The 57,489-nt window shown below is 69.6% G+C and carries 50 protein-coding genes (1 of these 50 only partly in view); 29 read left to right on the top strand and 21 right to left on the bottom strand.

The genetic code is table 11. The features are described 5' to 3' along the window. The 3 genes in view from ABTY61_RS06865 to ABTY61_RS06855 are tightly spaced (each overlapping or abutting the next) and all read right to left on the bottom strand, a layout consistent with a single transcriptional unit that may run on beyond the window. Positions 1–512, bottom strand: the 5' portion of a protein-coding gene (locus ABTY61_RS06865) for an isocitrate lyase/phosphoenolpyruvate mutase family protein (protein ID WP_350503861.1). Its footprint begins 358 nt before the window's first position; 512 of the gene's 870 nt are visible here — the first part of the coding sequence; the start codon lies at positions 510–512; its stop codon lies off the left edge, out of view. After that, positions 509–1,192 carry a dTMP kinase gene (locus ABTY61_RS06860; protein ID WP_350503860.1) on the bottom strand — a complete coding sequence of 228 codons (684 nt, stop codon included), beginning with the start codon at positions 1,190–1,192 and terminating at the stop codon, positions 509–511. Before ABTY61_RS06860 ends, ABTY61_RS06865 begins: the two co-directional genes overlap by 4 nt. Continuing rightward, on the bottom strand, positions 1,193–1,942 hold the full coding sequence (locus tag ABTY61_RS06855; RefSeq protein ID WP_350503859.1) for a hypothetical protein: 750 nt from the start codon (positions 1,940–1,942) through the stop codon (positions 1,193–1,195). A gap of 244 nt (positions 1,943–2,186) precedes the next feature. On the opposite strand from ABTY61_RS06855, the gene ABTY61_RS06850 reads away from it, so the two are divergent. From ABTY61_RS06850 to ABTY61_RS06830, 5 genes are all read left to right on the top strand, one after another. Further along, on the top strand, positions 2,187–3,065 hold the full coding sequence (locus tag ABTY61_RS06850) for a helix-turn-helix domain-containing protein (protein WP_350503858.1): 879 nt from the start codon (positions 2,187–2,189) through the stop codon (positions 3,063–3,065). After that, positions 3,062–3,292, top strand: a complete 231-nt coding sequence (locus tag ABTY61_RS06845) for a DUF397 domain-containing protein (protein ID WP_350503857.1) — start codon at positions 3,062–3,064, stop codon at positions 3,290–3,292. The genes ABTY61_RS06850 and ABTY61_RS06845 overlap by 4 nt, the downstream gene beginning before the upstream one ends. Continuing rightward, positions 3,289–3,597 (top strand): DUF397 domain-containing protein, encoded by a 309-nt coding sequence (locus ABTY61_RS06840; protein WP_350503856.1) that lies wholly within the window; start codon positions 3,289–3,291, stop codon positions 3,595–3,597. The genes ABTY61_RS06845 and ABTY61_RS06840 overlap by 4 nt, the downstream gene beginning before the upstream one ends. 257 nt (positions 3,598–3,854) lie before the next feature. Continuing rightward, positions 3,855–4,628, top strand: coding sequence for a DUF5919 domain-containing protein (locus tag ABTY61_RS06835; protein WP_350503855.1), 774 nt, complete (start codon positions 3,855–3,857; stop codon positions 4,626–4,628). Then, positions 4,612–5,085 (top strand): NUDIX hydrolase, encoded by a 474-nt coding sequence (locus ABTY61_RS06830; protein ID WP_350503854.1) that lies wholly within the window; start codon positions 4,612–4,614, stop codon positions 5,083–5,085. The genes ABTY61_RS06835 and ABTY61_RS06830 overlap by 17 nt, the downstream gene beginning before the upstream one ends. Here the strand turns inward: ABTY61_RS06830 and ABTY61_RS06825 are convergent. From ABTY61_RS06825 to ABTY61_RS06775, 11 genes are all read right to left on the bottom strand, one after another. Then, positions 5,073–5,642, bottom strand: coding sequence for an HD domain-containing protein (locus ABTY61_RS06825; RefSeq protein ID WP_350503853.1), 570 nt, complete (start codon positions 5,640–5,642; stop codon positions 5,073–5,075). The two genes, ABTY61_RS06830 and ABTY61_RS06825, sit on opposite strands and share 13 nt — an antisense overlap. A 143-nt stretch (positions 5,643–5,785) precedes the next feature. After that, positions 5,786–7,072, bottom strand: a complete 1,287-nt coding sequence (serS, locus tag ABTY61_RS06820; RefSeq protein WP_350503852.1) for a serine--tRNA ligase — start codon at positions 7,070–7,072, stop codon at positions 5,786–5,788. 440 nt (positions 7,073–7,512) lie between these two features. Further along, entirely contained in the window at positions 7,513–7,956 is a 444-nt protein-coding gene (locus tag ABTY61_RS06815; RefSeq protein WP_350503851.1) for an NUDIX hydrolase, read from the bottom strand. A 113-nt stretch (positions 7,957–8,069) separates the two neighbouring features. Then, positions 8,070–8,876, bottom strand: a complete 807-nt coding sequence (locus ABTY61_RS06810; protein ID WP_350503850.1) for a hypothetical protein — start codon at positions 8,874–8,876, stop codon at positions 8,070–8,072. Further along, on the bottom strand, positions 8,873–10,585 hold the full coding sequence (locus ABTY61_RS06805) for a carbamoyltransferase family protein (RefSeq protein ID WP_350503849.1): 1,713 nt from the start codon (positions 10,583–10,585) through the stop codon (positions 8,873–8,875). Before ABTY61_RS06805 ends, ABTY61_RS06810 begins: the two co-directional genes overlap by 4 nt. A gap of 118 nt (positions 10,586–10,703) precedes the next feature. Beyond that, positions 10,704–11,519, bottom strand: a complete 816-nt coding sequence (locus tag ABTY61_RS06800) for an aldo-keto reductase family protein (protein WP_350503848.1) — start codon at positions 11,517–11,519, stop codon at positions 10,704–10,706. Continuing rightward, positions 11,516–12,646: a radical SAM protein gene (locus ABTY61_RS06795; RefSeq protein WP_350503847.1), complete on the bottom strand. Its 1,131-nt coding sequence runs from the start codon at positions 12,644–12,646 to the stop codon at positions 11,516–11,518. The genes ABTY61_RS06800 and ABTY61_RS06795 overlap by 4 nt, the downstream gene beginning before the upstream one ends. 508 nt (positions 12,647–13,154) lie before the next feature. After that, the gene (locus ABTY61_RS06790; RefSeq protein WP_350503846.1) at positions 13,155–14,003 is read right to left on the bottom strand and encodes a hypothetical protein; all 849 of its coding nucleotides are present in this window, start codon (positions 14,001–14,003) and stop codon (positions 13,155–13,157) included. Next, a complete protein-coding gene (locus tag ABTY61_RS06785) occupies positions 13,984–14,796 on the bottom strand; it encodes an aldo/keto reductase (protein WP_350503845.1) in 813 nt (270 codons plus the stop codon). Before ABTY61_RS06785 ends, ABTY61_RS06790 begins: the two co-directional genes overlap by 20 nt. 29 nt (positions 14,797–14,825) lie before the next feature. Further along, positions 14,826–16,016, bottom strand: coding sequence for a cupin domain-containing protein (locus ABTY61_RS06780; protein WP_350503844.1), 1,191 nt, complete (start codon positions 16,014–16,016; stop codon positions 14,826–14,828). Between the two features lie 14 nt (positions 16,017–16,030). Further along, positions 16,031–16,168 (bottom strand): hypothetical protein, encoded by a 138-nt coding sequence (locus tag ABTY61_RS06775; protein WP_350503843.1) that lies wholly within the window; start codon positions 16,166–16,168, stop codon positions 16,031–16,033. A 96-nt stretch (positions 16,169–16,264) separates the two neighbouring features. Between ABTY61_RS06775 and ABTY61_RS06770 the strand changes: the two genes are divergently transcribed. The 3 genes from ABTY61_RS06770 (at position 16,265) to ABTY61_RS06760 (ending at position 20,412) form a co-directional block, all read left to right on the top strand. Continuing rightward, positions 16,265–17,740, top strand: coding sequence for a helix-turn-helix transcriptional regulator (locus ABTY61_RS06770; protein ID WP_502895234.1), 1,476 nt, complete (start codon positions 16,265–16,267; stop codon positions 17,738–17,740). Beyond that, a complete protein-coding gene (locus ABTY61_RS06765) occupies positions 17,740–18,465 on the top strand; it encodes a RibD family protein (RefSeq protein WP_350503841.1) in 726 nt (241 codons plus the stop codon). Before ABTY61_RS06770 ends, ABTY61_RS06765 begins: the two co-directional genes overlap by 1 nt. 159 nt (positions 18,466–18,624) lie before the next feature. Then, the gene (locus tag ABTY61_RS06760; RefSeq protein WP_350503840.1) at positions 18,625–20,412 is read left to right on the top strand and encodes a S9 family peptidase; all 1,788 of its coding nucleotides are present in this window, start codon (positions 18,625–18,627) and stop codon (positions 20,410–20,412) included. On the opposite strand, the gene ABTY61_RS06755 is transcribed toward ABTY61_RS06760, so the two are convergent. Further along, on the bottom strand, positions 20,390–21,787 hold the full coding sequence (locus tag ABTY61_RS06755) for a helix-turn-helix transcriptional regulator (RefSeq protein ID WP_350503839.1): 1,398 nt from the start codon (positions 21,785–21,787) through the stop codon (positions 20,390–20,392). The genes ABTY61_RS06760 and ABTY61_RS06755 overlap by 23 nt on opposite strands. 310 nt (positions 21,788–22,097) lie before the next feature. Here ABTY61_RS06755 and ABTY61_RS06750 point away from each other — a divergent pair, with 310 nt between their 5' ends. The 9 genes from ABTY61_RS06750 (at position 22,098) to ABTY61_RS06710 (ending at position 30,566) form a co-directional block, all read left to right on the top strand. After that, the gene (locus ABTY61_RS06750; RefSeq protein WP_350503838.1) at positions 22,098–22,961 is read left to right on the top strand and encodes a hypothetical protein; all 864 of its coding nucleotides are present in this window, start codon (positions 22,098–22,100) and stop codon (positions 22,959–22,961) included. 66 nt (positions 22,962–23,027) lie between these two features. Next, positions 23,028–24,524, top strand: coding sequence for an amino acid permease (locus ABTY61_RS06745; RefSeq protein WP_350503837.1), 1,497 nt, complete (start codon positions 23,028–23,030; stop codon positions 24,522–24,524). Positions 24,525–24,532: 8 nt separating this feature from the next. Then, on the top strand, positions 24,533–25,921 hold the full coding sequence (locus ABTY61_RS06740) for a glutamine synthetase family protein (protein ID WP_350503836.1): 1,389 nt from the start codon (positions 24,533–24,535) through the stop codon (positions 25,919–25,921). A gap of 90 nt (positions 25,922–26,011) precedes the next feature. Next, positions 26,012–27,526, top strand: coding sequence for a Mur ligase domain-containing protein (locus tag ABTY61_RS06735; RefSeq protein WP_350503835.1), 1,515 nt, complete (start codon positions 26,012–26,014; stop codon positions 27,524–27,526). A 29-nt stretch (positions 27,527–27,555) separates the two neighbouring features. Continuing rightward, complete coding sequence (locus ABTY61_RS06730; protein ID WP_350503834.1) at positions 27,556–28,077, top strand: hypothetical protein; 522 nt, start codon at positions 27,556–27,558, stop codon at positions 28,075–28,077. Next, on the top strand, positions 28,074–28,322 hold the full coding sequence (locus ABTY61_RS06725; RefSeq protein ID WP_350503833.1) for a hypothetical protein: 249 nt from the start codon (positions 28,074–28,076) through the stop codon (positions 28,320–28,322). Before ABTY61_RS06730 ends, ABTY61_RS06725 begins: the two co-directional genes overlap by 4 nt. A 64-nt stretch (positions 28,323–28,386) precedes the next feature. Further along, positions 28,387–29,340, top strand: a complete 954-nt coding sequence (locus tag ABTY61_RS06720; protein ID WP_350503832.1) for a hypothetical protein — start codon at positions 28,387–28,389, stop codon at positions 29,338–29,340. Then, positions 29,337–29,798 carry a hypothetical protein gene (locus ABTY61_RS06715; protein ID WP_350503831.1) on the top strand — a complete coding sequence of 154 codons (462 nt, stop codon included), beginning with the start codon at positions 29,337–29,339 and terminating at the stop codon, positions 29,796–29,798. The genes ABTY61_RS06720 and ABTY61_RS06715 overlap by 4 nt, the downstream gene beginning before the upstream one ends. Positions 29,799–29,825: 27 nt before the next feature. Then, on the top strand, positions 29,826–30,566 hold the full coding sequence (locus tag ABTY61_RS06710) for a trehalase-like domain-containing protein (RefSeq protein ID WP_350503830.1): 741 nt from the start codon (positions 29,826–29,828) through the stop codon (positions 30,564–30,566). 330 nt (positions 30,567–30,896) lie between these two features. On the opposite strand, the gene ABTY61_RS06705 is transcribed toward ABTY61_RS06710, so the two are convergent. Further along, complete coding sequence (locus ABTY61_RS06705; protein WP_350503829.1) at positions 30,897–34,382, bottom strand: ricin-type beta-trefoil lectin domain protein; 3,486 nt, start codon at positions 34,380–34,382, stop codon at positions 30,897–30,899. A 1,027-nt stretch (positions 34,383–35,409) separates the two neighbouring features. Here ABTY61_RS06705 and ABTY61_RS06700 point away from each other — a divergent pair. From ABTY61_RS06700 to ABTY61_RS06690, 3 genes are all read left to right on the top strand, one after another. Further along, positions 35,410–42,228 carry a polymorphic toxin-type HINT domain-containing protein gene (locus ABTY61_RS06700; protein ID WP_350503828.1) on the top strand — a complete coding sequence of 2,273 codons (6,819 nt, stop codon included), beginning with the start codon at positions 35,410–35,412 and terminating at the stop codon, positions 42,226–42,228. After that, positions 42,225–42,731 (top strand): Imm1 family immunity protein, encoded by a 507-nt coding sequence (locus tag ABTY61_RS06695; RefSeq protein ID WP_350503827.1) that lies wholly within the window; start codon positions 42,225–42,227, stop codon positions 42,729–42,731. The genes ABTY61_RS06700 and ABTY61_RS06695 overlap by 4 nt, the downstream gene beginning before the upstream one ends. A gap of 680 nt (positions 42,732–43,411) precedes the next feature. Next, positions 43,412–43,657 (top strand): hypothetical protein, encoded by a 246-nt coding sequence (locus tag ABTY61_RS06690; protein ID WP_350503826.1) that lies wholly within the window; start codon positions 43,412–43,414, stop codon positions 43,655–43,657. A gap of 613 nt (positions 43,658–44,270) precedes the next feature. Here the strand turns inward: ABTY61_RS06690 and ABTY61_RS06685 are convergent. Continuing rightward, a complete protein-coding gene (locus ABTY61_RS06685) occupies positions 44,271–45,245 on the bottom strand; it encodes a pirin family protein (protein ID WP_502895233.1) in 975 nt (324 codons plus the stop codon). 132 nt (positions 45,246–45,377) lie between these two features. On the opposite strand from ABTY61_RS06685, the gene ABTY61_RS06680 reads away from it, so the two are divergent. The 6 genes from ABTY61_RS06680 (at position 45,378) to ABTY61_RS06655 (ending at position 52,306) form a co-directional block, all read left to right on the top strand. After that, positions 45,378–45,866 (top strand): carboxymuconolactone decarboxylase family protein, encoded by a 489-nt coding sequence (locus ABTY61_RS06680; protein ID WP_350503825.1) that lies wholly within the window; start codon positions 45,378–45,380, stop codon positions 45,864–45,866. A gap of 212 nt (positions 45,867–46,078) precedes the next feature. Then, positions 46,079–47,356, top strand: coding sequence for a serine hydrolase domain-containing protein (locus ABTY61_RS06675; RefSeq protein WP_350503824.1), 1,278 nt, complete (start codon positions 46,079–46,081; stop codon positions 47,354–47,356). A 123-nt stretch (positions 47,357–47,479) separates the two neighbouring features. Next, positions 47,480–49,345 (top strand): serine/threonine-protein kinase, encoded by a 1,866-nt coding sequence (locus tag ABTY61_RS06670; RefSeq protein ID WP_350503823.1) that lies wholly within the window; start codon positions 47,480–47,482, stop codon positions 49,343–49,345. A gap of 27 nt (positions 49,346–49,372) precedes the next feature. After that, positions 49,373–50,107, top strand: a complete 735-nt coding sequence (locus ABTY61_RS06665; protein ID WP_350503989.1) for a leucine-rich repeat domain-containing protein — start codon at positions 49,373–49,375, stop codon at positions 50,105–50,107. A gap of 246 nt (positions 50,108–50,353) precedes the next feature. Then, positions 50,354–51,628, top strand: a complete 1,275-nt coding sequence (thrS, locus tag ABTY61_RS06660) for a threonine--tRNA ligase (protein WP_350503988.1) — start codon at positions 50,354–50,356, stop codon at positions 51,626–51,628. 123 nt (positions 51,629–51,751) lie between these two features. Further along, positions 51,752–52,306 carry a hypothetical protein gene (locus tag ABTY61_RS06655; protein WP_350503822.1) on the top strand — a complete coding sequence of 185 codons (555 nt, stop codon included), beginning with the start codon at positions 51,752–51,754 and terminating at the stop codon, positions 52,304–52,306. 69 nt (positions 52,307–52,375) lie between these two features. Here ABTY61_RS06655 and ABTY61_RS06650 read toward each other — a convergent pair whose 3' ends face one another. Beyond that, positions 52,376–52,786, bottom strand: coding sequence for a VOC family protein (locus ABTY61_RS06650; protein WP_350503821.1), 411 nt, complete (start codon positions 52,784–52,786; stop codon positions 52,376–52,378). A gap of 70 nt (positions 52,787–52,856) precedes the next feature. On the opposite strand from ABTY61_RS06650, the gene ABTY61_RS06645 reads away from it, so the two are divergent. Beyond that, positions 52,857–53,333, top strand: a complete 477-nt coding sequence (locus ABTY61_RS06645; protein WP_350503820.1) for a MarR family winged helix-turn-helix transcriptional regulator — start codon at positions 52,857–52,859, stop codon at positions 53,331–53,333. 30 nt (positions 53,334–53,363) lie between these two features. Here the strand turns inward: ABTY61_RS06645 and ABTY61_RS06640 are convergent, their stop codons facing one another. Next, a complete protein-coding gene (locus ABTY61_RS06640) occupies positions 53,364–54,002 on the bottom strand; it encodes a C40 family peptidase (RefSeq protein WP_350503819.1) in 639 nt (212 codons plus the stop codon). A 236-nt stretch (positions 54,003–54,238) separates the two neighbouring features. Between ABTY61_RS06640 and ABTY61_RS06635 the strand changes: the two genes are divergently transcribed. Then, entirely contained in the window at positions 54,239–54,643 is a 405-nt protein-coding gene (locus ABTY61_RS06635) for a RidA family protein (protein WP_350503818.1), read from the top strand. 183 nt (positions 54,644–54,826) lie between these two features. After that, positions 54,827–56,191: a chymotrypsin family serine protease gene (locus ABTY61_RS06630; protein ID WP_350503817.1), complete on the top strand. Its 1,365-nt coding sequence runs from the start codon at positions 54,827–54,829 to the stop codon at positions 56,189–56,191. 13 nt (positions 56,192–56,204) lie between these two features. Here ABTY61_RS06630 and ABTY61_RS06625 read toward each other — a convergent pair whose 3' ends face one another. Further along, the gene (locus ABTY61_RS06625) at positions 56,205–56,699 is read right to left on the bottom strand and encodes an SRPBCC family protein (RefSeq protein ID WP_350503816.1); all 495 of its coding nucleotides are present in this window, start codon (positions 56,697–56,699) and stop codon (positions 56,205–56,207) included. Beyond that, positions 56,696–57,151, bottom strand: a complete 456-nt coding sequence (locus tag ABTY61_RS06620; protein ID WP_350503815.1) for an ArsR/SmtB family transcription factor — start codon at positions 57,149–57,151, stop codon at positions 56,696–56,698. Before ABTY61_RS06620 ends, ABTY61_RS06625 begins: the two co-directional genes overlap by 4 nt. Positions 57,152–57,489: the final 338 nt, after the last annotated feature.

Here is a 57,489-nt window from a genome sequence, read left to right as displayed (position 1 = left end):
CCGCCGCAGATCAGCGTCTCGGTGCGGGCGATGAGCAGCATCTGCTCTCCGGCCTGGGCGCGGATCTCCTTGAGCTGCGCGCGGACCAGGTCGAGGTCGGCGAGGCCCTGGTCGCGGTGCAGCGAGAAGGAGTTGGTCTTGGGGTAGGCGCTGTCCTCCAGGCACACCGCGCTGGCTCCGGCGCGGGCGAGGTCCCGGGCGAAGCGGCCGGCCGTGCCGGCGGCCCCGCCGGCGTTGTCGATGTCGACGATCACCGGCAGGTCCGTGGTGCGGCGTACGGCGACGACCACGTCCGCGAGGTCACGGGGGCCGAGGACGTTCGCGTCGGGCAGGCCGAGCGCGGTGGAGACCTCCAGGCCGGACACCCACAGCGCGTCGATCCCGCCGTCGGCGGCGATCTTGGCGGCGAGCGCGTTGACGGCGCCCATCGCCCGCACCGGGCGCCCGTTCACGGCGGCGTTGTGGAGCGCCGCGGCAAGCGGCCGGGCTATCGGTGGCAGGGTGGTGCTCACGTTGTCTCCTTCAGGGGGAGGGCGGGCAGGAGCTGGTGCTCGCGCAGGGCGGTCCAGGCGGCGGCCAGAACGCCGGCGCGGTCCAGCGAAGCGTCGATGCGGACGATGGGACCGAGCTTGGGGAAGGCGGCCGGGTCGGCGGCGACCTCGTCGTACGTGCGCCGTACCCGGGTCTGGACGTCCAGGACGTCCCAGTCCTCGCGCACGGCGTCGCCCGAGCGGCTGGCCGCTCGGGCCATCGCTTCCTCGGGACTGTGCTCCAGCAGGAGCGTCAGGTCTGCCCGCACCGCGATGGCGTCTTCTAGCGCGGCGTACGTCTCCTTCGCCGAAGCGCCGTGCTTGACGGCGAAGAAGGCCAGCTCCGACAGGAGCCACCGGTCGGCGATCACCGGCCGGTGCCGCAGCGCGGGCACGATCAGCTGTTCGACGGAGGCCCGCTTGTCGGCGCGCAGGGCCGCGAGGTAGCGGGCCCTGTTCGCCTCGCTGGGGCGGTACTTGCCCTCTTCCAGGTCCGCGGCGACGCTCGGGTCGAGCCAGTTCGTCGTCAGGATCGACAGCGGGGTCGTGCCGTACAAGCTCTCGATGAGCCGGAACAGGCCCTTGCGCAGGGTGGTCTTGCCGGTGCCGTCGAGCCCCTCGACCACGGCCAGGAAGCCCGGGGGCAGGTTTTCGTTGTTCATCTACTCCACCTGCCCGGCGCCGAGGCCGCTGCGGTACTTCAGGAACTGGCCGCGCCACGGAAGCGCGTTGACGACGAGGTCCACCAGGCGCAGCTCGCCGAGGCCCTCCAGGAGGGCCGGCAGGCCGGGCTCGGTCACGATGGCCTCGGTGACGGCACGGCAGTAGGCGGTCCGCAGCCGCGGGTCGCCATCGCCGGCGCGCTGGAGGCGGCGGCGCAGGACGCGTGTCGCGGCGCCGAGGGCGACCGCGCGGGTCGCGTCGGTGAGGACGGTCAGGGCCACGGTGTCGGTGACGTCGTCGTCGATGTGGATGTGGTGACCACCGCGGTGCCGCAGCACGGCGAACGCCCCGACCCACCAGGCGGACGCGGCGCAGACCGCCTCAACGCCCTGGGCGACGGCCTCCTCCAGGCCGTCGGTCGTCAGCATCTGAGCGACGGCGCGGGCCGAGGCGGCCAGCGGACCGGTGTCCGTGGCGCGACCGATCTGCTGGGGGACGGTGACGAAGGGCAGGAGGCCGGCCGCCACAACGACCGGCACCGCCGTGTCCGGCGGCGGGGCCGGCCGGCTGACCAGGGCCAGCGGCGCGGCCTGTGCGGGCAGACCGCACTCGGCGGCACCCTTGCCGAGAGCGTCCTCCAGCTCCCTCCGGTGGAGGTGGATGCGCTGGACGGCCAGACCGTCCACGAGTTGCTCCCAGCCGTCGGCCACTGCGACCGGGCATGGGGGTGGCGGGTGTTCGAGAGCCATGGGTGTCCTCTCCGAGGCAAACCGAGGGCACGCAGCGATAGCACTCCGGAATGCCAGGAGTGCACTGCGTCACATCCGTAGCGTCCCGCGTGAAGTGACGCCGCGTCAAGCACGTGACTGGCAAATTGCCAGTCCTGTTGCCAGTCATATGAACAGCAACGTCCACTTACACTGACCGCGACCGGGCGAGGATGTCCTACCCTGACCCGACAAGGCGAGCCTCGACCTCGGAAGGAACCACCAGATGGCAGCGACCGTCCCGAGCAGCCCGGCCACCGCACGCAGGCAGTTCGGCGCCGACATACGGCGCAGGCGCGATGACCGTGACCTCACCGCCGCGGACGTCGCCGCCACCCTCGGGTGCAGCGTCTCCAAGGTCACCCGCATCGAGACCGGACAGCGCAGCGCCACCCCCGACGACTTCGACGCCTTGATGGAGCTCTTCCAGGTCCCCGACGAGGAGCGCGGCCACCTGGAGGCGCTGTTCAAGCGCGGACGCAAGCGGACCAGCATGTGGTGGGATGCCTACGCAGACGTCCTCAGCTCGCGGTACGCCGAGTTCATCCGCTACGAGCACGAGGCGGCCGAGGTGTTCGACTACCAGGTCGTCTACGTTCCCTCCCTGCTGCAGACCGAGGACTACGCCCGCGCGGTCACCGCCGTCGGCTTCGCCGCGCTCGGCCCCGACCAGATCGACAGCCTCGTCGAGGTCAGGATGCGCCGCCAGCACCGCATCCAGCACGATGCTGAGCCCCTGCGGTTCTCCGGCGTGATCACCCAGGCGGCCCTCGAATTCCACGTCGGCGGCCCTGCCGTCCAGATTGCCCAGCTGCGCCATCTGCGCGCGATGATGGCCCTGTCCAATATCGATCTTCGCGTGATCCCCTTCAGCAAGGGCGAGGAAGGAACGCTCACCGGCGCGTTCAGCACCTTCACGAACGAAGGGCAGAAGACCCCGGAAGCTGCCTTCGCGGAGGCCGTGACTGGTAGCGTCTTCGTTGACGATGCACTGGGTCTGCGGCGTCTCCTCCGCCTGTCCAACTACCTCGCCGACGCAGCCCTCAGCGTTGACGAGAGCCTCGACCTGATCGAGCAGACCGAGAGAAAACTGGCATCAGAATGATCAATGCAACGGAGCTGTACGCGGCCCCCCTCACCGGAGCCAGGTGGCACAAGAGCACGTACACGGCCAACAACGGCCAATGCGTTGAGCTTGCCCCGTTGCCGACGCTCCCGGCGGTCGCGATCCGCGACTCGAAGAACCTCCAGATCGAACCGATCAGGACCAGCCAGCAGTCGATGCGGGATTTTGCCACTGCTCTCCTCGCCGGTGGGCTGGTCGCGGTATGAGCCACCCTGCCGGATCCGCCAAGGCAGCCCTCTATGCCCTCGATATCAGCACCGTGGTGTGGCTGGCGGCGCCAGGCAGCGATCCAGCCGACCGCCTGGAATTGGCGTTCCTTCCAGAGGGCGCCGTAGCCCTTCGACACTCGGCCAACCCGGGCGTCGTTCTGCGGTACGACGCCCAGGAGTGGAAGGCCTTCCTGCTAGGCCTCGCCGACGGGGAGTTCGACACCGATATGGGCGTAGCTCTGGCCTCCACGCCAGAGCTACTCGCATTGGCTGGCGCCTCGGCGACGGCATCGGCCGGCTGAGACGAGCACGCTGCATCAAGGCACCGGGGACGCGCACCTCGGTGCCGGCGGCGCTCCGCATCCACTACCTGCGATGTGACAAGTCAGTTGGGACGTAGGTCGAGCGCGTATCGCAGCTCGGGAACGGTGAAGCCCTCCTGGCTTCTTCGCGATGAGCGCCATTGGGTCAGCGTAGGCAGAACCTCGGGCAAACGTCGGCCGCAGCGCGTCCCAAGACGTCCTTGCGGGTCCCGGCAGAGTCCGGTTGGATATTTACTGTGAACGAGCGATTGCGCTCCGCACTCGCCCAGCGCGGTGTGCCCCCTGCGGCACTCGCAACGCTCTGCGAGGTGGACCCCAAGACCGTGACCCGCTGGTTAGGCGGTCGCGTACCCCATGCCCGTCACCGGTGGACTGTTGCGCACCACCTCCAGATGGACGAGACCTTCATCTGGCCGGAGCCCCATCCCCGGGCCGCACAGGTCACCGGTCCCGGTGCCGGCCTCGTGGCCACATACCCCGACCGTGCCAGCGTCCCGCGGGAGATGTGGCTCTCCCTGCTGCTGGAGGCAGACCAGAACATTGACGTGCTGGTGTTCTCGGGGACGTTCTTCGCCCAGTCGAACCCGCGCATCGCCACGATGCTGGCGCAGCGCGCGGCGGCTGGGGTGAAGGTCCGGCTGTGCTTCGGTGACCCGCAGGGCCGCGCGGTGGCGATCCGCGGACGTGAGGAGGGCATCGGCGACGCCCTCGCAGCGAAGATCGGCGCCTCGCTGACCTACTACCGGCCGCTGCTGAGCACGCCCGGCTGCGAGATCCGCCTGCACGACACCACGTTGTACAACTCGCTATTCCGCTACGACGACGACCTGCTGGTCAACCCGCACGTTTGGGGCCAGCCGGCGTCCGCAAACCCGCTGCTGCACCTTCAGAAGGACAGCCAGCTGGGTTGGTTCAACGGCTACGCTTCGAGCTTCGACGCGGTCTGGGACTCCGCCCGACCGTGGACCGACGACGCGCACGGGAGCCAATCTCATGGCCGGCAGGACTGAGTACTACGGCGATCCGGACGCACCGGCCGCGAACTCCCTGGTCCCTGCGAGCAACCTGCTCGTGCAGAACGAGGCGGGCGAGATCCTGCTGCAGCGCCGGCGCGACACCGGGCAGTGGGCGTTGCCCGGCGGTAAGCAGGACATCGGCGAGTCCGCAGCGGACTGCGCGGTACGCGAGTGCGAGGAGGAGACCGGGATCAAGGCGGAGGTCACCGGTCTTCTCGGGGTCTACTCCAATCCGGAGCACATCGTCGTCTACAGCAGCAACGGCGAAGCCCGCCAGCAGTTCGAGGTGGCGTACATCGGCCGCCCGATCGGCGGTACGCCGACGATCAACGATGAGGCCGACGGTGTCCGCTGGGTGCGGCCGGGCGACCTGGACGATTACGACATCCACCCGAGCATGCGGCAGCAGATCGGTCACTACCTCAGCGGTCGGTACCCCTACCTCGGCTGACCCGCGGCGGCGAGCCGGTCTTCGGTGCGGGCTACCGCCGCCTCGATCTCCGGCTGGGCGCGCTGGATGAACCGTCCCACCAGCGCGTCGGCTCCGTACCGGGCGAGGATCTCCGCGACCCGGCCCCTGGAACGGGTCGGCTTCCCGTCGGGGGTAGTGGTCATGTCGCAGAAGATCAGGGCGTCCACCAATACCTGGTCGTCGAGCATCGGGAACTCCCGCTCCAGGGCTTCGCGTAGCCCGCGTTCCTCAGCTTCCAACAAGGCGAGCGAGTGGTTTGCCACCAGTCGCACGAGCCGCGTGTCCGCGCGGTGCTCGTCCCGCAGGAACCTGGCACCGTCGATGGGATGAAAGCCCGTCAGGGCCAAGCGGGGGGCGTATCCGACATCGTGGAGCACTGCGGCGGCGACCAGCAGGCCATCATCCGGTCCGGCGACCGCGGCCAGTTGCTCGGCTTGACGTGTCACCCCTTGGGAGTGCGACCACCGCCTCGGCAGGGTGTCCGCCAGCTCCTGTTCGGCGATCCGACGCGCCCACTGTGGCAAGGTCTCCGTCACGTTGCCAGCCTCCCCTCGTGGCGCCTGTTCCATGCGTTGCTGCAAAAGGGCACGCACTGCCCGGGTCACCGCTGTAGCGGTGACCCGGGCAGTGGCCCACTGTTGGCCCGGAGCGCTGTGTTCCGGGCCTGCCGCCGGTACGACTACCTGAGTTCCGCTGGGGTCAAGGACTTGCAGCCGAGCCAGCGCTGCAGCACCGTCGGCACCGCGACGGTGCCGTCCGCCTGCTGGTGCTGTTCCAGCAGGGCCGGCACCAGGCGGCTGGTGGCCAGCCCAGAGCCGTTCAGGGTGTGCACGTAGGCGGCCTTTCCTGCTGCGGGGCGGTAGCGGATGTTGCCGCGCCGGGCCTGGTAGTCCCGGGCGTTCGATACCGAGCTCACCTCGACGTAGCCGTCGATGCTGGGCAGCCAGACCTCGACGTCGAATGTCTTGGCCATCGAGGCGCTGGTGTCCTCGGCAGCCAGCCGGGTAATTCGGTGGTGAAGGCCGAGCGCCTCGACCAAGTTGGCTGCCTTGGTCAGGAGTTCCTCGTGGGCGACGTCGGAGGCGTCGGGGTGCGCGAACTGGAACATCTCGACCTTGTTGAACTGGTGGCCGCGAAGGGTGCCGCGGTCGGCGGCGCGGTAGCTGCCGGCCTCGCGCCGGTAACAGGGCGAGTAGGCGACGTACTTGCGCGGCAGTTCGGCCTCCGGGAGGACCTCGTCGCGGTGGAGGTTGACCAGGGCGGTCTCCGAGGTCGGTAGCAGGAACCGCTGCGGCCCGGCCGGACCCTGCTCGAGCGCGAAGACGTCCTCGGCGAACTTGGGGAACTGACCTGCGGTGTATCCGGCCTGGTAGGTCAGCAGGTGGGGCGGCAGGATCAGCTCGTAGCCGTCCTGAACGTGGGTCTCGATGAAGAAGTTGAGCAGCGCCCATTCGAGGAGCGCGCCGTTGCCGCGGTAGACCCAGTTGCCGGTGCCGCCGAGCTTGACGCCGCGCTCGTAGTCGATCAGACCGAGTCGGCGGGCCAGATCGACGTGGTTGTGCGGCTCGAAGTCGAAGGCCGGGCGGGCACCGTGCTCGCGGACGACCTGGTTCTGTTCCTTGCCACCGGTCGGCACATCCTCGTCGGGCAGGTTGGGCAGTTGGTCGAGGAACGCCTGGCGCTCGCCGGCCAGGGCGGTGAGCTGCTCCTCGAGTGCGGCGAGGCGGGTACCGAGTTCGGTTGCCTCGGTGCGCTTGGCGATGGCGGCGGGGTCCGCCGAGTCGAGCCGTGCGATCTCGCGGGAGATCTGCTTGCGCCCGGCGCGTAGCGTCTCGACTTCGGTCATGCCGTGCCGGTACTTCTCGTCCAGGGCGAGGAAGGCGGTGAGGTCGATGTGAAGGGCTCGCTTCGCCAGCGCGCGCTCGACGCGCTGGGGGTGCTCGCGGATCACGGTGATGTCCAGCATTTCGGGTCCCATCGATCAGTCGGAGTCCGACGTGATCCCTTGGGGGCGTGGGCGAGAAGGGAACTCGCGGTGCCACCACGCCTTCGCCAGCACCCGGAGGTGCTGGCCTCGACAGCTCGATAACGGGAGCGAACCGGCGGGGCATTGGGCCGCAGCCGGCCGTTCCTCCCCGCACTCGGGAGGGGATTCACCCCAGGACGCGAGGCTGCCTTCCCAGCTGCCGGCAGCTCTCTCGGCTCGCGTGCCCTGCGGCTACTTGTCTCCGTCAGCGCGTTCCCCAGAGGATAGATTGCTCGGGCCGCCGCGAGCAACGCAGAATCGCCGTCCAGATTCGGCCGATCACTCTGAGCGACGTCACGATGGTGGGTGTGGATCGCTGTCCTGCCAGCTCAGCAGCTTCACTGCCACCGGTTCTCGTGAGGGCCGGCTACCGAAGCTGATCAGCGTCGCTCGGCCAGCTCGATCAGCCCGCGCACTGCGTCCGAGACGTTCGGCAGGGCGTTCGGCCTGGCCCAGACGAAGTCGTCGTGCTCGCTCAGGATGATGGGCTCGGTGCTTGGCGCGGTGGCGGTGAAGGCATACTGCCGGCCTCGCTGCCCCTTGCGGTTGGTGTAGTCGACGGAGCCGAGGTAGCCGGTGATCGTCACCGTCAGGCCGCACTCCTCCAGGGTCTCCCGCAGAGCGGCCTCCTCCACGCTCTCGCCGGGTTCCACGCCTCCGGACGGAAGCTCGTACTGGCCCGCCATGCAGTCGCCCTGCTTCCGTCGAAGGAGCAGGATCCGGCCACGGTCGCGGATCAGGCATCCGGCACCGAAGCGCTCGATGCCGTCACGAGCAGCATCCTCCACGGGGGCGAGGACGGAGGGCGGGACGTTGCGGCACATGTGCTGCTCCTCAGGTCCGGACCGCTCAGGTTGAGCCGGGCCGATACGGGCTGAGGGTCATTCTCGTGCCGTGGTTGGCCTGGGGTGGGGACCGCCGCAGGCCAACTGCCTGTCTACGGCGTGTCGCAGTGATCCGCCCAGCTGCCGGCGGCATGGGCGGCCCGGACACGGTAGTCGTACAGCGCGCCGGGCGGGTAGTGGTCGATGCGGCTGCTCCAGTAAGTCGCCAGGACCCGGGCAACGGTCGTGACAGCCTCGCGCGGCGCCGCCTTGAAGGCCGGGACGGTCTGGACGAGCGCCTCGGCGCTGCGGGGACTGTGCCCGGCCACGATGAAGTGCGGCACCATGAACGCGGCCACCAACCAGCCCGCCCCCACGCGACTGGAACCCCAGTCGATCACGTGGACCTCGCTGTTGATGATCAGGTTGTCCGGCCGCGGGGAGCAGTGGAGCAGCGTGTCACCGGCAAGGAGTTCCGCTGACACCGCCCGGTAGGCACGATGGTCGCTGATCGGAGCGGCACCGGCGTACGGGCTCGGGGTCAGGACGTCGATCAGCATGCTGATCTTCTCCAGGACCATCGGGATGTCCGGTGAGCGCGGGCTCAGGTCCGGGTGGCGGCCGTCGACGTACTCAAAGACGAGGGTGAGCCAGCCGTCGAGGGTGTCGGACCATAGCAACCGGGGCCCGAGGCCAGGTGGCAGGACGGAGTTGATCCCGGCCTCCAGCTGGTGGTCCTTCGAGAGCGGGTGGCAGACAGCTATCGCCTTGAGGAAGACACGTCGGTGGGTCAGGGTGAGGGCGGCGCAGACGCCGGGGGTGTGGCCGCCAGGGCGCTCCTCGATGCGGAGGACGGGTCCGAACTCTCGTTCCACCGCTATGCGTAAGGGGGCGGGGATGATGCCGCCGGGGTGGTTCACCGGGTGGTCTCCTCGATGACGTACGGGCCGGCCACGAGTGCGTCCAGGCCGCACCTCAGGAAGGTCGCGACCGCATCGCTCGGGGTGCAGACGATCGGCTCGTCCGCGCCGTTGAACGAGGTGTTCAGCACGACGGGCAGACCCGAGAGCTGGTGATAGGCATCAATGACGTTCCACAGCAAGGGGTTTGTATCCCGGTGCACTGTCTGGACCCGGGCAGAGCCGTCCACGTGGACCACGGCTGGAAGGCGATCCCGCTGCTGCTGGCGCACCGTGCCGGTCGCCAGCATGTACGGGTAGACGAGTGCGCCGGCGGACGACAGGGCGAAGAAGTCGTCGGCGTGCTCTGCCAGTACGGCCGGCGCGAACGGGCGAAACGCCTCCCGCTGCTTGATCATCGCGTTGATCCGGGAAGCGGTCGCGGCGTACCTGGGAGAGGCCAGGATGCTGCGGGCTCCCAGCGCCCGCGGTCCGAACTCCATGCGGCCCTGGAACCAGCCGATCACCTTCTCCGCCCTCAGCAGCCGGGCGGCGTCCCGGTGCGGCTCGGCCGTGCGCCGCACCCGGTACCGGTTGGCAGGGATGCCGCTCAGGGCCGAGCGGATGGTCTCCTCGTCGTAGGAGGGGCCGAGGAAGGCGTGTCGAAGCGGGCTCCGGACCGGGCTGGCCGCGGTGGCCAGCGCCGCGCCGATGGAGGTGCCGGCATCGCCTGCTGCAGGCTGGATGAAGATCCGGTCGAACCGGCCCGAGGCGATCACCGTGGCATTGGCAACGCAGTTGAGTGCGACTCCGCCGGCCAGGCAGAGCGATCGTCGCGGTACGAGGCGCTGGGCGAAGGCGAGGTAGGAGCAGACCAGCTGCTCCAGGAGGTGCTGGAGGGCGCGGGCAATATCGCGGTGCCGATCGGTGATCGCGTCCTCGGGGTGCCGGGGCGGCCCGAGGAGTTCGACCAGAGCCGGGCTGAACAGGTTGCGCTGGGCGCTGGGCCGGCGGTGGTGGTCGAAGTAGCGCAGGTTCAGGTGCAGTCGGCCAGTGCGCTGGTCCAACCAGGCGAGGCGCCTGACCTGGTCGAAGTACCGGGGGCCTCCGTAGGCTGCCAGGCCCATCACCTTGTACTCGTCGCTCTGCGGCCGGAAGCCGAGGTACCGGGTCAGGGCGCTGTACAGGTATCCGAACGAGTGCGGGTAGACGATGTGATGGCGCCTCGTCATCCGGCGGTCGGTGGCGTCGTAGATCGCGGCGGTCTCGTACTCGCCGCGGCCGTCGAGGGTGACGACCAGGGCGTCATCGAAGGGGGAGGTCAGGTATGCGCTGGCGGCGTGCGCCCGGTGGTGCGGCACGGGTATGAGCGGCAGGTGGCCCGGTAAGAGGCCGCTGCGGCGAACCATCTGGGGCAGCCTGCGCCGCGTGCGGTACTTGGCCAGGTCGGACAGCAGCGAGCCGATCGATGCCGGTGTGCCGTAGCGCAGGTTCGACGGCGCCAGGAGAAGGTGGAGCTTCGGGTCGACGAAGAGCGCTGCTTGGTCGAGGTCCTGTGGGTGGGCGCCGGCCAGGTCCAGGCAGGCCCGGATCGCCTGCTCGGGGAACACCTTCGTGTTCTTGATCCGATTCAGGCGCTCCTCTTCGACGGCGGCGACCACCGTTCCGTTGTGAACGATGGCCGCCGCCGCGTCGTGGGTACCGAAGTTCAGCCCCAAGGTCAGAGTCAACAGCCCTTGCCGATCCGCTTGTGGCGTCCCACGCACGGGCGCAGGGCCCTGGAGGCAAGGATCACGCTGCCGACCTGGACGTGAATCTCGGGGGCCGTTCGTGGAAGGGCAAGGCCAATCACAGGATGGCCTCTTTGAGTCCGGTGCTGCTGGTGCGGGGACCGGAGGGCCTTGAGCGTTGCGAGTTCCGGACGGTGTCGATCACTTCGTTGACGTGTTCCGGTGAGGACATAGTGATGGCGATGGTCTCCACACGCGGATCACGTAGCGCCCAGGCGAGAGGACGGAGCCTGCTGCGGGCGGCGCGGGCGAGCGGGTCGATCAGGGCACCGCGGTTGAGCGGCGACATCCCGACGAAGCCACGGTCGGCCTGCGAGATCTGGGCCAGATGCGAGATCGGCCACGGAGAGGCGAGGTGGTACTGGGCGGCAACGGCCGAGATCGACTCCTCCCGCAGGGCAGCACGGACCGCGGCCGGGCCGTGGCAGTAGGCGTAGACCGCTCCGATCCGCCCGGAAGCGAACGCGACCCGGGAGCCATGCCGATAGAAATCCCTCAACGCCTTCTGATCGTTGAGAAGTTCAGCCCGCTCCGTGCGTTTGAGGTCAACCTGCAGTACTACCGCGTCGATCCGGGCGATGCCCAGCTGGCCGGTGGACATCTCGATGGCCGTGTTGATGCGCGCTTCGAGGTCCCCCCGCAGCGGGCACTCCGCCTTGACCAGGTGACGGAGCCCGGCAACGGGGCCGACCTGGTCCAGCACCTCCCGCACTGCCCACTGCGTGCCGAGGTGCGGGTTGGAGTGGATCGTGCGGACCCCGGCCTTCAGTGCGGTACGCAGCGCGGCCAGACCGGGCCGCGAGTCCTTGCCGGGCAGCAAACGGCCGGCGACGAACGTCGAGGTGCCGAAGCACAGGCGCTCCAGGCCCGTCACATCTCTCCCCGTGCTTCCAGCGCCTCGCGGGTCAAGATGGTGCGGAAGTGCGCGATCGTCTTCTGCTCGCCGACGACCTTGTCGAACCGCAACTCGCCGAGCTGGTCGCGGTAGTGCTTGCGGTTCGGGTTGTCGATGTCGAACTGCTCGCTGTCGCGGTAGCCGGTCAGCCGCTTGAACGTCTCGCGCTTCTCATCCAGGGACATCCCCCACAGGACCGGAGGGTTCTTCTGGCTGATGCAGACCGTCGTCATCCCGTTCGGGCTGATCCGCAGCTTCCAGCAGCCACCGCACGGGTAGTCCCAGGAGAACATCGCGAGCACCGCGACCTTTACCCCAGTGTCGCCGATCTCGAAGTAGTTGTAGCTCGGATTGTCGCCCTCGATCGACTCCCGCCGCACCGGCCGCAGTTCACCCGCCTTCGCGAGCGCTTGGAGGATCGCCTGCTCCTCCACGAACTGGTTCTTCCAGAAGGCCTCGCCCTCGGCGCCGAGCTGGGCGGGGTTCGAGGGGAAGAACTGGTTCAGCTTGATCGCCAGCTGGCCCGCCCCTCCGCTGTTGTTCAGCTCACGGGCGTAGTCGATGAAGGCGGGCAGCTCGTGAAGGGTGTCGCGCATCGTCACGCACGAGATCTTCGTCAGGGTCGGCAGCAACTCGACCGAACGTTCGATGCTGCGCAGGGTGTCACTGTGGAAGCCCCGCCGGGTGATCAACAGATTGCGCTGATCGTCCAGGGTGTCAATGCTGACGATCGCTCGGGTCAGGCCGGCATCGATCGCCTCCTCGATGAAGTGGTGCAGGCGGTAGCCGTTGGTCGTGACGATCTGCTGGTCGTAGCCGATCTCCTTGCCGGCACGCAGCAGATCCACGAAGTCGCGCCTCACGGTCGGCTCTCCACCGGTGTAGTGGACCCTCCGGAAGCCGATGTCATAGCCGGCCTGCAGGACCTCGATCGCCTCCTCCAGCGAAGGCTGAACGATGACTCCCTGCTTCCCTTCCGGAAGGCAGTACTGGCAGCGGATATTGCAGCGGGACGTAATGCCGAACCGGAGGTTCCATTTGCGCATGCCCGGCGAGTACCGGTTGTCCATCACCTTCAGGGACGTCTGCCTGGATTCGTGCTTCATGGGCACCTGCCTTTCAGGGGAATAACGTCCAGGAAGAGAGCTGGACGAATTGAGCCGGTTCCAGAAGCGGGCGCTGTTTCCAGGCTCCGAGTCCATTGCGCCGTCAGAACGGAGAATTCCCCCGATTCTGGCGGCTCTACTGGCGCCTTCCAACCACGTTTCGGGACGCTCTGGGGACGTCCCGAAACGCGAGACCAGTAAGGCTGCCTGGCGTACCCACCTGGCCGGTCCTGCGTGGGTGGCAGCGCGAAGCCGGGCTCCCACCGCACCGCGAGCGGCGGCAAGCCCTGACCGAAGCACCAGCTCTGTCGCTGGGCCAACTCAACGAGGACGGCCCAGGCCGCGATCTGGGGGCCGCCGAGCACCTTATGGCCCGCATCTTCCACAAGATGAAGGCGCTCGACTGGTGAGAGCCACAGGCGACCGTCAGGAAGTTCGAAGCGCTCGCATCAACTGTGCGGCCTCGCGGCAAGCCGATCGCGCGCGAGGGCCGTCCGGGCGAGCGGGCCTACCTGAACAGGCCTGGGTCGTTGCCCTGCGGCGGGGTGACCCCAGTCAGCTCACGTGCCCGGTCAGCGAGGAGAGGGGCAAGTTCCGGGTAGTACCCGCGGTCAACGGCCTGGAGCATCTCCGCGAGAGCGATCAGTTGACCGATGCGTCCAGCCGGGGTGTCGAGGATGTCGGCGAACTCCGTTCGGATGCGGTCCGCGACCTCGGGCACGAGGAGGCTGCTCACCCACAGGACTGCGGGGTCGTAGCCGACCGGCACGAGGCCCCAGCGCTCCCAGTCGAGGATCTTGAGCGGCTCGGTGGTCAGGTTGGCCCACTGGAGGTCACCGTGCCCGGTGGTCCGCTCGACTTCGGCCGGGGCCGGGATGCCGAGGTACTTCGGGAAGACCTCTTCGACCCACGTCTGTCGCAGAGTGATCTTCGTGCCCTCTGCTTCCGCGACGCCGCCCAGCGCGCCCTTCAGCGCGGTCCACCAGCCCGCGTCCAGGCCGGGGTCGTCGCGAAGGTCCGGGGTGGAGGAGACCGCGGGACCTACCAGGTCGAAGACGTCGGCCTGGTAGAACCAGCCGGCGTCGGTCCAGTCCACGGTGTCGTGAAGCCGGGGTCGCGGAACGGATGCGGGAAGGAACTGCTCCGCGCCGAGGGCCCCCTGGCCGGTCGGCCGAGGTGCCCGGTGGCGGCTGCCCCTGGAGACGCGGAGCCAGGTGTTCTCGGCCTGGCGGCCGATGGTGGATCCGGAGGTACCGAAGACCGGCGGTCCGGTACACACGAGGCCGAGGAACGCGGCAGCCTTCTTGTGTGCTGCCGTCAGGCCGTGCCGGGTGTCGTCATCCGACTGAAAGGACATCAAGCACCTTCCTGAGTCGTTCGTCGGGGATCGGTTCGGCAAGAGCCGCCCTGGCATCGTCCCAGTGTCGACGCATGCTGGTCGAGGTGAGGACGACGTCCAGCGCCGGGCACGCTCCGATGACCTGGAACGCGGCGGCGTGCGGTGTCGCTCCCGGCGCGATGAGGTTCACCAGTTCGGGTGTCATCAGACGCGGCAGTTCGCCGCCATGCAGTGGGGCGGAAGCGAACGTGGTGATTCCGGCGTCGCGCGCGTGGATCAGCGGGCCGTCACCGTCGAGGGCCAGGGTGAGCGGCTCGGCCATGACGAGGCTGACCGGCATCTGCACACCGACGAGGTGGTGGTCCCCCGATCCGGCGGCGTCCCGGGCCAGTCCGGCCAGCTCGGCAACGGTGAAGGTCTGCTCCGTGAAACCGGACCAGGTGGCAACGCCGTAGCCCCCGATGCGGCCGGCCTCGGCGAACTCTTCCAGTACCGCGAACGCGGCCCCGAGGTCGCGGTGCAGCTCCTGCCTGTCACGGCTCGAGCGCTCGGGGTTGTGGACGAACACGAGGTCGGCACGGCCGAGAACGGCGAGCGACTCCTCGGTCTGGGCGCGGACGTCCAGGGGGGCAAGGCTGTGGCGGCCGTCCGGGTGGAAGCCGGTCTTCGTCGCCACCTTGGCTTCCGGGTGCTGGGCGAGGACGGGAGCGAGGTCACGGTGCGCTCGGCCGTGGGCGTAGTTGGGGGCGGTGTCGATCCATCGGCCTCCTGCCGTGAGGATGATGCGCGCCGCATCGTCGGCGGCGCGCACCCGATAGGTCCCCAGGCCGAGAACCGGGCTCACCGGTTGGCCTTGACGATGGCGAGGGCCTGGCCTTGGACGAGGGCGGTCAGGACGCCAGCCGCGTCCTTGACCTCCAGGCCGGCGGCGTCAGCGAGTTCGCCGATGCTGGCGATGTCCCCGGTCATCAGGATCCGCAAGGCGGGGGCGGCGCGCTCGGCGAAGTCCCACGCGGTGCCGGCAGCGGACAAGGTGACGGTCCCGGCGCCCGGATTGCTGGTGAGTTCGGCGCGCGGAGCGGTGAGTCGCACCGCGATGTCCTTGTCCGCGGGAAGGGCGTCCACGTAGGGCAGGGACGGCGCCGGTCGGCCGAAGTGAGTGGTGTCGGTGGATAGTGCCCAGCGGTCGATCAGGCCGGGGTCGGACAGCGCGGTGAGCAGCGCAGTGCGCAGCTCGTTCTGGTACGCGGCCTTCGCGTCCGGTGCGCCGTGGCGCGGGACATCCATCCGCATCACGGTGCTCTCATGCAGCTCATCCACCAGCCACCCGACGAGGGTGGCGCCGGTCTGGGCGACGAGTCCGAACGTGAGGTGGAGCGATTCGGTGCCCTGGTCGGCGGTGACGCTGTGCCACCATCCACGGGGCAGGTAGAGGACGTCCCCGGGCAGGAGGACGAAATCCGCGACCGGCTCGCCCTCGGGCTCCTCCGGTGAGTCCACGTCACGGAAGGTCGGGGCCAGCCTGGTCGGCTCCCACAGACGCCAGCGCTTCGCCCCGTACTGCTGAACCACGACAACATCATGGTCGTCCCAATGCCTGCCGAAGCCCTCCTGCTCGGTCCAGGAGGCGTAGGCGTTGGTCTGCACGGGCGTGCCGACGAAACGCTCCAGGTCTTCGGCGGAGCTTCGGATCGGCGGGTGGATCTCGTCGATCGCGTCCACGACGAGGGAGGCGCCTTCGGCGAGCCTGGCGTGGAGTTGGGCGGGGTGCAGCCGGTTCCAGGTCACACCGCGCCGGCTGGTGGTCGGCATCGAGTACCGGCTGACGGGGACGGTCTGGCCGTCCTGCGAGAGCCGCAATCGGGGCGGGTCGATGCGGTGGGTGGCGAGGATGGTGTTCAGATCGTCCCAGGACAGAAGGGGAGCGGTGTCGGCGTCTTCTGCGGGGATCACGGCGTAGGAGCGGTGGAGCGCCTGGGTGAGGAAGTGGTCCCCACTCAGGCGCACCGCCCACGAGGCGGATTCAGGCATCGTGGGCGTCCTGCTCAGGTGTCGTTCTGGTCGGAGCGGCCGCCGGTGTTGTCGGACGGCACGTCGGCCCGGGAACGGGCGGCTCGGATGTTGCGGACGGCGACCAGCAGGCCGCCCTCGTCGTCGTGGGCGGCGGGCGTGGTGCTCTCCATGCCTTGTCCTCTCCTCCAGTGGTATCGCCGGGGTGTCCGGCGAGACCTACGAAATCGCTGCGAACCGTCTTTGAACAGAGCAGAATTGATGCATTGATGCTGCATCTGTGCGGCAAAGCGTCCGCTGGCCTGGCAACTTCTGGCCCGAGCGGGTTTCGGCAGGCTTGGGGACGGTCGATGGGGGCACGGCGCGAGCGGTTCATCGCGTTGCGCGTGAGCGCGGGGCACACGCAGGAGTCCCTCGCGTTCGCGATGGAGGTCGACCGGTCGACAGTAGGCCGGTGGGATCGCGGTCAGGCTGTGCCCCGTCCGTGGCAGATGCCGAAGCTCGCCAGCGTGTTGCGGGTTGGCCAAAAGGAACTCTCCGAGGCCCTGCTGGGCGCCGGGCCGACCAGCAACATCAGGCCGGCGCGTAGTACTTCGCTGCTGGATGGAGCTGGCCGGCAAGCTCCTACCCCGGAAAGGGAGACATCCGACATCGAGGAGGCGACGGCCGGGGTGGCGTCCATGGCCCTCATGGACGGCGGCGCCCGCGTCGGCTGCCGGACGGCCGACGGGAGGATCGTCTTCGTGAACCTGCCGCGTCGGCCCCTGTTGCGTGGCGGCCCGGCTGTCCTCGGCGTCACACCCTCAATGGACTCCGCACCAACCGGCACCCTGGCAGTCCCGCCAGCGTTTTCTCCTGGGATCCACCCGGTCGAGAACATGCGGGTGCTCCGCAGGTCGCTGGTCGAGTGCGACAACGTCCTGGGGCCTCGCGGGGTCGTCGCCACAGCCCAGGAGCATGTCCGCCTCATCCAGCACCTTCGCCGCGAGGCCTCCGGCCAGGACCGGCACGACCTTCTGCAAGTGCAGGCCGAATACGCCGAGTTCTGCAGCTGGCTCTACCAGGACAGCGGCGATCACCGTGCCGCTCAGTACTGGGCGGACCGCGCCGTCGACTGGGCGAGTGCCTCCGGCGAACGGGACCTGACCGCCTACATCATGGCGCGGAAGTCCCAGCTCGCCGGCGACATGCAGGACTCCATCGAGGCGATCGACCTCGCGGCCGCGGCTCAGCACTTGGCCGGCGCGGGAACTCGGTTGAATGCCATGGGCGCGGTGTACGCGGCCCACGGACACGCGCTACTCGGCGACGAGAGGACAGCCCAGCACGCCTTCGACCAAGCTCTCGCGCTACTTGCCAAGCCGCCGGAGGCACCCTTCGGCCGAGGCCGGTGGCTCAACGAGCCCTACGTGGAGGCCCAGCGCGCCCGGGCGTTGTCGTCCCTGGGGCGCCACCGTGAGGCGGCATCCAGCTTTGAGAAGGCGATCCGGGCCCTACCCGCGAGCTACCAGCGAGACCGCGGCGTCTACCTCGCCCGCTCGGCCATCGCCCAGTTCCACACCGAGGGTCCAGAGCACGCCGCGACAACCGCCGCCTCGGCGCTGTCGATTGCGGCAACGACCGGGTCAGCCCGGATCCTCACCGAGCTGGCGCGCCTCGACACCCTGCTGCAAAAGTGTCGAGGCGTACCGGAAGTCGCCCACTTCCGGCAGGCGCTCGACAGCGTCCTGCTCCATGAAGTCTGATGACCAGAGCCCTGTTGTTGTCCCGAGAGAACGGACCGCCGATGGCCTCCCGCCCCTTCGTCCTGTTGAGCGTCGCGACCTCCGTCGACGGTCACATCGACGACGCTTCCCCTGAGCGTCTACTGCTGTCGAACGCCGAGGACTTCGACCGCGTCGACCAGGTACGAGCCGAATCCGACGCCATCCTCATCGGCGGAAACACCCTGCGCAGCGACAATCCCCGTTTGCTGGTCAACAGCGACAAGCGCCGCGCCGACCGGATCGCGGCCGGCAAGCCCGAGTACCCGCTCAAGGTCACCATCTCCGCCAGCGGCGATCTGGGCCGGGACCTCAAGTTCTGGCACTTCGGTGACAAGAAGGTCGTCTACACCACCGACGCTGCCGAACCGAAGCTCCGAGAGACGCTCGACGGCCTTGCCGACGTCGTCAGCACCGGCCCCACCGTCGACTTCGGCGCACTGCTCGACGACCTGGCCGCCCGCGGGGTCGAGCGCCTCATGGTCGAAGGCGGCGGGCAGATCCACACCCAGTTCCTCTCCCAGGGGCTGGCCGACGAGATCCACCTCGCCATCGCCCCGCTGCTTGTCGGCGACGCCGCCGCACCACGCTTCCTCCACCCGGCGAACTACCCCGGTGGAAGTGGCCGACGGATGGGACTTCTGGAGGCCCGGACAATCGGCGACGTCGTGCTGCTGCGGTACGCCCCCAAGCCAGCGTCTAACTGATCTTCGGGTGCGCCCACGCCCGTCGTTGAGTTCCCGTGCGGGAGAGCCACCGCCGTTGACCTGGAAGGTTTCCTCAGCCCACGGCCGGGTACGGTGGCTCTCCGGGCGGCGGATAGCCTACGAGCAGCCAGCAGCGCATGCTGAGAGGACCGCGACTGTATGACTGAGGGCATCGGGCTCCCGCCCGAGTGGGTGGCCCGGAAGGTGGTGGCGTACGACGAGCTCCAGTCGGCGTCGGGCTCACTGTGGTGGTTGCAGTCGGACCCTGATCACGGCGGATGCCGCCGGGTCATGCGCGCCGACCGGTCGGGCACGGCCGTCGCGGTGACGCCCCCCGACTTCTCGGTCGGAGGCCAGCTCCATGCCTACGGTGGCGGCGCCTTCGCGGTGACATCGGGGGGAGTGTGGTTCGTTGGTGACGACGGTTCCCTCCTTCGGCAAGCGGCTGGCCGCGTGCCCGAGCGGATCGCCTCTGTCGTCGGGTCCGCCCACTACGGAGACCTCGCTCCGGCACCGGGCGGTGGTCTGCTCGCGGTTCGCGGGGACGACACCGTGGACGAGATCGTCGCCGTGTCCCGGGCCGGGCACACCCGAGTCCTGGTTCGGTCCTGCGGCTTCCTCGGCTCCCCTCGGCTGGCAGCAGGCACCCTCGCGTACGTGGAGTGGCAGCGCGACCAGATGCCGTGGGACAGCACTCGCCTCGTGCTGGCAGACATCCGATCGGACACCGTCGGACCGACCCGCGTTGTAGCAGGCGGCCCCGGGGAGTCGGCGGTGCAGCCGTCCTGGGGACCAGACGGCCTGCTGTACTTCATGTCCGACCGGACAGGGTGGTGGAACCTGTACCGGCTGCGCAATGGCGTAGTGGAGGCAGTCGCACCGATCGAGGCGGACTGCGCGCCGGCGCCCTGGGAAGGCGGTTACCAGTCGTACGGTTTCGCTGGAGACGGCACCGTCGTGCTGACGGTGATGAACGGATTCACCACCGAGCTGCTCGCCATCGACCCCGAGGGCCGTCGGCAACGGCTGGGCTCGAATCTCACATCCGTGAAGCCGTACGTCACCGTCGACGGCAGCCTCCTCGCCGTGGTCGGCTCCACAGCAAGCAGCCCGCCGGCCATCTGGTCGGTCGATCTGGCGGCGCAGACGGATGTCCAGGCCCTCCCGATGGGCAAGGCTTCCGAGTTCCCTGTTCCCTGGACGCCAGTTCCTCCCTTGGTAGAGACCACTGCGGCTCCGGGTGGGCCGGTGCGCTTCCTGCTGCACCTACCGCCGGGGGACACACGATCGGGTCCCCTCCTCGTGCGGGCCCATCCTGGTCCGACGGACGATGTCCCCCTACGGCTGGACTGGGTCACTCAGTACTTCGTCAGCCACGGCTTCATCGTCGCCGAAGTTCTCTACCGAGGAAGTACGGGTCAGGGACGCGCCTTCCGGCAGTCGCTGCACGACCACTGGGGCGACTTCGACGTCGACGACTGCTCGGCCGTCGCAGAGCATCTCCTGATGATCGGCCAGGCGACTCCTGGAGCGGTGTTCGTCAGCGGGGCGAGCGCCGGCGGGTACACGGCGCTCCAGGCGGCATGCCGCCCAGGACCGTTCACTGCCGCGACAGCCATCTCGCCGATCATCGACCCCGCGAGGTGGGAGCTGTCCGTACCGGCGTTCCAGCGTCCGCACGCAGCCGCGCTGCGAGGACCCGCCGGCGCGGTGAAGCCCGAGCAGATCCGCTGCCCCGTGCTGGTGATCCACGGCTCCGCCGACACGATCACGTCTGCGGAGGACGCCATGCACTTCGCCGAGAAGCTGGCCGGCCGAGGCAGTGACCATGGCAGCCTGCTGCTGGAGGGCGGCGACCACTACCTGTCGGCGCCGTTGGCACGGGAGCAGGCGCTGCGAGCCGAACTCGACTTCTACCGGCGCATCATGAGCCACCTGCCAGCATGACCGCCAGCCTGTCGGCGTCCGGCAGCACGGCCCGGGCGAACTCACGCAGTTCCCGGACCGCGACGTAGTCGGCGTGTGCCTGCAGGTCGGCCAGGATGCCGGCCACCCGCTCGACACACCGGCCTGATCCTGTCCTGGCGGCGTAGGCGACAGCATCGCGGCCGACCGCACACGCCTGGTCGACGTCCCCGCTGCGCAGCCAGGTCGTGGCGAGCAGGGCGGCGTCGATCGCGCGCCGGCGGACCTTGTCCTTGCCGACGCCTCCGAGCGCGTCGGCCAGCTGGATCCTGGCGTCCGGCGCGCGGCCGAGGTCGTGGAGGCAGTGCGCGGCCTCGTCCGCGAGGTAGCCGTGGGTGAAGTAGCGGATCCAGGTGGGTTCGTCTTCCGCGCTGGCTGCGTCGAGGAGCTTCTCGGCTTCGAGGATCAGCTGGGTCGCCTCGCTTTCCCTGAGCATTCTGGCGTTCGCGCGGGCGACGACGGCGGTGATGGCCGCGCGCGTGGCCGGGCTCGCGGCGGTACCGGCGGCAGCGCGGGCGGAGGAGGCCCACCGCAGGGCAGTCTCCGGGTTCCCGCAGTGCAAGGCGAGGTGTCCGAGGTTCACTGCCACGAGGTAGGCGCCGTACGCCTGATCGCCGGTTGCCATCGTCAGGGCCAAGGCGCGCTGGTAGTACTCCTGGGCCCGGGCGGGGTTACCGATGTCGACGGCCTGGTATCCGGCAAGCTCGCAGAAACCGACCGTGAGCTGGGCGCGCTGACGTGCGACCTGTTCATCGACAGCAGGTCGGCGCAGAAGTCCTTCGAGTTCGGTGTCGATGTAGGAACTGACCTGCCGCCAGTGCTGACGGGCCCCGTGTGTGTGGTCGAGTTGGCGGAACATGCCGAGCATGCCCTCTGCGACAACGACGTCTTCTTCCGTGGCCCACAGCGACAGAGCGGAAGCTGGGGTGTTCGAGTTGACGGATGCCCAGTCGCTGATCAGGGAGTCCACCATGGCGAGCCGCTGTCCGGCATCGCCAACGCCGGAAGCGGCTCTTTGCTCGGCAATACCTGGTTCCGGCAGCGAAAGCGCGACCACCGGGGACTCGCCTGGCCCTGCCCCTGGTTCTGGTTGCGGACCGTAATCCGGGTTCCCGAAGACAGCCGAGCGCAACTCATTCCGGGAGACCTTCAGTAGCTCGGCGAGCTTCGGCATCTGCCACGGGCGAGGCGTCGCCTTGCCGTTCTCCCATCGGTGGATTGTCGCCCGATCCACATCCATTGCCGTAGCCAGCTGTTCCTGGGTGTAGCCGGCGGTCCTGCGCAACACGGCGAGCCGCCCCCATCGCGCCATTGCGCACCCCCAAGAGAATTTTTGACCGCTGACTCCGCAGGTCATGGGCAGATTTTCAACATCAACGCCACACGATGCAACAAGTCTGCACTGTCACAGGGGCTTTGGCTGGTGGTTCCGTATGACCCGCCCAAGTTGGGCAGCACCGAACGGACTCGACCATCGCACCGGCTCGGGTCCTCGCACTTGCCCAGCGCTCTCGCCCAGGTCTTGGGCGCGATCGGCATCGCCTCCAGGAGGGACACCGGCCGTGGACACAGCCTTCGCACTTGATCCAGGTCGGTTCATCCAGCACCCTGCCGGCCACGACGGCGAGCTTCGTGGGGCTGTGGAGGAGTTGCAGCAGGGGCGCTGGATGGCTGCCCACGCGGTGCTGGCGAGCTCGTGGGGCAACTGGCCGGTGTGGACGGCTCGTAGCCAGGTGCTCGCCGCTGTCGCGTCGCGTACGGATGTCCTCGACCACTGGCGCGCCGAGGCCGCGGACAGCGTCGGGCTGGTGACCCTCCTGGCGCGGGCGGCCGTGGAGCGGGCTCTCATGGCAAGTGCGCAACCGACTGATCCCCGGACGGTCGCCCGGCTGGAGCACTCCGCCCGAGAGCTGTGCTGGGAGGCTGCGGCCACCCTCACCGACGACCCGGTCCCGTGGATCTGCCTGCTCGCCCTGGCGCAGCTGGATCCCGGCCAGTCCCGTCCCGAGCACCGGGTTCCGGCGCCCGACCAGCTGCTTCCGCCCGGGCCCTGGGGGCTTCTCGCCCAGGCCCGGCGGGCGGACCCCTGGAACCGGGAGGCGTTCCACCGGATGCTGCGCGTCTGGCTCGCCCGCGGTAGCTCCGGCACGGCGACCGAGTTCCTGGCGGCTTTCCTGCCCGGCGCGCCGGCGGGGGCGCCCTTGCACGCCCTACCGCTGTACGCGTTCGTCGATCAGTATCGTCGGACGGCGGACCAACTGCTGTGGACGAAGAACGAGCGGATCCGTGCCGCGGTGCTGCGGGCCTACCAGAACTGGCGGGCGGCACCCGGCGAGCAGGGCCGGTGGCCGGTGCTGGACGAGAGCCACCTGGCACACGCGCTCTGGGCGGCCCGTCGTCCCGCCGATGCTGCCGAGGTGTTCGCGGCGATGGCGCCCTTCGTCTCCTCCCAGCCGTGGGTGAGCGTCGGCGATCGGCCGGACGAGCTCTTCCGACAGGCCCTGGCCCAGTCGTGCGCCGCCAGCCGCTGACCACTTCTCCTTTCCCGGTCAGCGAACCGGGCCCCGACACCACCGACCTTCCTCGGAGACTGCCTCATGCCACGTTCTGAACGCGTTCCCCTTCACCACGGGGATGACGATCATCTGCAGCTACTCGGGATCAAGCCCGAACTGGTCCGCAGGATGAGCCTGTTCGGCAACTTCGCCGTCAGCTTCTCGGTCATCTCGGTCCTCAGCGGCTGCATGACGTTGTTCGGATTCGGCCTGATCAGTGGCGGGCCCGCCGTGATGATGTGGGGCTGGCTCGGTGTCGGCCTGGCCGTGCTGCTGGTCGGCATGGCATTGGCCGAGGTCACCTCCGCCTACCCGACCAGCGGCGGGCTCTACTACATGGCCCGGCAACTGGGCGGTCCACGCTGGGGATGGACGACGGGCTGGCTGAACCTCCTCGGTCTGTTGGGTGGGATCGCCGGGATCGACTACGGCGCTGCCTCGTTCATGGCGGCATTCGCCGACCTGCAGTGGGGGGTTGAGGCGACCCCCGGCCTGATCCTCACGATCTTCGCTGGCGTCCTGGTGCTGCACGCCCTGCTGAACGTCTTTGCCGTTCGGCTGGTCAGCCTGTTCAACAGCATCTCCGTGTGGTGGCACATCGGCGGTGTGCTAGTGATCGTCGGCGTGCTCGCGGCCGTCCCTTCCCACCACCAGTCCCCGTCCTGGGTGTTCGGGCATTTCGCCAACGGCACCGGCTGGTCGAATCCGATCTACGTGTCGGCAGTCGGTCTGATGCTGGCGGGCTACACCTTCTGCGGCTACGACGCGAGCGCCCACTTGAGCGAGGAGACGACGAACGCGCGGGTCGCCGCACCACAGGGCATCGTCCGCTCGATCTGGGTCTCCCTGATCGCCGGGTTCGTGCTGCTGGCCGGCCTGCTGTTCGCAGTGCAGGACTACGCGGGCACCGCCGCGGCGGACGTGCCGCCCGCGCAGGTCTTCCTGGACGCGCTCGGGACCACCGGGGCGAAGGCACTTCTGCTGATCGTGATCGGCGCCCAGTTGTTCTGCGGATCCGCCGAGGTCACCGCGTGCTCGCGGATGGTCTACGCCTTCTCTCGGGACAACGCACTGCCCGGATCGGCGACTTGGCGCCGGGTGTCGCCGCGCAGGGTTCCGGTGCCGGCGGTGTGGCTGTCGGTGGGGGTGGCGTTCGTCCTGGCGGTGCCGTCGATGTGGAACGCGGCCGCGTACGGGGCGGTCACCGCCGTCAACGTCATCGGCATGACGCCGTCGTACATCGTGCCCGTCTACCTGCGGCTGCGGCAGCGGGACCGGTTCATCCCGGGGCCGTGGAATCTGGGCCGGTGGAGCCGACCGGTCGGGATCACCGCCGTGGCGTGGGTGGTCGTGCTGACTGTGCTGGTGTGCCTGCCCCAGCGCTTCCCCGTCACCGTGGAGACGTTCAACTACGCCCCTGTCACCCTGCTGGTGGTCCTGGCGCTGGCGGCGTTGTGGTGGCGGCTGGCCGGCCGGAGGTTCTCCGTGCCGGTCGTCCAGGATCCGCAGTTGGCCGCGGTTGAGGAGCAGATCGTATGAGGCCCGCGATGCGCACCGACAGCCGGCTCACGGGTGCGACCGACGACATCATCGCGCCGGTCGGCCGGCTGCCGGAGCTGGTGGAGGCCTTCGGCCTGGACACCGTGATGCTTGCCGTCGTCGATCCGCAAGGTCGGCTCAAGGGTAAGGAGTTCGACGCCGAGGTGCTGCTGGCACGGCTGGCGCAGGGCCGGATCCGCCCAGAGATGTGCGGGTACGTGATCGGCACGGACCTGAGCATGACACCCCAGGACAGTGGCACGTTCTCCTGGGAGTCCGGCTTCGGCGACATCGCCCTGGTGCCCGATCTCAACCGAGCCCGCGTACTCCCGTGGGAGCCAGGCACCGCCGTGGTGTTCGCCCAACCCGTCGACGGCGACCGGCCGCATCCGCTGGCCCCGGCCACCATCCTGACCGAGCAGCTCGACCAACTCCACGGCCTGGGTTACGAGGTGCGGGTCGGGATCGAGACCGAGTTCGTCGTCTACGAGGGCACAACCGCCGACGCGGCGGCGGCCGGCTGGCGGCGGTTGGAACCGGTGACATGGGACAACCGCGACTACGCCCTTGACCGCACGACCGGAGTGGCCGGGTTCTCGCGGTCGCTGCGGCAGGCCCTGTCCAGGGCGGGGCTTCCGGTTGAGGCGGTCAAGCTGGAGAGCGCCCCGGGCCAGATCGAGGTCACCTTCCCCTACGGCCGGGCCCGGGAGGCGTGCGAGCAGCACGTGCTGTTCAAACACGCCGCGAGGGCGCTGGCGGACCGCCAGGGCCTGGCAGCGACGTTCATGGCGGCCCCGGCAGACGGGGTGGGCTCCGGCATGCACCTGCACCTGTCCCTGTGGGCCAGCGGGAAGCCGCTCCTCACCCACCCGGACGACCCGCACGGGCTGTCGGAGCTGGGCGAACGGGCCGTCGCCGGGCTGCTGGAGGTGCTGCCCGCCACCGTGCCGATATGGGCACCGTATGTGAACAGCTACAAGCGCCTCGGGGGCCCGTTCGCACCGTCCAGGATCGCATGGGGACGGGACAACCGCTCCTGTGCGGTGCGGGTGGTCGGCCACGGACCGGGCCTGCACCTGGAGGTGCGCCTGCCCGGCGCGGACGCCAACCCCTACCTCGCACTCGCCGCCGCCGTCGCCGCCGTCCGCCACGGCGTCACCGGCGACCTCAAGGCCGGCGAGCCCGTCACCGGCGACGCCGACCGGGACGACGACCTGCGTGAGGTGCCTCGCCACGCCGGGGACGCCGTCAAGGCGTTCGAGTCCAGCCCCCTCGCCTCCGCGCTGCTGGGCGAGCACGTCGTTGCCCACCTTGCCTGCCTCGCCCGCCTGGACATGGACCACCACGCCGCCCGCGTCACCGACGTCGAGCTCGCGCGCGGCTTCGCCCAGGCCTGAGCCCCGGGACGGCCGCGGAGCCATACCCCCGAGCCCGCGGCCGTCCCGGTTCCACCCCACCCCCTGTTCCTGACCATGCCGGAGACTCTCATGGACACCACCGTCCACCCCCAGAAGAACAGCGCGAAGCCCGCCCCCACCGGGCCCGGCCTGCTGGCCAAGACCCACCTGGTCGGCGCCGCTGAATCCGGCATGGAAGGCCTCGCCCTGTGGCTGGCCTCCCGCGGCCACGATGTCACCGGCAGCATCGATCCCGCACAGCAGGACAGCCCCGCCGCCGACCGGCTGCGCGCGGCCGGCGTGGACCTCACGGTCGGCTCCGACCCAGGGCACATCCGCAACGACCGAACGGTCGTGGTGTGGCCTGGGGCCGTCACTGCCCCGCACCCCGAACTCGACCGGGCCCAGGCCATGGGACTGCCGATTCTCGCCCGCGCGCACGCGCTCGCCGTGCTCTGCGAGGACTTCGGCCATCCGCTGGTCGCCGTCGGCGGCAGCCACGGCACCACGACCGCGGCAGCCGTTCTGGCTGCGGCACTTGCCGACGGCCGAACCGGCTGGATCCTCAACGCCCCTGGCATCGGCGGTTCCGCCGGCCAGGGCGGTGGCCCGCGCCTCGTCGTGGACCTGTGCCCGGACGCCGACACGTACGAGACCGCGGCCCCCGGATCCTGGAACTCTCGCCCCACCGGCCCGAATTTCCACCGGCGGCCGTCCCCGTCGGTGGCACTGATCGCCGCCGCCGCCGCCAACGCCCCGCACTTCGCGGACAACCTCGAAGCCCTGGACGCCGCCACCAGTCTCGCCCGCTCCGCCGACACCGTGGTCCTGCCGACCTGGGACACCGGCGCCAGAATCGTGCACGAGAGGCTCACCGACCGCCCCGGCCCCACCACGGTCACCGTCGGCCTCGACGAGAGCGCCGACGTCTGGGTCCTCACGCCGCGGTGGCTCGGCAGCCAGTACCTCCTCACCCTCCACTACCAGGGCGAGCAGCACCAGTTCATCGTGCCGATCGCCGGTCACCACCACGCCCTGGCGGCCTGCGCGGCCATCGCCACCGCCCTCGCCGTCGGCGAGGACGCGAAGGCGGTCGCCGAGCGCCTGGCCGCGTTCGCGGGCGTCGAGCGGTCCCTCGCCGAACTCGGCACCCGGGCGAGCGTCACCGTGTTTGAGTCCCGTGCCCGGCACCCGCAGGAGGTGAGCACGGACGTGGAAGCTGCCCGGCTCCTGACCGAGGGTTCGATCATCGCGGTGCTGGAGCCGGACGGCATCGCCCGCACCACCGCCCACGCCGCCAAGCTCGGTGCCGCCCTCGCCAAGGCCGATCACGCCGTACTGCTGCCGACCGCCACCCCGCTGACCACGCTGAACGCCCCCGACCCGCTCGACGCCGTCGCCACCGCCGCCACCGCAGCCCTGAGCGCCGACCAAGTTCACCGGGCCCGGTCGGGCCCGTGCGAGTCCGACGTTGAGCAGCTCGTCACCCGGCTCGTCGAGCCCGGCGACCTGGTGCTCGTCATCGGCACCGGCGAAGCCGCCCGCCTCGGCCCCCGCCTGCTGGAACACCTCGCGCCAGGTTCCCCAACCACTGACCGTCCGTGAACCGCCCGCCGACCACCGGAGGTGCCGCCATGGCCACCACCCTTCCCGCCCACAACCTGCCCGAACGCGACATCCGGCTCCTCGCCCACATTGCCGCCGAGTCCCAGACCCGCACGATCGCGGCCGACCCCGCCCTCAGCCTGGCCCCTTCCGATGTCGACGCCGCCGTCCGCGCGCTGTTCACGACCACCGGCACGCGCACCGCGCTGCAGCTCGTCGCCTGGGGCGCCGCGTACGGCATCGTCACCGGCACCACCGAGCCCTGTACCGCGCTCACCACCGCAGTTCAGCTTCCGCGGCGCCTCCAGCGGCTCCTCGCGGGCTGGGTCGGCGGGCGCACCACCCCGGAGCTGGCGGCCGACTTCGGCGTCTCGACCGGCACGATGCGCGGGTACGGCCGGGACCTGCGCTCCTGGCTGGGGGTCCGCAACCAGGTGCAGGCGAGCATCGCCGCCGTCCTGGCCGGCCTGGTCCTGCTCAGCGACATCGACCCCACGTGGCCCGCCGAGCCACTCGCCCGTGCCATCACACCCCGCGGCCACGCGGCGTGAACACCCGTCGCACCAGCGGCCGGGCCGCCGTCGGGCTGGTCTGCTTCCTGCTGGGAGTCCAGGTCGGGGCTGCCGTCGTCTACCTCCTCCAGCACCGCACCGAGCTCGCCCAGCCGCTCTATCTGGCGATCTTCGCCCTCGTCGCCTTCGGCACCCTGGCCGTCGCCGACCGGCTGATCGCCTCACGCTCAGCGCCCAAGCGCCGTTCTGGCTCCTCCTCGCAGAAACCGCTCCCACCGGACTGAGCACCCGCACAACCCATGGCGGCCGTTCGGGCCCGGGCCGCACCCCTTCAACCCCAGACGGAAGATGAGCACCTTACGACCACCTGCCGACGGGCTGGCGGCCCGCGACCTGGACCGCCACCTGATCAACCGCGCGGGCGTCCTCGTCGACGCCGCGGCGCTCGCCGAGCTGCCCGTCACTCGCCTGTCCGGGGCCGCGCCCGTGCTCCTGGCCGCAGGCGCCCCCGTGCCGGCCACCGTCCCCGCACCGCTGGTGCGGCTGCTGATGCGCGCCGGGTCCATGGCGATCCCCTGCGCCCTGGTCACCGAGCGCCTCGGCCTCGACGTGGCCGGCATGCTCACCACGCAGCGCGTCCCCAACGTGTGGTCCGCGTCCGTGTCGGCGGGTGAGTCCCGCGAGCAGGGCCTCAACCCCTACCGCGCCGCCGCCCGCGCACTCGGCCTTCCGGTCGGGAACTGCCTGGTCATCACCACCGAAGCGGTGGCACACGAGGCCCAAGCCGGTGGAGCACGCCGTGCTCTCCTCAGCCGCGCCGGAGCCCTCAGCGTGGCCGCCAGGGGCGTCACCGGACTGAGCGAGCGCGAGTACGGCGTTGCTCTGCAGCTCGCCCTCGGGCACTCCTACGAAGGCGCCGCCGAGCAGCTCGGCTGCTCCGCCAGCTCGGCCGCCAACACGATGTCGCGGGTGATGCACCGCCGGGGCCTCGCCGACCGTACCCGCGCCATCGCCGACCTCATCACCTCCGAGCAGCTCGACACCGCCGAGCTGCGCGCGGCCCTGCCCGCCGAACTCCCGGACCTCACACCGCGCGACCACCAGGTGCTCACCCTGCTCGCCACCCACGAGGTGCGCGCCGTCGCTCGGATGACCGGCATCAACCAGGACACCATCGGCGGCGTCATCACCCGGGCCACCACCGCCATCGGAGGCCGCACTCGCACCCACGCGGTCGTCATGGTCCTCCTGCTCGGCCGGCCCAGCCTGGCCACCGCCTCCCTCTCCGGCGGTGCGCGGTGAGGCTGGTCGAATACCCGCAGCACTACACCCCTGACGGCGCCCCATCCCTGTATCTGGCCAGTTCTGGCGCCGGCCGTCCCGGCTGGCAGGCCGACGCCGTCGCCCTCCTGGCCGCGGCCGGCTTCACCGGCACCGTCCTTAACCCCCGGCCTCGGTCCCGCCCCGGTTCCGGGACGGGCACACCGGCCGGCTGGCAGGAGCACAACCTGCGGCGCATCGGCGTCGTCCTTCTCTGGTGCCCGCACGGCGCGCAGCAGGTCCTCGATGTCCGCCAGCGGTTCCTCCACCGCTCGCGCACCGAGCTGGTCGTCGGCTGCGACGGCGAGGACCGCCTCCAGCGGTTCGTCCGCGCTGAACTGCACGGCGCGATACCCCGGTTGGCCGTCGCCATCGATCTCGCCGCAGCCGTGCGCGCCGCTCTCGACCACCTCAGTGCCCCGGCCACCGCCCGACGCTGAACTCCGCCACCGCCGTCAGGAATCTCCATGCCCACGCTCTTCACCCCGCACCGCTACCGCCCCCTCATCGAGGACCACGGTCTCATCAGCAGCACCGCCACCGGCGCACTCGTCCGCTCAGACGGCACCGTCAACTGGCTGTGCCTGCCCCGGTTCGACTCCCCGGCGGTCTTCGCCGCCCTGCTCGGCACCGAGGACCACGGCTTCTGGCGCATCGGTCCCGCCACCGACGGGTTCCCCCTGACGGCGGACCGGCGACGCTACCGCGACGGCACCATGGTCCTGGAACACGAGTGGGACACCCCTGGCGGCAGCATCCGGGTCATCGACTTCATGCCGTTGGGCACCACGGCGGCCCGCATCATGCGGATCGTCGAAGGCCTCACCGGCACGGTCGGGATGACCTCGCTGTTCCACGCCCGCCCCGGCTACGGCGCCACCACGCCGCTGGTCACCCGCACCGAGCGAGGCAACACCGCACGCCTGTGCGCGACCGTCCACCCCGACTCCTACTGGCTCGACGGCCTCCACCACACCGTCGCCGAGGACGGCGCCCGCGCCGACTTCACGCTCACCGCGGGCGAGTCCGTCACCTTCTCCCTCACGTGGTGCCCCTCGTTCAACCGGGCACCCGACATACGCAGCTCCCGCGCAGCACTGACCCGCACCGCGGCGTACTGGCGTGAGTGGGCGTCCCGCTGCACCTACCAGGGCCGTCCCCACGGGCGGTACACCGCTGTCCGAGCGCCCCGAGACGATCACCGTTGAGGACATCTCCCACACCTACGACGGCCGCGACACCCCGCGTTGGACAAGGTCACCCTCACCTGTAGGGGCCACGTACTGCTGCACATTCCAGGGACCTCTGTCCGAGGGTCTTCGTGCCTTTCTGAGCTGGTGAACAAAGCTGTGACCGGGAGTGGCTGAACAATCCCTCACCTGGCCGGCAGGTGGCGGACCGACACTCGCCAACCTGCCGCCCACTGGTACCCGGCCGACTACTCGCCGCCGGCGAACGAAGAGGCGAGGCTCCGGAACGGTCCGAAGTCTCGCCTCTTCGAAGGTCATGTCAGGTCACGTCGTGGGGTGGCCGGCAGGTCACGGCGTCCGTTCGGGCTGGAGGGTCCAGCGGCTGTTGTCGAAGAGGCCTGGGCAGTCCCAGATGTCGAGCCGGGTGCCCTGTTCGGTGTGTGAGTTGTTCAGCTCTATGCAGCGGCCGGTGTTGGGGTCGCCCCCGGTGATGGTGGTCTGATTGATGATGCGGCCGTCCGGTCGTACGGACCACTTCTGGGTGGGTCGGCCGTCGCAATTGGTGAGGGTGAGTTGGGTGCCGTTGGTGTTGGCGTCGCCGACGGTGGAGACGCAGTAGGCGCCGGCCCGAATGGTGCCGTCGGTGCTGAGGTTGAATCGCTGGTTCACGGTGTTCCAGCAGCTGCCGATTGCCAGTGGTGCGCCGTCCCGGGGGCCGCCCCAGGCGTCCATGCACTGCCAGGTGGCCAGGTTGGGGTGGAGCGAGGTGCTGACGTCGGCGTAGCCGAGGAACTGCCAGTCGCTGAAGCCGTCGACCGCGTTCTTCGTGCCGCTGCTGCTCTTGCCGGGGAAGACGGTGATGGCGTTGCTGGTGTTGATGGCCCACAGGTCGGGGTAGCCGTCGTTGTTCAGGTCTGCGGCGCCGACCTTCGGTTGTGCCGCGGAGGTCCAGTTGGCACCGGTCAGAATGGGTGCACCGGTGTCGGGCTTGGTGAGGGCGGAGTAGTCGACGGTGCCGTCGGCGTTCCAGCCGAGGGGGTAGGCGTAGATGTTTCCGTTGGTGCGGTTGCGTGCCCAGAGCGTGGGCTGGTTCGTGGTCGCCTTGGTGATGGGGTTGGTCGTGGGTCCGTTCGCTGCACCCGGGTTGATGAGTTCGTAGTCGTTCCAGCTGCCGGAGGCGGTGGGGATGAGCGTCGCGCTCCCCAGGAGGTTGCCAACAGGGGTGAAGAGGTAGAGGTTGTTGTTCTCGAGCGTCATGATGGACGTCTGTGTAGTAAAGACCGTCTTCGTCGGGTCGCCCGGCTTGGGGCCCACTGCCTCGCCCTTGGGTGTGCCGAAGGCGATGACCTGGGTGACGTTGCTCCAGTCACCGCTGTTGTACCCGTCGCACGCTGCGCCGGTGCCGTAGACCTTGCAGCTGGTGGGGCGGCTCGGGGCCATGGGGGTGTTCTGGTCGAAGCGCCCGGTTCCGTCATTGGGTATGACGTAGAGGACCTTCTTGAGCTCGGCTGCGGTGCCTGTGTAGTGGACGACGAGTTGGTCGACCGGTTGCCCGGCTATGAGGGAGCCGTGGTGGCTGATCTGGTAGTCGGCCCAGGTGGCCCCGTACTGGCGGTTGCCGGGCGCGGCAGACGCGGGAGCGACCAAGGGGTTGGTCGGATCCGTGATACCGCCGGTGATCCGCAGGTCGCCGTTCTTGTCAGCGATGACGATGTCCGGCTGCTGGTCGTTGGTGACATCGCCGAACAGCGGCTGCGTGCCGGGCTTCCAGGGGACGTAGAAGTTGTAGATGGCGGGCTGGCTGTAGTTGCCGGCGTTGTCCATGGCCCAGGCGTAGAGGGTGTTGGTGCCCCACCGGCGTGGCTGATAAGTGTACGGCGTGCCCGGCGGCAGGGTGCCATCCTGGCCGCACTTCCAGCCGACGACCGGGGTCGGGTCGGTGCTCACCCGCACACAGGCGACACCGGAGGCCTGCAGGCCCTGCCCGGGAACGGGGTCCTCGGCGTTGATGGTGAAGGTGCCCTGGTCGTTCATGTACTTGGCCGGGCTGGGGTTGGGGGTGCCAGAGGGCGGGAAGTCGGTGGAGCTGATGCTGACGCGGGGGTTGGTCTTGTCTACGCGGAAGTAGCACCACGCGGTCATGGGCGAGGTGAGGGTGTTGTCAGTGGAGCGGGCGGTCCAGCCGTACTGGTGACCGTCCGACAGGGCTCCCACACTCACGGTCGGACCCGGGTCGTTGTAGCTTCCGCCCCACGCTCCTGGCACCGCACTGAAGTTGGGGTCGTTGTCGTCCCACATGTGATAGCCGGTGTAGAGCGACTGCCCTGCGGGGGAGTAGCTGTTGGCCGTGAGGTAGATCTCCTGGTTGTTGCCAACCCAGCCGGGGTTATCCCAGGGGTTGGCGCCACCGCTGGTACACGCGGCCGTGCTGTTGTTGCCCGCAAAGCCCGGCGACGGGGTGGTCCGCGGCCACCAGACCGTCGGGGTGATGTCGTAAGTGGTGGTGATGTACGGGTTGTTGGCGACCTGGTGCCGGAACGACCTGTCCCACTCATTGCCCTGCGGGGCGATGGCGGCGGTCCACCATGGCCACTGACCGGCGATCGCCTGCTTCATGATGTCGGTCACGTCGATGGCCAGCGGGCCGGTGCCCTTGAGTGTCTGGCCGTTGACCGCCGGGCAGTTCTCCATCACCACATTGCCGTTGGTGCCGCAGGGCTGGTCGTTCCAGCTGGTGTGCTCGTAGATGGGCTTAGGAGCCGAGTACACCTCAAGCGGCGTGTCTGTCCCCGGGCTGGAAGCGCCGGTGACCTGGGCGTTGAGTACGGAGTTGAAGATGGTCGGCGGGCTCTCGGCGCCACTCGGCTTGGTGTAGAGCGCCGAGTTGATGCCGAACTGGAAGTAGGCACGCTGGCGGCCTTCACTGCCGCAGTCCAGGTTCGGATCGCTGCTGTGGTAGCCGCAGTAGCCTGTAGCCAGGTTGCTCTTCTTGTTGAAGTTCTCCGCCGTCTTGTGGTTCTCCTGGACCTCCACCGAACCCTGGACCGAGCTCGTAGCAACCAGGGACGGGTCGAGGTACCACGGGCCGGTGCCCGAGCCGAGGCCTTCCTGGTTCGGCGTCAGCTCGATCGCCGAGGAGGTGACCTTGGTGGCGATCACGGCTACGTTCGCCCCGTCGCCCGGCTCCTCGGCGGACGAACGTATGCCGCCCGCGGGAGCAGGTGCCGTGTCGGCGGCAGGCGCAGCGGCGAAGGCGGCCTTCACGGTCTTCGGCGCGGCTGCGGGGGATGTGGTGGTCGTCGAGGAGTCCCACTGCAGGGGCGAGGGCGAGCGGAATCGAAGCGCCCCCTTGTCGTCCTTGACGTCGATGCGCCCCTGGGCGTCAGAGGTCACCACCAGGGCCTGGGCGCTGACCGGGAACCGCAGGGTCTTCAGCGCCGGGTTGGCGGCCGCCTCGGGAGTACGAACCACGATCACGTCGCGCCACCCGCCGATGGGCAACGCGGTCAGCTGGAGGTCGACGCCGGGCAGCACGTTCGCGTAGGTAGCGGTCGCCCCGTTCAAGGCCGGCTTGGGCAGTGCGAACGGCGTGCCGACGGAGAGCTTCTTTCCATCGGTGGTGGCGACGGTGGCCATGGGGCCGCTGCCACCGCCGGAGAACGCCAGGGCGGTGCTCGCGACTGCGGGGCTGAGGGTGCCGTCCGTGTTGGACCGCAAGGTCGAGTCGAGGTCGGCCCACGCGCCGTTCTGTTTGGTGCGCACGGGCTGGGCGTTGTCGGTGGTGGTGAGGGTCCCGTTCGGGTTCGCGACGGTTTTGGACACCTCGTTGGTCATGGCGTCCACAACAACCGCCTTGCCCGTCGACTTCGCCTTAGTGACCGCGTCAACCATAGCCTGTTGCAGTGGTGTGCGGGCCGGTCCCGGCGTCGGGGGCACCAGCGGCGGGATCGGCCCCGTCGGCCCGTGTGAGGGCGGAGGCGTGGCGTCGGTGGCGAATGCGGCGGGCATGGTCAGCAGGCCCACGCTCAGGGCATAGCTGACACCCAGAATGGCAAAGCGGATCGCGCGCTTACGTATAGGTGGTGACGGTGGCGTGGGTTGAAATGCGTGTGAAGTGATGGACATGTCTGACCCTGTGCTCCCCTCCCAGTGTGCAACCCCGTCTGGGCGTTGCGTTCGAATGGGAACGATGTGGCCTGACCTGCTGCTAGGTCAAACCGGCTTCCGCCTTGCGAGGACATGTCCGGATACGCACTAGATTCACACGTCAAGGCTTTGCAAAATTCTCATGAGTGGCAACCGGGCACCCTGGCGGCGTGTTCGATTCTTCACTTATCGTCACATTGATCATGGCATCGTTATGCCCATTTGATGCTGTGTCGATAATTTCTGAGGAGATGTGACGATGGTTTGGCCTGCCCGCAAACGGGCTGGGAGACCAGCAGAAGGCCGATGGCGGTCGCCTGCGGTAGCGATGATGGTTGCCCTTGCGATGACCGCGATAACCGCACCGCCAGCGGTGGCGTGGACGTACCCCGCGCCGAAGGGGAAGGTCTGGACACCCCCACACACACCACTCGGCAACGAAACCGTCTCGGTCCCGGGACGGGACGCCCAGACAGCGGCCACTCCCGCGGTAGCGGCCCCGGCCTGGAAGCCCGAGCCCGCAGCACCGCTGGTGACCGGTACGGCGACGGTGGCGGTGGGGGCCGACAGTCCAGAGGCACAGGCTGCGCGATCCGCAACCGGCGGTGCTTCGCCCGCCTCGGGAGGCACGACCGGCTCACAGGCTGGGAAGCTGGCAGTCCGAGTCGCGCCCGGCACGGGCACGGGTGAAAGCGCTCGGACTGTCACGGTCCAGGTGACCGGACAGGACAAGGGCAAGGCCGCCGGTGTCACTGGCCCACTCATCGCCCTGTCCGATGCCGAAGCGTCCGCCGATGGCGAAGGGCGTGCGGCGAACGTCACACTGGATCTGAAGGCACTGCAGGCCACCGGATGGTCCGACCGAGCCTCGCTCGTCGCCCTTCCGGCCTGTGCACTGACCTCGCCGGACCAGCCCGAGTGCCGCACCCAGACACCGCTTCAAGCAAAAGCCGACGGGCATGGCGAGATCACCGCTGAGGTCACCCTGCCCCCTGCAACCCGTTCGCAGGGGCAGAACGGTGCCGTAAAGGCGTCCTTCTCCACCGCATCCGCAGGTACGGTGGCGGCCAGTTCAGGCAGCGCCGGCGGCTCGGTGGTCCTCGCGGCGGCGCCTTCGCCGTCGGGTGCCTTGGGTAACTACACTGCGACGTCACTTTCCCCGTCGTCGGCGTGGACCTCCGGGTCCAACGCGGGCAACTTCACTTACAGTTACCCGATCCAGGTTCCGCCTGGGCTCGGTGGTGCGGCACCTGCTGTGGCGCTGGGCTACAACTCTGCCGAGGTGGACGGCAAGACGTCCGCGACGAACGCCCAGCCTTCTTGGATCGGCGACGGCTGGGGTTACCAGCCCGGCTTCATCGAGCGGTCCTACCACAGTTGCGACAAGGCTGGCATCACCGGCTCCCCTGACCAGTGCTGGGGTGGGCAGAATGCCACCCTCTCGCTGAGCGGCCACTCCGGCGCCATCGTACGCGACGATGCCACCGGGATCTGGCACCTGGAGAGCGACGACGGAACCAAGGTCGAGCAGCTCACCGGGGCGCCGAAGGCCACGGGCGACATTGACTATCAGGGCATGGAGTACTGGCGGATCACCACGCCCGACGGTGTCCAGTACTACTTCGGCCTCAACCATCTGCCGGGCGGCGACGGCAGCGACCCCGCTGCGAACTCTGTCCTGACCGGGCCCGTGTACTCGCCCAACAGCGGCGACCCCTGCTACAACTCCGGCAGCGGGAAGAACTCGTGGTGCCAGATGGCCTGGCGATGGCAACTCGACTACGTGGTCGACCCGCACGGCAACCTGACCACCTACAAGTACGCCGCCGAGGGCAACAAGTACAAGCGCGGCACCATCCAGAATGCAGGCAACGGTACCCTCGCCGACTACCAGCGGGCCGGCTACCTCAAGGAGATCGCCTACGGCCAGCGTCTGAACGACCAGAAGGCCGCCAAGGGCAGCGCCAACGCGGCTGCCAAGGTCGTCTTCACCGTCGCGGAACGCTGCATACCCAACGGCGCGATCACCTGCTCCGAGGACCAGCGGACGACGGCCAACGCGGATGCCTGGCCGGATACGCCGGTCGACCAGATGTGCACCGACAGCACCTGCGCCAACGTCGCACCGACGTTCTTCACAACCAAACGCCTCACCGCGATCAGTACGCAGGTGCTGGTGAACAACGCTTACCGGACCGTCGACACCTGGAACCTCAACCAGCAGCTCGCCGACCCCGGCGACGGCACCAAGCGGCTCCTGCAGCTCGACTCCATCCAGCGCGTGCCGAGCAACGGCCAGGCGGAGATCAAGAACCTGCCGCCAGTGAGCTTCCAGTACAAGATGCGGGCCAACCGCGTCGACGGCCTCGTCCCGGCCTCGCCGATGTTCATGCGCCCGCGCATCCAGAGCATCACGACCGAGATGGGCGGGCGCATCAACGTCATCTACAACGACCCCGAGTGCTCCCGGGTCAACAACCACATGCCAGCCTCCGAGGACAACAACTCGATGGCCTGCATACCCGTCAAGTGGTACCTGCCCGGGCAGTCCTCACCCGACCCGGTCAACGACTGGTTCGACAAGCCACTCGTCAAAACGGTCGTCGAGCAGGACCTCGTCTCCACCCCCACCATCGGCAAGACCACCGAGTACACCTACAACGGCGGCGCTGCCTGGCACCGCAACGACGCCGAGTTCACTGACCCCAAGACCCGCACCTGGGACCAGTTCCGCGGATACCAGTCGGTGACCACCACCACCGGCAACGCCGACCCCGGCGAAGCTCCCAAGACCCAGCAAAAGGTCACCTACCTGCGCGGCATGGACGGCGACTACCTAGCCGACGGCAAGACCAAGCGCAGCGTCCAGGTCCCCAGCCCGCTCGGCGGAACCGTCACCGACAGCGCCCAACTCGCCGGCCGCGTCGTCGCGAGCGAGACCTTCGACCAAGCCGGCGGCACGGTCACGGCTGTCTCCGGCACCACCTACAACGGCCAGACCAGCTCCGCGACCCACGCACAGAGTGCCGGCGCGCCGCAGATCTTCGCCTGGCGCCCAGACTCCGAGACCACCGCTATCACCAAGGCCAAGCTCGCCGACAACAGCTGGCGGACGACCACCTCGGTCACGACCACGGAGCCGGCCAACGGCAACCGCGTCGTCAAGGTCGACAGCAAGGGAGACGGCACTACCGCCACCCCGGAGATCTGCACCACCACCAACTACGCGGTCAGCGACAACCCACAACTGCTCACGCTCGTCTCGGAGAAAACCACCTTCCAGGGGCCCTGCACCGGCAAGGCCACCTCCGCCAACACCCTGTCCAGCAGCCGCACGCTCTACGACGGCAAGGCCTTCGGACAGGCTGGCACAACCGGTGACCCGACCAGCAACCAGGTCCTCGACCACTTCGACCAGTCCGGCAACGCCGTCTACACGCACGCCGGCAGTACGACCTTCGACGTCTACGGGCGGAGCCTGACGACGGCGACCGCCGATGGCTCCACCTACAACAGCGCCGACACTCAGCTGAGCGGACCATCGGTCACGCCCTCAACGACCAAGATCGTTCTCACCCCGGCATCCGGTTCGCTCCCGACCCAGGTACAGGCCACGGGACCCATGGGAGCAGGCTGGGCCATCACAACCACGCTGGACCCGGCCCGTGGGTCTCCGCTCACCAGCACCGATGCCAACGGCCGTGTCATCACCGGGCAGTACGACGCCCTCGGCCGGCTCACTGCCGTCTGGGCGTCCGACCGTCCGACCGCGCAGCTGCCAAGCCGGAAGTTCACTTACACGCTCAAGGGCTCGGCGGGGCCGTCCACCGTCAAGACGGAGTCGCTCAACGACGACGCGGCCACCTACTCGGCGAACATCGATCTCTACGACGGCTTGGGTCGCCCCCGCCAGAGCCAGCGCACCAGCGACGCCCGCCCGAACGGGCGCCTGGTCACCGACACCGTCTACGACACGCACGGCTGGGTCATCAAGACCTCCGCCCCGTACTACGAGAAGAACTCCTTCCCCACCGAGTCGATCTTCATCCCTCAAGCCGACGGCCAGGTACCGGGCCAAACTTGGAACACGTACGACGGCAATGGGCGCGTCGTGCGTTCGGAGTTCCGCTCCTACGGCAATCTCCAGTGGGCCACCAGCACCACCTACCCAGGCGTGGACCGGACCGACACCACCCCACCCAGCGGCGGCACGCCTACCTCCACCGTTTCTGACGCACGGGGACGCACCACCGCCTTCTGGCAGTACCGCACGCCGACCGCGACGGGCAACAGCGCAGACGCGGACATCACCACCTACACCTACACACCTGCTGGCCAGCCAGCGGCTCACACCGACAGCAGCGGAAACACCTGGACCAAGACCTACGACCTGCGCGGACGGCAGGTCTCCGCGTCCGACCCGGACACCGGCGCGACCCAGACGTTCTACGACATCGACTCGCGTATCGATCACACCGTCGACGCCAAGGGCAACACGCTCGCTTTCACCTACGACCTGCTCGGCCGCAAGACCGGCATGTTCAACGGCACCGTGGCCCCGGCGAACCAGCTGGCGGCGTGGACCTACGACACGCTCGCCAAGGGCCAGCCAACCTCGTCGACCCGCTACGTCGGCGGAAGCGCTGGCGCTGCCTACACCACAGCCGTGACCGGCTACGACACCGCCTACCGGCCACTCGGCACCTCCATCACCATTCCGTCCACGGAAGGGGCGCTCGCCGGCACCTACACCACAACCAACAGCTACAGCCCGGTCCTCGGCGCTCCGACGCAGACCAACATCCCAGCCGCAGGCGGACTCCCGGCCGAATCAGTTACGTACGGCCGAACCATCACCGGCCTGCTGGTCGGATCCGCTAGCCTCGACCAGGCCATCGTCCAGCAGGTCGACTACGACGCCCTCGCGCGCCCGGTGCGGACAACCGTTGGCGACTACGGCACCCAGGTCGTCTCCACCCAGCAATACGACTGGGCCACCGGACGGGTCATCAACTCCTTCCTGGACCGCCAAGTCGGAACTGTCTCACCAGACCAGATCAGCTATACCTACGCGCCGTCCGGTCGAATCACCTCGGTCACCGACATTCAGGACGCCACGACAACCGACACCCAGTGCTTCACCTACGACTACCTCGGCCGACTGACAGGCGCCTGGACCGATACGGGTGGCACCTCCACCATCGCGGACTGGACTGACTCCGTCGGCACCATCCACGGCACAGGCAACTCCAGCAAGGTGCCCGGCACCGGCGCCTGCATCAACAAGGACGGCCCAGCCACCGTCAGCCCCGGCGGGCGCACCGTCGGCGGCCCTGCACCCTACTGGAACACCTACACCTACGACGCGACCGGAAACCGCACCGGGTACGTCCAGCACGACATCACCGGTAACAGCCTCAACGACACCACCACCACCCAGACCTTCGGAGCCGCCAAGAGCACCAACACCGCCACCACGGCCCCCAACACCGGCGGCGGAACCGGCGGGCCCCACGCCCTGCTCACCTCAACCACCAGCGGGCCAGCTAGCACCAAGGCCGTCAGCTACCAGTACGACGCCAAGGGCCGCACCTCCGCCATCACCGACACCGGCGGTACCACCACCCTGACCTGGAACGGCGAGGACAAGCTCGACTCCCTCACCAAGACCGGTCAGGTCGGCACCACTACGTACCTCTACGACGCGGACGGCAACCAGCTCATCCGCCGCAACCCCGGCAAGACCACACTCAACCTGCCCACCGACGAGCTCACCCTCGACACCTCGGTTCCCAACGGCTCGCTTAGCAACGTCCGCTCCATCGCCGCCCCCGGAGGCCTGACCTACACCCGCGTCACCGCTGCCATCGGCGGAGGCACCGTTCTCATCCAAGCCGCAGACCCGCACGGCACCAACGGCGTCCAGATCAACACGGACGCGAATCAGACCGTCACCCGTCGTCTCACTGACCCGTTCGGTAACCCCCGCGGCACCCAGCCGGCAGCCGGGCAGTGGGCGGGGACCAAGGGCTTCGTCGGCGGCAGCAAAGACGACACCACCAGCCTCACCAACCTCGGAGCCCGTCAATACGACACTGCCGCCGGCCGCTTCATCAGTCCTGACCCCATCCTCATTCCTGGGGATCCTCAGCAGTGGAACGGCTACGCCTACAGCAACAACAACCCGGTCAACTTCAGCGACCCCACGGGACTCGCACCGTGCGCCGACGGTATCAAGGACTCCTGCGGAGGCGGGGGATCCGCCTGCCAAGGCCTTTTCTGTAACTCGCAGCCCAGCGGCGGAAATACCTGCTACTACGTACTCAAGAATCCCTGCGGCACTTCAGGAGCCCAGGACAATGGGAATGCCGGGTCCGCCGCCGATGTCGGCTGGGGAATTCTGACGGGCTTCTCCAGGGTTGCCGAAACAGTAGAAAATATCGTAAACCCGATCTGCTGGTTCGTCGACGACTGCACGGGCGGCACAGACAAGGTCAAGAATTTTGCCAAGCAGCACGGAGCAAAAACAAATTCATTTCAGTTCAAGCAGGGAAATCAGAGCGGTGAGGAACTGGCCGCAGGCGCCTTGGGGCCAGCTGGCGAGTTCGGTGTATCGGCAAAAGAATCACTAGCCGCATTCTCAGCTCGATCTGCGCTCCGACGATTCATCCCCTGCAACAGCTTTGAAGCTGGCACGGATGTACTGCTCGCCGACGGCTCGACTGAGCCCATCGAGGACCTCCGGGTCGGAGACTCCGTTCTCGCGAGCAGCCCGTCTGGCGACGCCACGCCTCACCGCGTCACCGCGACCATTACCGGATCTGGCCAGAAGAATCTGGTCAAGATAGCTTTCCATGACGGCAGTGAAGACTCCGGAAATGCATCTGTCACGGCGACTGACCACCATCCCTTCTGGGTGCAAAATAGGAACCGCTGGGTAGACGCCGCGGACCTCCAGGCAGGGGACACTCTTCGCACTGAGGACGGAAGCGTTCTTCAGGTCGATTCCATCACCCGGTGGGCACAGGACGACACCGTCTACAACCTCACCGTTGACGGAGTCCACACCTACTACGTCAAGGCCGGAAAGTCCTACGTACTGGTGCACAATGCGCCTTGTGACACCGTCGCGAGAGTTCTCGAAGAGCTCAAGGGGAAGCGCGTCACTACTGGGAGGATCCTCGACCCCGAAACCGGGGCGGACATACATGATGAAATTGAAGCCGGAGGCTTCAGTGACCTCGTGAAAGAAACGGACGACTACCTGCGGGTCCACGGGTCGCCGATCCACCCTAAAGCTAAAGTTTATACAGCCGCTCAGCACGTCGAGGCTCAGTACGCAATGTGGATGCGCAATAATGGCGTAAAGTCTGCTTCCGTGGTAATGAATAATGACACGGGAGTTTGCTCTGGGAGATATGGATGCAAGGGCGCCATCGAGGCGATCCTCCCGGCGAATTCATCCATGAGGGTGTGGTATCCTGGCGGGCCAGCGGAAGGTGAATTGTACGAAGGAAAGGCCGTCGCCCCGTGATCCTCAATGCCCATATTCGCGGCCAGTACTATCACGCCGAGAGCTGGCCGGAAAAGGCTGAGCTAATTGCAGACGTCATGGAGAATCTTCGATTCGAAAGGGCTGACGCGCCTTGGGTTAGCGCGGGCGAGTGCGCGGAGTTCAGTTTTGCCAATCAGCGCCGCACTGAAGCGTCCGACTGGTGGCCCGACAATCATCTTCAGATTTCCGTGAACTCGGCCACTGGATTCGGCGGACTCGTTTGGTTTGTTATGCGAGATGATGCCCCGGAAGGCGATATTTCGGAGCATATTTGGATATCGGACAACCCGAACCCGCCAGATTTCGACCCTCGCGTTGTAGCGGACCCTGGAATTCCGCACTTCTTCGATCCTCGGAGTGCTATCCCGACTGAAGATGTACGCGCCGCCCTTGAGGAGTTCTGCAGGAAGAGCACCGGCGACCGCCCAGAATGCATTCAGTGGGTTCACGGCGATATGGACGGGCAGCGCAACGAAGGCTGAATGTTGCACCAGCGTGACCCCATCACCAGAAAGTCAGCCTTCAGCTAGCTAACTGTAAAGGCGCCCAGCGGTATTCCGCTGGGCGCCTTTACAGTTTCGGTCCCCGAGAGGCTAATTCCTCAAGGCGACAGGTGGTGCTCCGTTGCCTGGACCACGGGCGGGCAAGACGTAGGTACTTGCTGTCGCAGGCGCCGCTGCGCTTCGATGCGCCTGTCTGTTCATCGTGCACTGTCGCAACGGTCGATGACCCGGGCTACGATTGGCACAGCAAGATTCGCCCTTGGGCGGTAAGGGGGCATCTCACGGCCCAGCCGGCCTGCCCCGGACCGCACCGGCTCGTAGTTCCTGTGGCCGGAACTCTGACCTGCGCGCACTCTACGAGGACAGCCCCATCGCGTTCCTGCGCACTGGGCTCTTCCTGCCGGCTCCCGAGGTCGCCCAGCAGGCGTTCACCGCCGCACCCGCACCACCCCGGCGCCCCGCACATCGACGGCCTCCCCCCCACCGAAAACGACGGCCGCCCCGGCACCTTCACGGCCCTTGCCGGCCTCATTCTCACCGACCAGGGTGAGCACGACCGCGGCAACCTATGGGTGTGGCCGGGCACGCATCTAAGCACGGCAGCGTGGCTGCGCCGCCACGGCGCGGACGCACTGCGCGACGCTGCGCCCTACCCGCCCGTGGATCTGCCCGCCCCGCGCCAGGTGACCGGCGCGGCCGGAAGCCTGATCCTCGTCCACTATCTGCTCGCCCACAACATCGGCGGCCACTTCGGCACCGCCGACGACGAGCGCCGCGAGACCGTGTACTTCCGACTGCGCGCCGACGGCCACCGCGAACACTGGCGCGAGGCTGTGACAGACCCGCTGCTGGAGTTCACGCTGCCGGATCCCGCAGAGGGCTCCGTCACGGGAGGCGGGCGGTGATCGCCTCCATGCGGATCGTCCGCTCGAAGGTGCCGGACGAGGCGAAGGCCAGCAGGGCGTCGTGGACATCCTTCACGAACGCCTTCGTGTCCGACCGAGTTGGCGGGGGCTGCTACAGCTGTAGGAGCGCTGCACGCCGGCCGCATCGTCCGCGGTTCGGGCAATCGTCCGGCCCCAGTGCGCGGCCTCGATCCGGGAGAACGGGGAGCGGGCCAGCACGTTCTGGTGGCGCCCGACCGGGTGCGTGTAGGTGCCCTGCTCAGCAGGATGTCCAGCAGCACCTGCCTGGCCTGAGCGGCTTGTCCGACGCCGGAGACACGATGGTCCATGGCAGCGACCTCTCGGCAAGTAGCACTGCCGGAAAGGAGTCTGGTTCGTTAGTAGTATCGGACAGTTGCTGATGGTGCATCAGAAAGGTCAGCAAAAAGTCAGCATCGATCCGATTAGACCGTGCCACACATGGCCGAACATGAGACCCGGCGAGCCCTCGGCTTCGAGCCTCAGGACGGCCCGCATGCTAATGAGGGGCGCCTTCTCGCCGCAGCCCGAGTAGCGCCCCTTGTGCACCAGGCGGCAACCGCCAGGCACAGGCAGCGAACAACATCTCCGCAGGTCAGCGAACCCGTCCGCGAGCCTTCAGGGGGAGGCCGGGCAGCTCCGGAGCCCGAAGCCGGGCACCGTCGTAGCCATGCACTTCACCGAAGCGCGAGCTCTTCTCCCAGTCGTTTCGTGCCTGTACGATCTCCTCACCGGATCGGCCGATGAAGTTCCACCACATGACGATCTGCTCCTCGAAGGGCGTGCCGCCGAGGAGGACGAGCCGGGCCGGGGCGTCGGCGGTGTTGGTGAGGGTCAGGGTGGTGGGGCCGGGGGCGAGGTAGCCGAGGTCGCCGGGGTGGAGGTCGGCGTCGGCGAGGCGGACCTCGCCGTGGTCGACGAGGACGCCGTGCTCGAAGGCCGGGTCGACGGTCAGGGTGACGGTGGCGTGCGGGGCGAGGGTGAGCTCGGCGCCGAGGAGCGGGGTGAAGGTCGGGACGGGGGAGGTGCGGCCGGCCAGGGTGCCGAGGAAGACGCGGGCCTCGCCGCCGTCCAGGGTGACGGCCTCGGGCACGTGGTGGTGGAAGTCCCGTGCGGTGTCGCGGTGTTCGTCGGGCAGCACGACCCAGAGCTGGACGCCGTGCAGCACGGTGGTCGCCGGGGTGGAGACCTCGGAGTGGCAGATGCCGTGGCCCGAGGTCATCAGGTTGAGCTCGCCCGGGCGGACGAAGGCGTGGACGCCGAGGCTGTCCCGGTGCTCGATCTCGCCGGTGAAGAGCCAGCTCACGGTCTGCAGACCGGTGTGGGGGTGCGGGGCGACGTCCATGCCGCCGGTCAGGGCGACGTCGTCGGGGCCGTAGTGGTCGACGAAGCACCAGGCGCCGATCAGCCGGCGGGAGCGGTGCGGCAGGGTGCGGCGGACGGTCATCGCGCGCGGCCCGCCGAGCGGGACGTCCCGGGGGGACATGACCTCGACGTACGGGCGGTCCTGCGGCTCCTGCGGCTCCTGGTGCTGAGCGGCGGGGCGCGGCTCGGTCTCGGCGGTGCTCACGGTTGTGGTCCTTCCCGGGGACGGCGCCCAGTAGATAGTTCTAGATTCAACTATTATGGCATGGCAGAGTGTCGAAGCGTCGAACGGCAGCGAGCCGAGTCGACGGCGGCAACGGGAAGTCTAGGAGTCCAGGTGAGTGACGTGACGGTGGTTCCGGCGGAGCGACGGGTGTTCATCGACAAGCAGAGCCCCAAGGCCTACAAGGCGCTGCTCGCCGCCGCGGAGGCGGCCCGGGAGGCCGCGGCCGAGGCCGGGCTGGACCGGCGACTGGTGGAGCTGGTCAACCTGCGGGTCTCTCAGATCAACGGCTGCGCCTTCTGCCTGCACGTGCACACCCGGGCCGCGCTGCGCGAGGGCGAGACCACCCAGCGCCTGGGCGTGCTCCCGGCCTGGCGGGACACCGAGCTGTTCACCGCCCGGGAGCGCGCGGCGCTGGCCCTGGCCGAGGCGACCACGAACCCGGCGGACGCGGCGCTGCAGGCGGCCGCCTACGGGTCCGCGCGGGAGGTGTTCAGCGAGGAGGAGCTCTCGGCGGCGATCTGGGTGGCCATCACCATCAACTCCTTCAACCGGGTGTCGATCATGAGCAAGCACCCGGTCCGCCCGACGCCGGGGCTCTGACGGTCCGACTCTGACGTTCCGGCTCTGACCTCCCGGCTCCGACCTCCCCGCCGGGGCTTCGGGCAGGCCGGTCGGCCTCCCCCGTTCGGCGTAGCGCCTACGTTGGTGGGAGTACGACGGGTTCCTCCCGGTGGAGGATGACGGAGTATCAGGTCGGCGGCGAGGCTGTGAACTCGGAGGCGGGCGGGGTCCGCCGTGGACGAGGGGGCCGCATGGCACGTCGTACGAGTTCCATGATGGTGGTGGCAGCGGCGGTCTGCCTGGCGCTCGCCGGGCCGGTCGTCTCGGCCGGCGCCGTCGAGCAGGGTGCCGTCGCACCGCCTGTTGCCGTGCCGCCTGTCGCCGCGCCGCCCGTCGCCGACCGGGCCGAGGGCGCCGCACGGATGGCCGCGCTGCGGGCGGTGACGGACGCCGGGGCGGCCGCGGCGATCGCCGAGGTCCGTGGCGGGGGCGGCGTCTGGCGCGCCGGTACGGGCGTCGCCGACCTCGCGACCGGTGCCCCGGTGCGGGTGGACGGGCGGTTCCGCGCCGGGAGCATCACCAAGGTCCTCACCGCCACCACCGTGCTGCAGCTGGTGGGGGAGGGCCGGCTCGGCCTGGACGACCCGATCGGGCGCCACCTGCCGGGGGTGGTCCCCGACGGCGGACGGATCACCGTCCGTCAGCTGCTCAACCACAGCTCCGGCCTGTGGGATCCGACCAACGAGGCGGGCGGACTGTTCCCGCACACCACGGATCCCGCCGTGATCCGTGACTGGCTCGACCAGGGCGGTCTGACCCGCAGCATCACCCCGGCGCAGGTGGTGGCCGCCTCGGTGGCGCACGCGCCCAACTTCCCGCCGGGGGCGAAGTTCAGCTACTCCAACGTCAACTACACCCTGCTCGGCATGATCATCGAACGGGTCACCGGCCATGGCTACGCCCAGGAGATCACCGCGCGTATCCTGCGGCCGCTGGGGATGACCGGCACGTACTTCCCCGGCGCGGCCACCGACGTCCGGGGCCCGCACGCCCACGGCTACTGGACGCTCGCCGAGGGCCCGGCGCCGGAGGACCGCAAGGACCGGGACGTCACCGTGGAGAGCGTCACCTGGGCGAACTCCGCGGGCGAGCTGATATCCACCCTGGCCGACCTGAACCGCTTCGAGCAGGCCCTGGTGGGCGGCCGGCTGCTTTCGCCCCAGCTGATGCGGCAGATGACGACCACCATCCCGGTGGAGATCGACGGCAAGCCCTCGGCCCTGGCGTACGGCCTGGGACTGGCCCGGCTGGAGCTGTCCTGCGGGCCGGTGTACGGGCACGACGGCGGGATGCCCGGATTCAGCTCGCAGCTCTGGAGCTCGGGCAGCCGGCAGGTCGCGATGTCCGTGACGTCCAGGGGCGACGAGGCGCAGGCCGTCCGGCAACTCGCCGCGCAGGGCGGCTTCCTGGAGGAGGCCTTCTGCGGCAACCACCGGGGCGGGGGTGACGCCCGGCCGATGCTCCGCTGAGCCGACGGCAGCCGGCGCCCGCACTGCACCGGAGGCCGGTCCGCCCGACAGAATGAGGCTCCGAGCAGAGCGGAGCACCTCGTTCGACGGTGGGTGCCCGGAGCCAGGGGAGGGGGAGCGCGTGTGAACGTGGCCGGAGGGCTGGTCGACGGCCGGTTCCGACTCGCGGCGCCGCTGGGGCGCGGCGGCATGGGGGAGGTGTGGCTGGCCGACGACCTCAGGCTCGGCCGACGGGTGGCGGTCAAGTTCCTGCCCCGGGGCCTGGATCCGGATGAGGACGAGGAGTCGGTGGCCCGCTTCCACCGCGAGGCCCAGGTGGCCGCCGGGCTCCAACACCCCGGGCTGGTCCAGGTCTTCGACAACGGCGAGCAGGACGGGCAGCTGTACCTGGTGATGGAGTTGCTGCGCGGCCGAAACCTGCGGACCGTGCTGCGGGAGGACGGGCCGCTGCCGGTGCGCCGGGCCGTCGAGCTGGCCGCGCAGACCGCCGAGGCGCTGTCCTGCGCCCACCGGGCCGGCATCGTCCACCGGGACGTCAAGCCCGCCAACCTCATGCTGCTCCCGGACGGCCGGGTGAAGGTCTGCGACTTCGGCCTCGCCGGCTACCTCCACTCGGCCACCGGCCTGACCCGCTCGGGCGTCGTCATGGGCACCCCCGACTACATGTCCCCCGAGCAGTGCCGGGGCCGGTCGGTGGACGAGCGGGCCGACCTGTACGCGCTCGGCTGCGTCCTGCTCGCGCTGCTCACCGGGCAGCCGCCGTTCCCGGGCCGCCGCGACGTCTGGCCGCTGCTCCAGGACCACATCCGGACCCCGCCCCCGCGGCTGTCCGAGCGGCGGCCGGGCGTGCCGGCGGCGCTGGACGGCCTGGTCGCCGAGCTTCTCGCCAAGGACCCGGCGGACCGGCCGCGCTTCGCCGGTGAGGTCGCGGACCGGCTCAGGGCGCTGCTCGAACCGGGCACCCCGCCCCGGGCGCCCGCCGCACCCGCCGGCTCGGGGTACCGGATCGAGGTGTTCCAGAACCAGTACAAGCTGCCGGACGCGACCGACGCGGACGCGATCCTGACCGTGCGCGGCGCGGCGCTCGACCCGGCGGGCGCGGCGGTCTCGGCTCCGCAGGCGCTGGTCTTCCTGGTCGGCCTCTCCACGGGGCTGTCCCCGGCAGCCCTCCGCGCGGTGACCGACGCCGTCGCGGCCACCGTCGACGCCCTGGACGACGAGGTCTGGTTCGCCGTCGTCGAGGGCTCCGAGTACGCGCGGATGCTCTACCCCGACAGCAGGCGGCTGGTCCGCGCGACCCCCGGGACGAGGGCGGAGGCCCGGGCCGCGCTCGCCGGGCTGGAGCCGCTGCGCACAGCCGCCTTCGGCCGGTGGCTCCGGCTGGCCGACCAGCTCCTGGCCGGACACCCGGACGCGGACCGCACTGCGGTGCTCCTGATGGACGGGCGGGACGACGCGGAGGAACCGGCCGAACTCGCCGCCGCGCTCGCCTCCTGCACGGACCGCTTCCGCTGCCACGTCCGCGGCATCGGCGTCGACTGGGAGGTCGCGCAGGGCCGTGCGGTCTCCGCCGCGCTGGCCGGTACCCTCGACCTCGTCCACCTGCCCGACACGCCCGAGACGGCCGCCGCACTGCGGCGCGAACTCAGCGGGATCGTCCTCGGCAGCCGCCGCGCCCGTGGGCGCGACCTCGCGTTGCGCGTCACGACGGCGGCCGGCGCCGGGGTCGGCTTCCTGAAACAGGTCGCGCCCGAGCCGACGGACCTGACCGGAGCCGGGCACCCGGTCGGGCCTGGGGCGACGGAGTACCGGGTGGACGTCCCGGACGGAAAGACCTGCGACTACCACCTGCGCGTGCTGCTGCCGCCCGGCCCGGCCACCGCTGAGTTCGCGGCCGCTGCCCTGGAGCTCGTCCAGCTCCCGCCGGCCGGCGACGGCCGGACCCTGGCCCGCGCGACGATGCTCGTCGTGCCCACCACGGACTGGTGAGGGCGGACAATGGCGGACGTGACAGACATGACGCTCAACCTCTGGCGGCAGCCGCTCGGCCCGGTGGCCGCCGAGGTGCTCAGCTCGGTGTGGGACCGCAACGACCTGACCGTGCTCATCCTCGCCGAAGGCGCGCTCTCCGAACTCCCGCCCGGCATCAGCCGGTTGATGCGGCTGCGCACCCTCGACCTCGGCCACAACCTGTTCACCGAGGTGCCCGCCGAACTGACCCGGCTCACCTGGCTCCGGGACTTCCTCTACCTGCACGACAACCAGCTCACCGAACTGCCGGACGGCATCGGGAAGCTCACCCGACTGCGGTACCTCAACGTGGGCGAGAACCGGCTCACCGAACTCCCCTTCGCCATCGGAAAGATGACCGAACTGGTCGAACTGCGCGCCCAGCACAACCGGCTCGCCGCGCTGCCGGAGTCCATCGGCGCCCTCGGCGAGCTGCGCGAACTCTGGTTGCGCGGCAACGAGTTGGCCCGCCTCCCGGCTTCCTTCGCGCTGCTCTCCGAACTGCGCGAACTGGAAGTGCGGGAGAACAGGCTCGGTGAGTTCCCCGCCGTCCTCGCCGGGCTGCCGCGGCTGCGCCGCCTGGACCTCCGCACCAACGGGATCACCGAACTGCCCGAGTGGCTGGCCGACCCGGCCACGCTGCCCGCGCTGGAGAAGCTCGACCTGCGGTGGAACGACGTCCAGGTGTCGGACCGGGTGCGGGAGGCGCTCGCCGAGCGCGGCTGCGCCCTGCTGAGGTGAACCGCCCGTGCTGTGAGCTCGCCCATAAAGATCAACACGCAGGTCGGGGAGCTGCTACCGTGGACGGCATGAAGCGCGCTGCACTCGCCACGACGACGCCGGAAAGAGTCCCGGCGCGCTGACTGCTGACCAAGTCCGAAGCCCCGGGGCGAGTGCCCCGGGGCTTCGTCGTTCCCGGTCCCACTCGCCCGCACCGTCCAGAGTGGAGACCACCCCATGAACGAGCAGCCCTTCAACGGCAAGTCCATGAACGAGCAGCCCGTGAACGACCGGCCCGCCCGGCACCAGGCCGCGCACGACCACCGCAAGCTCGGCCGCGAGCTCGACCTGTTCGACACCGACCCGCTGATGGGCTCCGGCCTGCCCTACTGGCTGCCCGACGGCGCCGCGATCCGGCACGCCCTGGAGGAGTTCATCCGCGGCCGCGAGCGCCGGGCCGGCTACCGCCACGTCTACTCGCCGGTGCTCGGCAAGCGCGAGCTGTACGAGATCTCCGGCCACTGGGACCACTACCGCGAGGACATGTTCCCACCCATGCAACTCGGCTCGGAGGAGATGGTGCTGCGCCCCAGCCTGTGTCCGCACCACGCGCTGATCTTCCGCTCCCGCCCGCACAGCTACCGGGAACTGCCGCTGCGGATGGCCGAGTTGGGCGGGATGTATCGCTCCGAGCTGTCCGGTGTGCTGGGCGGGCTGACCAGGGTGCGGGCGATCCAGCTGAACGACGCCCACGTCTTCTGCACCCCGGAGCAGGCCGCCGGGGAGGCCGTCGCCGCCCTGGAGCTGATTCGCGAGGCGCACCGGGCGCTCGGCATCGTGCCGGTCCGCTACCGGCTCTCGCTGCCCGGCGAGGGCGGCAAGTACGTGGCCGACCCGGAGCTGTGGAGCCGAGCCACCGCGCTGCTGACCGACGTACTGGAGCGCTCCGGGGTGCCGTTCGAGGCGGCCGAGGGTGAGGCCGCGTTCTACGGGCCCAAGATCGACGTGCAGATCGCCGACGGCGCCGGGCGCGAGTTCACCCTCTCCACCGTCCAGATCGACTTTCACCAGCCCGAGCGCTTCAACCTGCACTACATCGGCCCGGACGGCGCCAAGCACCGCCCGGTGATGGTGCACCGCAGCGTGATCGGCAGCGTCGAGCGGGTGGTCGCCCACCTGATCGAGCTGTACGGCGGGGCGTTCCCGGCCTGGCTGGCGCCGGCCCAGGTGGTGCTGCTGCCGATCTCCGGCGCCGAGGTGGCGCAGGCCGAGCGGTTGCGGCAGCGCTGCCTGGACCTCGGGCTGCGGGCCGAGGTGGCCGGGCCGGAGCACGGCAGCCTGGGCGCCCGGATCCGCGAGGCCCGGCTGGTGCCCTACCAGGCGGTGATCGGCGCCGAGGAGGCGGTGGACGACCGGGTCGCGCTGCGGCTGCGGGACGGCCGCCGACTGGAGCCGATGGCGGCGGAGGAGGCCTGGGCGCGGATCGGCGCCCTGGTCGCGGACTGCAGTGCCGAGCTGTGGCGGGACGCGCCCGCCGGGTGAACCCGGGGCATACGTACGACTAGTGCGATGTGCGGTGTGTCGGCGGGGTCGGGGAGGGCGGTCGCCCGTCGAATGGGCGGGGCGGCCGAGTCCCCGGCCGCCGCCGTCCCCACCCTTCCGGAGGTGCCCGTGCGCAGACCGCGCAGATTCACCACTCCCGTCCTCACCGCCTGCCTCGCCCTCGCCGGGGCGCCGGCCGCCGCCCCGGCGAGCTCGGCCGGGCTCCGCCCGCTGCCGGTGCCCGAGGTCCAGTACTGCGCCGCTGTCCTCGGGCATCTGCCCGGCGCCGGCCCCGACGGGGTGTCGCCGGTGCTCGGCCGGGCCTGCTCGCCGGGCTCCCGTGCCGACGCGCTCGCCCTGGCCGACGGCCGCACCCGCACGGCGGAGCAGCCGGCCGACCGGACGCTGCTGCTGGAGGAGTTCAAGGACGCCGACTACCAGGGCGGCGTCATCTATTCCTTCTACGGTGACGCCGGGGGGTGCGACGGGACCGGCTACCACCTGGTCAACTACATCGGCGTGGCGCTGAGCGTCTCCTCGATGAAGGGCTACAACAACTGCAACGCCGTCCACCTCTGGTCGACCCTCAGTGTGGAGAAGACCATGGACCTGCCCGCCTCCTACCTGGGCGCGAACTTCAACGACGCGGTCCGCGAGCTGCAGGTCTTCCACCGCTGAGCGCTGCCGCCGCCGCTGCCGGCCGCTGGCGGCGCTGACCGCCGGGGAGCGCGCCCCCGGCGGTCCCGGTCAGTAGGACTGCAGCTCGATCAAGTGCCCCTCGGGGTCGCGCAGATGGGCGCTGCGCAGGTTCGGGCCCCACTCCGGGCGGTCGGTGGCCGGGACGGCGAGGACGCCGCCGTGCCCGAGGCAGAGGGCGAGCGCCTCGTCCACGTCGTCGACCCGGAAGACCAGCATCGCGGTGTCCTGGGTGGGGGTGGCCGGCCGGGCGGGCAGTCCGGCGGTGCCCAGGGTGGCGGACATCATGGCGCGGTCGTAGAGCGCCAGGACGGCCTGGTCGTCGACGTCCCAGTTGGCGTACGGGCCCTCGGGCGTGCCCTTGACCAGGGTGGCGCCGGTGAACGCGGGGAGGACGGCGCGGTAGAAGCCGAAGGTCTCGGCGAAGCGGGTGACGAGCAGACGGGGGTAGAGGGCGTCCACGGTCGAACTCCAGATGGCTCCGAGTTAGTGGGTCGGGGCCCACTATAGGGAGAAACCCTAGAATGCCGCCATGGCCTCCGAGATCCCCGTCCCGCCCGACGCGCTGCCGCCGACCCTGCTCGACCTCAGCACCTTCCTGCTCGCCCGGATCGGCCGGACGGCGCGGGCCCGGCTCGCCGGGCAGCTGGCCGAACGCGGCCTGCGGCTCTGGGACATGGCGGTGCTGGCGGCGCTCGCCGACTTCGGGCCGCAGGCGCAGCGGGACCTGGTGCGGCGCTTGGGCATCGACCCGAGCGACCTCGCCAAGGTCGCCGACCAGCTCGGCGCGGCCGGGTACGTCGAGCGCACCCGGGACCAGGCGGACCGGCGGCGGGTCTCGGTGTCGGTCACCGCCGCCGGGCGGGAGCTGCTGGCCGAGCTGGAGGCCGGTGCCCGGACGGTGCAGGACGAGGTGCTGGCGCCGCTGGGCCCGGCGGAGCGCCGGGTGCTGCAGGAGCTGCTGCTGCGGGTGGAGCTGGGGGCGCCGTCCTGGCGCGGCGCCGGGTGAGCTCGGGCGGGTGGGCTCGGGCGGATGGGCTCAGGCGGGCGTGGGCCCCGGGCGGCGTCCGCCGGCGAACTCGCCCGCCCAGCGCGGGACGTCGAGCACCTTCTCGACCCGGGCGATCAGGGTGCCGGTGCGCTCGGCGTGGATCATCGCGCCGTCGCCCGCGTAGATGCCGACGTGGTGCAGCGGGGCGTCGGTGCGGGAGAAGAACAGCAGGTCCCCTGGGGCCAGGGCGTCGCGCTCGACCGGGGCACTGCGGTGGAACTGGGCCACGGTGTAGTGCGCGAGCTCGACGGTGCCCTGGCTGGCGCGGTACCAGCAGTACAGGGACAGCCCGCTGCAGTCGAAGCCGACCGTGCTCTCGCCCAGGCAGACGCCGTTGAGGTAGCCGTTCTCCTCGTCGCAGAAGCCGAGGCCCGGGCCCAGCCGGTCGCCGCCGCCCCAGGCGTACGGGATGCCGATCTGCGCCTCGGCCACGGCGGCGACCCGCCGGCCGAGGGCGGCGGCGGGGTCGGTGGGAGCGGGGCCGGTCGGGGCGGACGCCGGTGCGGCGTTGGCGGGTTGGGCCGCAGTGGCGAGCGCCGGGGCGAGGCCCGCGCCGAGGGCGAGGCCGAGCACGCTGCGGCGTCCGACTGCGGAGGCGTGGTCACGGTCGGGCAGTTGGGACTCCATCGGTCGGCTCTCCCGGGTCGGTCGCGGTACGGGGGGTATGGGCCCGTGCCGGTGTCGGCACGGGTCGGCACCAGGATCGGGGTTCGGCGGCACCGCCCGCCATCACCCGCAACGGTGAATCGTGGGCACACGGGCCTTGGCGGGGCGGGGAGTTCACCCGAAATCGGTTTGACGGCCGTTCGGGCGTGGGCCAACGATGGGCGCGAACGTTCGGTCGCGATACCCCGGAGGGTCCCATGAACAGCGCGGTCAAGCTGGTCCGCAGCACGCGCCTGACCCAGGCCGTCGACTACGCCTATGCGGCGGTGGTCGACGCCCCGGCCCGTTCGCTCTGGCTCGCCGGGGCCTGCCCGCTGGACGAGGAGGGCCGCACGGTCGCGGTCGGCGACTACGAGGGCCAGGCCCATCAGGTGATGCGCAATCTGATAACCGTGCTGGAGGACGCGGGCGCGGGGCTGACGGACATCGCCCGGACCACCGTGTACGTCGCCTCCGGTGACCAGGCGGACTTGGTGAAGGTGTGGAACGTCTACCGCTCCTACCTGGGGGAGCACGACGCGCCCAGCACGCTGCTCGGGGTCTCCGTGCTCGGCTACTCGGACCAGCTGGTGGAGGTGGAGGCGGTGGCCGTGCTGCCCTGACGGTCCCGGGAGGGGCGGGTGCCGGGTCGGTGCGGCGTTCCAGGCGATTTCGTGCGACACGAACCAGGTGCGGCGATCCTGTCGTCACTCTCCGTGCTCAACTGTCCGTGCTTCGGGCGAGGGCCCCGAGGCGCGCTCAGCCCGAGACACTCGGAGAGGCCCGGATCCTTGCTCCCTGCACTGATGTCGAGGAAAGCCCGGACGGTCGCCGCCGCCGCGGCCATCGCACTGGTGCCTGCCGCGCCGGCCGGCCCCGCGACGGCCGCCGTCGCGGTCGGTACGGTCTACGGCAGGCCGACCCCGGGCGCGCCGACCACCGACACGGCCACGCTCCAGCACGCGAAGAGGGTGGCCCCGCTCAACGCACTCGCCGACGCCCTCGACGAGCAGGGCCGTGCCGACCACGCCGACGCCTACGGCAACCTCTCCGTGGACGAGGACGGCGGCACCGTCACCCTCTACGCCCTCTCCGAGGAGCAGGGCCGCAGGCTCGTCGACACGGCGAAGGCCGCGCACCCGGACATCGACGCGGGCCTCGTCCGGTTCGCCCACGCCGACTATGCCAAGCGGGACTTGGCGGCCCTGGTCGACCGGATCCTCCAGGCCACCGCGGTGGAGCGGGCGGACGACCTGGAGGTCTACACGGTCGCCGTGAACCCGGACGCCTCGGGCATCACCGTGACCGGCCGGGCGGACCGGCTCGACTCCGTCCGGAACTCGGTCCGGAACTCGATCCGGGACTCGGTCCGGTCCGGCGCCGCTTCGGCCGACAGCGCGGTTTCCGCCGCTTCCACCGCGCCGGTCGAGGTCGTCGCGGGCGACCCGGCGCGGGCCGCGACCTGGCGCTGGGACGAGGACCGGCCCCAGATGGGCGGGGACGTCCTCCTCGCTCCGGCCCACGAGGCGGGCTACGTGGCGCGCTGCACCAGCGGCCTGGCCACCGAGGACCCCACCGGCCGGGACTACCTGCTGACCGCCGCCCACTGCTTCCCCAGCGGTTCCGAGGTCCACGGGGAGGGCGACCCGGTCGGGCAGTTCGGGACGCGCGACGGTGGCCGGATCGGCCGGGTGGTGAAGGTCCTGGACCGCTTCGTGGACGCAGAGGTCATCGACACCGGAGGCAGCAACGGCTCCGGCTCCAAGGCCCGCGAGGCCGACACCCCGGCCGGACGGTGGTACCGGGTCACCACGGTCGGGCGCTCCCACAACGGCCAGTCGGTCTGCCAGGACGGCGCCCGCTCCTACTACACCGGCCACGGCGTGCCCTGCGGCATCAAGGTGCAGAACGACAGCATCGCCTACACCCTGGCCTGGGAAGACGGCTCGGTCCACGCGGTGTACGGTGTCGTCGGCCACAACGCGAACTGGGCCTGCACCCAGGGCGACTCGGGCGGGCTGGTCTTCACCGTCAGCAACAATACCGACCGCGAGGGCCGGGGTCTCGTCTCGGCCGACTCGGCCGGCAAGGACGGCCCCCGGGTCATGTACTGGGCCCAGGCCCCCGACATCCTGAACATCATCGGCCAGCGGCTGAACCCGCATCACTGAGCGGTCCGGGCGCTCAGGACGAGGCGGCGGCGAGCAGGGCGTCCAGCTTCCGGTAGCCCTCGACCACGCCGCGCTCCATGCCACTGGCCAGGATCGCGTCCCGGGCCACCAGGCTGTCGACCACCGACAGGATGGTGACGCGGGTGCGACCCCCGCCGACCGGCTCGAAGACGGCGGTGTCCAGCGAGACGCCGTCCGGCACGCCCTCGAAGGTGAAGGTCTGGACGAGCCGGGAGGCCGGCCGGACTTCGTGGAAGGAGCCGTAGAAGGCGGCGACCTGCTGGCCCTCGCGGTGCACGGAGTAGCGGTAGTGGCCGCCGGTGCGGGCCTCCCACTCGTCGATCTTCATGTCGAGGTCGACGGGCCCGAGCCACTGCGCGACCAGCTGGGGCTCGATCCAGGCCCGGAACACCCGCTCCTGCGGGGCGTCGAACTCGCGGACGATCCTGATGGTGGGCAGTGCGGGGTCCGCCTCGATGCGGGTCTCCCGGTCGGTGGTGGAGGTCATGACGGGGCTCCTTCGGTGGGTTGCGGGCGGGTGCCGGTTCGATCGGCACCGGCCCGGTTCGGGGTGGGGTCCGCAGGGGTGCCGCTGGTGTCGGGGTTGGTGCCGGTGTCAGGGCCGTCGGATTCAGGGCCGTCGCCCAGGGCCGCGAGGACGGCGTCCAGGCGGCTGAAGCGGGCCTCGGCCTGCCGGCGGTAGCGCTCGATCCAGCTCGTCATCAAGTCGAACACCTGCGGCTCCAGGTGGCACGGCCGCCGCTGGGCGTCCCGGCTGCGGCTGACCAACCCGGCCTCCTCCAGCACCTTGAGGTGCTTGGAGACGGCCTGGAGGGACATCGCGTAGGACTCCGCCAGCTCGCCGACGGTGGCGTCCCGGACCGAGAGCCGGGCGACGATGTCGCGCCGGGTCGGATCGGCCAGGGCGACGAACGCCCTGGAGAGCTGGTCGACGGCCACGGTGGCACCTCTGTTCTTCCTCAACCGATTGGTTGAGGACAACGCTACTCCCGCCTGCCCGGGTATTCAACCGTTTGGTTGTGGAAGTGGCGGGGTCGGGTCTCCGGCGAAGGGGCTCTCCGAGAAGAAACCAATCGTTCGGTTTTCCTGGCGGCAGTGCTGCCCGACGGCCGCGTTCGTCCGCGGATCGCCCGGGAGGCGCGGCTCGTGATTCCCAACTCCGGAACTGGCGGGATCTGGAGGAGAACTCGTGGGGTGGGTGGGGGAGAAGAGGAGGAGTCGGCTGATTCCTCGACATCGTCTTGTCGCCCCCAGGTGGCCCGTAGCTAAGATACGGG

The sequence above is a fragment of the Kitasatospora sp. NPDC096128 genome (assembly GCF_040303105.1).
Classification (GTDB): Bacteria; Actinomycetota; Actinomycetes; order Streptomycetales; family Streptomycetaceae; genus Kitasatospora.
This window is presented reverse-complemented; position numbering and strand designations above follow the sequence as displayed.

Bases quoted from the DNA above. Each gene is read 5' to 3' on its own strand.
- ABTY61_RS06860 (WP_350503860.1), bottom strand. From the start codon at position 1,192: ATGAACAACGAAAACCTGCCCCCGGGCTTCCTGGCCGTGGTCGAGGGG.
- ABTY61_RS06855 (WP_350503859.1), bottom strand. From the start codon at position 1,942: ATGGCTCTCGAACACCCGCCACCCCCATGCCCGGTCGCAGTGGCCGAC.
- ABTY61_RS06850 (WP_350503858.1), top strand. From the start codon at position 2,187: ATGGCAGCGACCGTCCCGAGCAGCCCGGCCACCGCACGCAGGCAGTTC.
- ABTY61_RS06845 (WP_350503857.1), top strand. From the start codon at position 3,062: ATGATCAATGCAACGGAGCTGTACGCGGCCCCCCTCACCGGAGCCAGG.
- ABTY61_RS06840 (WP_350503856.1), top strand. From the start codon at position 3,289: ATGAGCCACCCTGCCGGATCCGCCAAGGCAGCCCTCTATGCCCTCGAT.
- ABTY61_RS06830 (WP_350503854.1), top strand. From the start codon at position 4,612: ATGGCCGGCAGGACTGAGTACTACGGCGATCCGGACGCACCGGCCGCG.
- serS (WP_350503852.1), bottom strand. From the start codon at position 7,072: ATGCTGGACATCACCGTGATCCGCGAGCACCCCCAGCGCGTCGAGCGC.
- ABTY61_RS06815 (WP_350503851.1), bottom strand. From the start codon at position 7,956: ATGTGCCGCAACGTCCCGCCCTCCGTCCTCGCCCCCGTGGAGGATGCT.
- ABTY61_RS06795 (WP_350503847.1), bottom strand. From the start codon at position 12,646: ATGAAGCACGAATCCAGGCAGACGTCCCTGAAGGTGATGGACAACCGG.
- ABTY61_RS06790 (WP_350503846.1), bottom strand. From the start codon at position 14,003: ATGTCCTTTCAGTCGGATGACGACACCCGGCACGGCCTGACGGCAGCA.
- ABTY61_RS06780 (WP_350503844.1), bottom strand. From the start codon at position 16,016: ATGCCTGAATCCGCCTCGTGGGCGGTGCGCCTGAGTGGGGACCACTTC.
- ABTY61_RS06775 (WP_350503843.1), bottom strand. From the start codon at position 16,168: ATGGAGAGCACCACGCCCGCCGCCCACGACGACGAGGGCGGCCTGCTG.
- ABTY61_RS06770 (WP_502895234.1), top strand. From the start codon at position 16,265: ATGCTGCATCTGTGCGGCAAAGCGTCCGCTGGCCTGGCAACTTCTGGC.
- ABTY61_RS06765 (WP_350503841.1), top strand. From the start codon at position 17,740: ATGACCAGAGCCCTGTTGTTGTCCCGAGAGAACGGACCGCCGATGGCC.
- ABTY61_RS06760 (WP_350503840.1), top strand. From the start codon at position 18,625: ATGACTGAGGGCATCGGGCTCCCGCCCGAGTGGGTGGCCCGGAAGGTG.
- ABTY61_RS06755 (WP_350503839.1), bottom strand. From the start codon at position 21,787: ATGACCTGCGGAGTCAGCGGTCAAAAATTCTCTTGGGGGTGCGCAATG.
- ABTY61_RS06750 (WP_350503838.1), top strand. From the start codon at position 22,098: ATGGCTGCCCACGCGGTGCTGGCGAGCTCGTGGGGCAACTGGCCGGTG.
- ABTY61_RS06745 (WP_350503837.1), top strand. From the start codon at position 23,028: ATGCCACGTTCTGAACGCGTTCCCCTTCACCACGGGGATGACGATCAT.
- ABTY61_RS06740 (WP_350503836.1), top strand. From the start codon at position 24,533: ATGCGCACCGACAGCCGGCTCACGGGTGCGACCGACGACATCATCGCG.
- ABTY61_RS06735 (WP_350503835.1), top strand. From the start codon at position 26,012: ATGGACACCACCGTCCACCCCCAGAAGAACAGCGCGAAGCCCGCCCCC.
- ABTY61_RS06730 (WP_350503834.1), top strand. From the start codon at position 27,556: ATGGCCACCACCCTTCCCGCCCACAACCTGCCCGAACGCGACATCCGG.
- ABTY61_RS06720 (WP_350503832.1), top strand. From the start codon at position 28,387: ATGAGCACCTTACGACCACCTGCCGACGGGCTGGCGGCCCGCGACCTG.
- ABTY61_RS06710 (WP_350503830.1), top strand. From the start codon at position 29,826: ATGCCCACGCTCTTCACCCCGCACCGCTACCGCCCCCTCATCGAGGAC.
- ABTY61_RS06705 (WP_350503829.1), bottom strand. From the start codon at position 34,382: ATGACCAACGAGGTGTCCAAAACCGTCGCGAACCCGAACGGGACCCTC.
- ABTY61_RS06675 (WP_350503824.1), top strand. From the start codon at position 46,079: ATGGCACGTCGTACGAGTTCCATGATGGTGGTGGCAGCGGCGGTCTGC.
- ABTY61_RS06665 (WP_350503989.1), top strand. From the start codon at position 49,373: ATGACGCTCAACCTCTGGCGGCAGCCGCTCGGCCCGGTGGCCGCCGAG.
- thrS (WP_350503988.1), top strand. From the start codon at position 50,354: ATGAACGAGCAGCCCGTGAACGACCGGCCCGCCCGGCACCAGGCCGCG.
- ABTY61_RS06645 (WP_350503820.1), top strand. From the start codon at position 52,857: ATGGCCTCCGAGATCCCCGTCCCGCCCGACGCGCTGCCGCCGACCCTG.
- ABTY61_RS06640 (WP_350503819.1), bottom strand. From the start codon at position 54,002: ATGGAGTCCCAACTGCCCGACCGTGACCACGCCTCCGCAGTCGGACGC.
- ABTY61_RS06635 (WP_350503818.1), top strand. From the start codon at position 54,239: ATGAACAGCGCGGTCAAGCTGGTCCGCAGCACGCGCCTGACCCAGGCC.
- ABTY61_RS06630 (WP_350503817.1), top strand. From the start codon at position 54,827: ATGTCGAGGAAAGCCCGGACGGTCGCCGCCGCCGCGGCCATCGCACTG.
- ABTY61_RS06625 (WP_350503816.1), bottom strand. From the start codon at position 56,699: ATGACCTCCACCACCGACCGGGAGACCCGCATCGAGGCGGACCCCGCA.